The organism is Sphingobacterium griseoflavum, assembly GCF_014653155.1.
GTDB classification, from domain to species: Bacteria; Bacteroidota; Bacteroidia; order Sphingobacteriales; family Sphingobacteriaceae; genus Sphingobacterium; species Sphingobacterium griseoflavum.
The window spans coordinates 57672-115342 of the sequence record NZ_BNAF01000013.1 but is presented as its reverse complement, the minus strand read 5'-3'; the positions used below and the strand labels follow the sequence as shown (position 1 = coordinate 115342).

Below are 57671 nucleotides of genomic sequence, written 5' to 3'. Positions count from 1 at the left end.
AAATCTACCGCATAGCGATAGTTTCCGCTGATGCTGTTATTGACATCATTGGTACGGATTGCGGGGCCGATCATCGTGAAGTTAGATGCAACGGCAGTGGTTTTGAAACGCGCCAAATTATTGTCGCCATCGGTATCCCACTCAAAACCATTCGACTCCGATTGGTCGGCATAGCTAGGATAACGTACGGACAACCCAAACTGCAAGTTTCCGGAGAACCCATTGTCTATATCGAAACAGTCATCCCACGTACCGAACACGATCAAATGATCACCATTTACATTTCCGCCGAACCACTCGATACCATCATCGCCACCGTAGGAAACTTGGATGTGATTAAATGTCGTTCCGCGACCTACAGCACCCAACGTGATCCCATTGGTTTCGTTATTTGGTGTTAATTCGATACCAGCAAATTCTACCCGGACATAAGACATCACACCGCTATTATCATCTTCACTCGTTCCACCATACTGCGCAGCAGGTGTAATTCCTTCTACGCTGGGATTTTCCAAGTTTACAGGCGCACGTCCCAACAGCACGATACCGCCCCAATCTCCGCGGTCGCGATCGCCAGGAGCTTGGTTTGATGTGAAGACGATAGGCGCAGTCGCCGTACCTTCTGCCATGATTTGGCCACCGCGATCGATGATCAACGTACCTCTTGACGAGCGTTCTCCCGCTATAATGGTGCCCGGCTCAATTGTCAAAACCTGGCCGGAACGTACGAAGACTTGCCCCGACAGCAGATATTTGTTGCGAGCAGACAGCGTTTGCGTAGCGATATTACCTGATAATACCACATACGTATCTTCGGGCGTAGTAGGTTCTGGATTCGAGTCCGAACTACAAGCTGAAAAGGTTAATGCTGCGGCAAACAATGCACATACAGCTTGCTTACCGACATTGTTAAATAAAAATTCAAATTTCATCTTTTTTTACTTTTAATGAGACAATGGTATCTGTTATTAATTTTTTATTTGATCGTATAGGTTACGCCAAGCGTACATAACGGCCCTCTGCGATAGCTCATGATCACGTCGTCTACACCGGTATTGATACGTTGATCGCGGTTGGTATCCTGGTAGAAGCGATAGGGTGCATTCAATAAGTCCTGGACGCCAGCCTTGATGCTGAATTTATTGATGTTTTTTGTAAGGGTTAAATCCACTGCATTCCGTGGCAGCTCATAAATAGCCGGAAACTGCACGCTTCCTATAGCGTATATGCGCGGGCCCACAACATTATATGCACCGCTAACCTGCCAGCCGCTTTCTTCATCCTGATAAGCCAAAATTAGATTGGTTAGATAAGGCGATTGCCCTTGCATAGGCCTTATGCGGTCTTGTGCCACCACATCTTCCGACATGCCATAGTCCACTTGCGATTTGATCAGGGAAGCATTGAGGTTGACACTTAGCTTGTCCACAAACGCACTGGTCGTCAGGTCACGGAACGATTTTCTGACTTCTAGTTCTACCCCATAGTTGTAGGCTCCTCCTTGCGCATTCGTAAATGTGAAGGCTGGGTTATCCCCACCCTGCAACAAAATGGCAGCCTCAATAGGGTTTGTAAATTGCTTATAGAATGTACCAAGGCTCAATGTTTCGCCATTGCGTGGATAAAACTCATACCGCAAATCAAAATTATTAATGTTTGCCGTCTGTAAATTAGGATTACCATAACGGCCGGCATCAAACTCAAAGTCGTAGAATAAAAACGGAGCAACCTCTCTAAATTCAGGTCTGTTGACAGTGCGGCCATAACTAGCGCGCAGTTTATGCGCATCGGTAAAAGCATATTCCAAATTCAGGAATCCCAATGGGGAGAATACCGGATTGTTCACATTGACCGGCGTGCCATTGTCCAGTGCCGAGTTTAGGCGTAAGATATTATATTCGGCACGCAGCCCACCGGAGATAAAGAAATTTCCTAAAGGCAACTCAAGCCCGACATAACCTGCCGACAAAAAGTTGGTTGCGTCATAACTATCTCTGGGCGATGTACCCTCCTCTATAATAAAACCGTTCGAACCAAAGTTGTCATTTGCAAAAATTTGATCCAGCGGCAATACTGCATAGGCATCGGTATTGACCCCAGATGCTCCACGATACGAGAAGTAGCGCGAACCAAATTTACGATCGCGGTAGTCTACCATATAGCCAGCTTTCAGTAAGATAGGCGACTCGCTATTTTTATCTCCAATTTGTTGGGTAAAATTTACGCCGTTATTCAAGCCAATTTCGTTCAGATCGCCGTGATAGGTACCGGTTTCCACCAAGTTGGAGCTTGGCGGGATAATCATACGATACACTCCATCACCCGCATTGTCCATCGTCCGGAATCGACGTAGATTGGGCTGTTGCTCATTAAGGTAATTGAAACCAACAACCCAGTTCACCGTCGAGCGGCCTTCGGCAAATCGGTGTGTACCCTCGAGTTGTTCGGAGGCAATGGTACGCGAACGGTATTGATATAAGTAATTTCTGCGGGCATTTTCCCGAAACTGTATGTAGTCGATACCATCCCTAACGAGGTTCACGTTTTCACCAATTTGGTTGAACAGCGACTTCAATTCGATCTTATGGTACGGATTGAACACATAGGTCAAGTTAGCCAATGCACTTACCCTATTTTCTTTTTCATAGCGTTGGTCCGTGTATCGGAAACGAGGGTCCAACGCCGCTGTAGGGTTGGCTTCATCTTGCGTGAGATAACGCGCAAACTCGCGCTCGTAATAAACGAACGATTGGGCGTAATTTAAGGCCGCAAGCATGCTCAAGCGTTGCCCCCCGAAATTCCACACGCGCCCCATGCTGGCCCCGAAGTTTATATCGGGCATGGCCGTCATTTGCCGTGTGCTTAGGTCGTTATTCAGCATTTGAGGTGCAGACACGCGAAGCGGATCATTGAGCGACGAATTGCGCAGTGTATTGGTTGAAGGGAACGCATTGGGCAACGGCCTATTCGAATTATCGAAGCCTAAAAAATCTGTACCTGAAATACGGTTGTAGACATACGGTTTAAAGGTTGTCCCGACGCGATAATTGGATCCCAACGAAAAGGAAGTGAAATTTTCAGTGGCAGGAGCACTCGTAAACACCCGGATCAACCCTCCTGAAAAATCACCCGGATTCTCTGGCGAGCCAGATTTATTGATCAGGATCCTATCCAAGACGTTGCTCGGTATCAAATCAAAGGAAAATGTTCGTCGATCTACCTCAGAGCTCGGTGCGATCACGTTATTGAACATCACTTGGTTATATCGTTCAGGCAAACCGCGCACAACAACAAAACGGTTATCAACGATCGTCAAGCCTGGCACACGACTCAGCACTTGACCGGCGTCGCGATCTTGCGACATTTTGATTTGCTGCTGTGAAATACCATTGACGACTTGATGCGCCTTCTTCATCTCACTGATGACCGCATTTTGCGTATTCGATAATCTTCTAGCATCGACAACCACCGCATCAATTTCTTCTCCTTCCCGCTCAAGGACAAGGTCCAGTGTCAAAATTTGGTCGGCCTGCAAAACAACATCCCGCACCAACAACTTTTGATAACCGATAAAGGATAACTCGACATCATAAGTACCAGCTTCCACGGCTTGCAGCGTAAATGTACCGTCGTTTCCTGTGGAGGTCCCAACGGGTGTATTTTTTATACCCACGGTAACGCCCGCGATGATATGCCCCGCGGACGCATCGGTAACCTTACCTTTAATAACCCCTGTTTGTCCCAAACAAAAACTGATCGATAACGCAGCAAAAACAAACAAAAGCAATGTTGTTTTCATGAAAAATGTTTTATTTAATATCACGGCTCAAAAGTAAAGTTGATATATTACCAATATGTTAACAAAGCGTTATGAAATCAATATTTCTCCAAGCTTAAAGACGACCTGCTATATCAAAAGAAAAATTAACTTAAAAACCAACCCATTGCAGATCCGCATCGGCCGAAAGTCCATTTTTAGCGGCCAATGAGCATTAGGGAAATCTAAATGGGTTCAAACGTGTTCTACTAAAAAAAAGTGTTATGCGCGCAATATGGACCGGAGCTATCGGGTTTGGTTTGGTCAACATCCCGATTAAGATATTTAGTGCAATCCAAACGAGTCAGTTGGATCTGGATATGCTGGATAGAAAAGACCTATCCAATATACGCTACAAGCGGATCAATGATAAATCGGGCAAAGAGGTGCCCTGGGACAATATCGTGAAAGGTTATTTCCTGAAGGACAAGTATGTGGTGTTGGAAGAAGCAGATTTTGAAGATGCTTTGCCCGAGAAAAATAAAATGATAAACCTGCAAACTTTCGTTAAGGAGCGGGACATTGACAGCATCTATTTCGATACGCCCTACTATTTGGAGCCACAAAAAGGGGGCGAAAAAGCGTACTCCCTGCTCTATAAATCCCTGGAAAAAACTGGCCACGTAGGCTTAAGCACCTTTGTGATGCGAACCACAGAAAACCTAGCGATCGTCCGCCCCTATGAGGGTATGCTGTTGCTGAACAAATTACGTTTTGAGGAGGAAATACGAAGCAGCAGCGATCTAAAGGTGCCTAACAGCCGTATTGCAAAGACAGAGATGGATATGGCTGTCAAGCTGATCAAACAAAACAGCTCCGACTTCGATATATCCGGCTACCGTAACGAGTACAGCAAAGAATTGATGAAAATCATCAAGAAGAAAGCTCAGGGCAAACGTGCTACCATTCGTAAAATCAACGTGGACAAAGAACATACGAGAGCCTCGGAGCTGCTTGCAAAACTCAAAGCAAGTTTGGGTTAAAAAGCAGCTATTGCTTTTTTTAGATCGGCCGGCTCATCGAAAATCGTAGCCCAAGGATCTTCCCGGGCGGCGACGCGTGCGAGCACGGATGCCATCGTAAACTGTTGTATACTTAAATCCTCATTTACCTCCGACCAATCCAAGGGCGTGGAAACCGTGGCGAATGCTTTCGGACGAACAGAGTAGGGTGCAACAATAGTTTGTGCACGTTTGTTCTGCATATAATCGAGGTAAATTTTCTTTTTTCGCTTTATTGGCGATCGTTCAAGACTGGTGACTTGCGCGTGTTCTTCATGCAGCAGCTCTGCCAGCATCTGTATGAAATCCCGCACCACTTCGAATGTATATTTTTGAGCAAGATAGATGTAAATATGCAATCCTGTGGAGCCAGAGGTTTTGACGTAGCTTCGCACACCTACATCCATTAAGATGTCATGGGCCGTATTCGCAACGGACACGACGGTTTTAAAATCGACACCATTTGGATCAATGTCCAACACGCCAAATACCGGATTGTTTTTCTTTCGGTAAGTGGCCAGCCAGGGATTTATCTCTATGGATCCCATATTGGCAACCCAAAGCAGCGTTGGCAGATCGTTGCATAACAAGTAATTGACCGTGTTCCCTGTAGACTCGGATTCCAGCTCTACCGTTTTCAACCAACGCGGCCCGGTGTTCTTGTCGACGTCTTTCTGAAAAAAACCAGGCTGTTCAATGCCGTTTGGAAAGCGGTTCATGGATATGGGTTTATCCTTCAGATAGGGCAACATGAGTTGGCCAACCTGTTCATAATATGCTAGGAGATCGCCTTTCCGAACATTTTCTTTCGGCCAGTATAGTTTCTTTTGATTAGAGAGTTGAAGTATTTTTTTACCGAATCGAACTTCCCTATCGTTGGTCATTTCCTCTAGCGGCGTTACCTTTTTAATCTCTTCCATCTTTTTGTCTGTCCGTAATGCTTTAAACACAGGGTGACGTAAATGCCCGTCCGTTGTCCACTCGGCATAGGCGATTTCTGCTATAAGGGCAGGTTTCACCCAGGTCACATGCTTTTCGTTGGCGACCTTAATTTCACTTGAAAGCGGCTTTTTCTGGCGCACGATTTTCTTGAGCTTTTGCATCAAATCGGCGAGTTGGTCGTCGTGGAAGCCTGTGCCCACATTTCCGATATGGCGTAGGCTGCCGGCATCGTCAAATACGGCAAGCACCAATGCCCCAAAACCAATACGACTGCCACTGGGTGCGGTAAATCCCACAATAATTGCTTCCTGTGATTGCTGCACTTTAAGCTTACGCCAAAAAGTAGAACGTTTTGCAGCTAGATATCGGCTATCGGCCTGTTTGGCCATGATGCCTTCCCACCCGGCCCGCTTAGCTTGCTGCAATGCCTTCTCGGCAGGCCCATCCAACTGTGGTACCAGCCGGATTTCGGGCTGCGCAAACTTGGCAAACCATCGCTGCAGCAGATCTCGGCGCGCGCTGAAAGGAAACTCCCGCAAATCATTGCCGTCGAGCATCAACAGGTCAAAAACATAGTATCGCAGCTTGAACTTTGCCGGTAAGGGTTCACCGTGCTGTAGTAGTTGAAAGTGGGAACGGGCTTTACTGTCTTCCGCGACAATCTCCCCATCTAGGATCAGGGTCCTATCAACTGCTTTTAAACTTTCCGCTAAAGAGGGAAATTGTTTATTGAAATGTACGCCGTTGCGAGAGTGAATTTGCACGTCTTTCTTGGTAACCTCCACCAGCGCACGAAAGCCATCCAACTTTTTTTCAAAAATCCAGTCCGTGTCATCAGATACACCGGTAGACAACACGGCCAGCATGGGCGAAAACACATCATTGGATGCCATTGCATCCTTCGGCGGCGATTCCTTGCGCCCATCGCCTTTGCGCTTGGCTGTCTTGCCTTTCCCTTTTTTTTCGCTTTCTTGCGCTCGAAATAATTCCCCCTCCTCTTTTACTTTCAGGCTAACTTTATCTTCGGCATGATATTCCTCTTGTACCGCATACCGATCATTATGCTTGATTAGTAGCCAAGCATTTTCTTCGTTGCTGTTATTGATCCGTACCAGTGCAAATTCGCCCCGCAGCTTTTTCCCGTGAAGCACCACTTTGATGTGACCACGCTCCCAAGCATCCAGCAGCTCTTGCTCGCCATCGCCTTTTTCCAAGGCCGTGTAATACCCCTTATCGAAGATAGATACCGTACCAAATCCGTAATTTCCTTTTGGGATTTCGCCTTCGAATGTCCGATAGCGCAGTGGATGATCTTCCACCATCACGGCCAAGCGCTTATCCTGAGGGTTTAATGAAGGTCCTTTGGGCACCGCCCAACTTTTTAAGACGCCTCCCATCTCTAACCTGAAATCATAATGTAGCCGTGAGGCATGGTGCCGCTGCACCACGAAGCGCAGCTTGCCCGCTTTCCGTGCTGCCGAACCCCGTGGTTCTTTTGTTTTATCAAAATTCCGCTTGGCGTTATATTCCGATAGTGGTGACATATCCGTTAAACGAGGAAACAAGTGCATTGGTTTTGCAGACGCACACATTTCGTTGCCCATTTTGCATTCAGCTCTAATCCAGCTGCCCGTTCTCGCTTAGTTCTTTCAGCATCATATCGCTTATTTTATCTGCCAACCGGCGACGTAGAAAAAGACGATTCAAAGCCCTAAACCAAAAGTTTCCAACCACACCGTTCAGGACGGATTCCAAACGACTGCGGATTGCCGTTCGGTATCGCCGGTTAAATTCAATCGCGGCCATTCGGGGAAAATCGAGGTAATCCAGCTGCGCATCTTCACCAAACTGCGCTTTGTTCACTTCATTGGTACGCGCTTTCAGGACGCGAATGTCGGGTATGATGGGAAACAACCGCGCACTATGCACGTCAAACCGCTGTTCATAAATCGCGAAGCGTTCCAATGCCTGTTCATGCGGATCCGTCCCAAACTTATGTTGCACATCAGCTACCGGAACCATAAAATAATAACGTAAGAACGCTTGGCAGTTTAATCGTCCCAGGTGGTAATCATGTACCCGAAAGGGTCGGTGCAAAAACCCGGCAAATCCGCTGAAAGGTGCAGAGGCCAAGTGGTTTTTCACGGCACATACCACTTTCCCCAGCTTCATTTTTCGCACAGGTTCTACAAGAAATTTCGTATGGTCTCGTCCCTCAATGGCATCCAATATGCCCTCTTGATTGAACATGGCTTGGTTTCGAAGCGACTTGAACATGCCTTTCGCTACGTTAATTAAATCCGGACGTGGATTTTCGCCATCCAGCTGGGGGTCGCAATTGGGAAACGGATCGATCATGACCACGGCATAGCGATCTGCTAAATTTGGTGTTTTCTCGCGCAACACGCTCAGGCCTATGGCAAACGGCTCATTATTGATCAATCCTCCATCGATCGAATTAAAACGGTACAGGCGGTCGGTATCCACCAAGGGTTTAACCCCTTCCCGATCGCCAAAAAGATACTTGGGATAGCGCTTGACAAATTCGCCGGATATGGCCACCTCCCGCGACTTAAAGCCGATGGGAAATGCCGCCGTGCTCAATGTAGCCTCTTTCAGATATTGCAAATGCTTTGCGTCTTGGAGATCGAGGACATAGTAAAGCGCGTCACCGGCGGGGATGCCGGGTTCCTTATTTTCCTGAGCTACCTGATACCGGAAAAACCCCGCATGACTGGTAATGACGGGACCGGCTTTTTTCACACCTCTAAAATCAATTTGAAAATTGATGCCCCGCAAGTTGGTGGTCGTTAATATAAGATCTAGATCAGGTGCAATATAAGCGGGGTAAGGCACGGGGCTATCCAATTGCAGCGCGCTGTCAGCAATCGCATCGATTGGGTCGACATTGAGCAGCCCTTCCGGTTTTTCCCCTTTCTGCAGCTTCTTCAGATCACTTTTTGCGAGCATCTTTTCGAATATACCTCCCTGCTCATCGTCGCCCATATTAACCCAGCTTTGATAAAACCTGTTACGCTCTCCCGTCGGATTGTCTTTATTGACGGGTCGATAAGATGCATCCACGAGATTCAGCATCGCCAAGGCACCGGTTATGCCTCCCGCAGATGCTCCGCTGATCACGTCTATTTCCACGTCATGCATGGGCAAGCTGTCATCGTAATCGGCATGGCCAATGCCCAACGTTCTATTTTTTTGCTTTGCTTTCTCCCACAAATCCAGCGTTTCCAATAAATAATCCACAACTCCGGCAGTAAATGCGCCTGCAGACACCGCTCCCGCCATCGTCAAGCAGATTTTGAATTTCTGTTTTTCAACCATAACCTTGTGTTTTTTAACAAATAAAGCGAGTCTGTTTAATCACAAAGCAATATAGTAAAACAAAAAAGAACCAACAATTATAACTTAAAAATAATCATGACCTAATGAAAAATTAACATCGCGACTGGTTGGCCAAGATTTGTCCAGCTTAGCTATTGCGCTAAATAAATAGTTTTATGCTGTGCAGCAGATTGCTGCGCAGCATCGAGAATGGCTACTGCCGTCAGGTTGACCGTTAAGCCATAGCAATCGTGCTGATCCAGCAGGAGCCTTCCCTGCACTACGGCTGCCAGCACAGCAAACGGATCATCGAACGGCGGCTTTCGGGCCGTTAACTTCGTCGTTTGCTCGTTTTCGCGTTCGTTGGTGCGGTACCTCAGGGTGGTCGCATCAGAGGCAATAGCATAACCCTTCGTGCCATATATTTCCATATCTTTCCGAGAAAACGGCCAGTTCCATGATGCCTGAATGATGCATTGGGCCGTAGGATATTGCAATATGATGGACGCTTCGTCGTCCACCTCGGCGTAAATAACCGGCTTATTCTGCTGCACCACGGCGGTAACAGAAATCGGCTTTTGTCCGGCCATGAGCCAAGTCATCAAATTGGCGCCATAGCAGCCAAAATCAATCAATGCTCCAGCACCATTTTTATCGGGATCGACCAGTATCTGGAAAAACTCCTTGCTTACCCCTATTTCCTTTGGCCCTTGGTGGCCGTCGTTTACCATAACTTTACGTATGTCGCCCAGCTCGCCTGCGTCAAGCATATACTTTGCCTGCTGGTTGCTTTCATACCAAGATGTTTCAAAATTTGTCAATACCTCGATGTTGTGGACATCGGCCAGATGCGCGATCTCCAGCGCATCATTCAACTTAGTGGCCAATGGTTTCTCGACCATAACATGGATCTTCTTGGGTGCACAGGCGCGAACCACCGCGACGTGATCGTTGACAGCACCAAATGCCGACACCGCATCCGGCGTTACTTCCGCTAGCATATGTTCCAAATCGGTATAAAAAAGCGACTTATCGAGATGGTATTTGTTTGCGTAACGATTGATTAGTTCGGGATTTGTTTCAAATATACCCACCAGCTGTATGTCGGTCTTATCTTTTCTATGGAAAATCCAGTCGACATGTCCATGACTTAGTCCGGCAATAGCGAGTTTGAGAGGTGTCTGCGCCAGTACAACACTGGAAAACAAAGTGAATACAATACTTAAAATACTTGATCTTACCATTTTTTTAGCGTTTACACGTCCCGATCCCTCCCAATATAAAAAGAAAGAATAGCGTACGGTTCAAGTTAATAGCGGCAGCAAGATAGTCATATTTTTACTATATAGGATAGTTCGCGGCTATGTAACAAGCACAGAGCTGCTTTTCATGCACTTAAATAGGCGGCAATACCCAGGATAGGCCGTCATTTTGAGGCGGCGCAGGTAGGGCAACACGCCTCAAACGACGGCTAGAAACTTTAGAAAATGATGTTGGTTGTGGGCTTAATAGAACACTATTTCTCCCTTATTGTAATTCAAAGTCACCTTATACTGGTTTAGAAAGGGTGCACCAAGCAATCCTTCTATAGGTAGCGCATGCTCCCCGGCACCAGCCCCGATAGCCTGGTCAGTGAACACCGTGTACATATCTTGTAAGAGCAGGCCAGCAACCTTTGCTTGCTTCAGGTTCGCTGTTTGGCTACTTTGCGGCAAAGCACCAGCACCTGCAATGGATACCTGTTCGTTTAGATAGGCAATGGCGGATTGTATTTGGTTGGCCATCTCCGTCTTCAAAAGGTTAGCATTTGCTCCGCAATCGATTCCTAGCGGAACAACTTTTCCGGCGATTTCAAGATCCACAATAGGTATATGCCGTTTGAGGGTCAGTGCGGCTTTGCCTTTCGGAGCGCCGTGGTTAAAAGAAAAGCCTGTCAAATCGCCCTCCTCACCCACCTTTTCCAGAAAAAGTTCTTGGTTTTTGTAATCAAAAGTTATTTGGTAATCGTCGTATATACCCGCTCCCATCAGTCCGAATATAGCTACATTGCCAACATCCATATCGCCCGATGTAGATACGGGAGCATCAAAACCATCCAGCTGCATGCCTCCCAGCGATAGGCTATTGCCAGTGGACCATTTAATATCCTGCATTGCTCCGCCCACACCTGTGAAATCAACGGCTATATTGCTATTGATGTTCTGCGTAGGAACGTATTTACCCTGAAGGATCAAAACAGGCGCACCGTTATCAAACATAAAAAACCCATCTTTACCATTCAGCACCGCAGGCACATAGATCAGGTTGTCTTTTAACTTAAACGGTATTCTTACCGTATCCGGGCGGGTAGCCTGAACAAGGGCCTTTTTTAACGCTTGTTCGGGCTCTGCCACCTCCCTGCGGTGTACGATACCTAAATTGACAAGCTTTAGATCATCGTTGAACGTGAGTGTGGGATTGCCCTTTCGGCCCGAAGCGTAGGTAGACGCTACGTGAATCCGGAGATCACCATTTGCTTGCCGTTCACGATCGGCAATACGGTAATCAACTATCGGACTAAAATTTGCAAGTATCTGGGGCAATACACCTGCATTGTCCAACGGCGGGAGGTTACCAATGCGGCAGGAGTCCGCCATCTCCGCCAAAAGGAGCCTGCTCTCCTTTTTGTTGATCAACTGGATAATATAATCAATTTTTGCATCATCGGGTTTCACCTGTCCGGACGAAAGCGTCAGGCATAAGCTAGCCGCTACGATTAATATAAAGTTTTTCGCCATTAGGATTTTGTTACTGTCCTTATCCAATCAACTATTTTCGCTAACGTCGATGAGGGAATAGCTCCCAAGCTAGCATATTCGCTCGGTTGGCAGGTCTCACAATGTTGCAGCAAGTGGTTCGTGCTCTCCAGCAAATACGTGGTTACCTTTTGGTGTCGTCCCGCCATCGTGTACTGTTGCCAATTGTTGAGATTTTCAGGTAGGACAAAAGTGTCTCTATCGCCGTTGATCGCAAGGACGGGGACGTCAATCTGGCCTAAGACCATTTCCGCATTGTACCGGACAAAATATCGATACCAAGGGCCTGTCGCGTGGTTGACATAGGAATACAACGGAAAGCGAAACATATCACGATCGATGCCCAGCGACTGGAAATAGACATCATCTTTAAGCTTCCAATCATTGTAGGTCGTTTCCAACATAGACTTCAAAGAATCTGAATGGGCATACTGGTAAGCGACGGAGAACATCAACCGGTTGATTTCATTGGACCTTTTTTTATCGATAGCGGATAATTTAGATGAATTGACCAAACTTTCGTTTTGCACAAACAACGATTCCAATCCATTGGTAGCTAAGCCCGCTAGGCTAACCAAAAATTTGACATCTGCACATTGCGCCGCTGCAATAGCAATGGCGGCTCCACCTTCACTGTGTCCAAGAAGACCAATTTGTGTCGTATCAACAGCGGGGTACGATTTTAAGAACTGTACGGCTTCCAGTGCATCCATAGCAAAGTTTCTGGTCGTTGCCTGGCTATAAACGCCCGTCGTCTGGCCTACACCGCGATCATCCATCCGCAACACCACATATCCGCTTTCGCTTACATACGCTGCGATCTGTTCGAAGAACGGGTGACCGGCCATCGTACCATTACGATCTTGTGGGCCGGTGCCCGATACGATCACTACTGCGGGGTAACGACCTTTTTTTTGCGGGGAAGTTATTGTCGCGCCAAAAGTAATGGTATCTTTCTGCGCCTTGAAGATCACATCTTCTGTTTTCAAAACCTGTGCTGCGGAAGAGTGGGCAGCTGTGATCAAACAAGCGATGCACAACAGCTTTAGCAAGCTACTAACCATTGTTCTGCTCCTCCTTGATCAATCTAACCATTTCAATAATCTCGTCTGCCAGTTCGGAGGTACTGCCCATATAACCAACCTCAGAAAAGCGAAGCTTGCCGTCCGGACCGATGACGATCTTATGTGGAATGGCTGAAACGCCCGAAGCTTTGGAAATTTTGCTATCGCCATCCAGCAGCACCGTAAAGGGATAGTCATTTTCTTGCATGTACTTGCTGACGTACGCTTTCATATCCGCTTTGCGCTCTTGCGTATCGATGAAATAGAAGACGACATTCGGATCTTCTTTAAAGTGCTGTACGGCTATTTTCATACCCGGGAAAGCAGCTTTACAAGGTGCGCACCACGAGGCCCAAAAATCCAGCACTACCGTCTTTCCCTTTAGGGCGGAAAGCTTTACCACGTTGCCATACTGATCCTTCAGTGTGAAATCGGGAAAATCCTTGCGGACAATCAGTCTCTTCACCTTGTCCTTTAATTCGGATTCCTTATCAGCATCGCGCAATGACGCGAGGTAGTCGTCATAGCCTTTTTCTGTGCCGGCCTTGGCTACATAATGCTGCTTGAGCAGCTCTAGGATATGCGTAGAGCTTTGGTTAACAGCGTAGCTTTTCTCGATGGCTAGTTGAACTTGCGTATCTTCAGACAAACCTTCAAGTACCTTAACGTAGGTATCGTTCAAATCGGCACTTTTATAATTCGTCGTGCTTTGCGCAGCCGACGCGTATTCAAACGCTTCGTCATACAGTTTATTTTCTAACAGAATCTTCGCAAATAGTGCCGCATTTGAGTAATAAATAGAAGCGTATTGATCGTCGTCATACTTATTTTTAAAAAAATTTACTCTGTCCATGACGACTTTTGCATAGGGTAGTATTTCTTCTGCGGTTACGGTGTTTTGGGAGATGTAGGGTACAGAGATAGATCGATACACGATTTGTCCAAAAGCTTCATAAGGCTCGGCAGCACCAATATACTTGGTATACGTTTTCAAATCCTTGTTCAAACTGCTGTATACAGAAATTATCCAATAGGCGTTCGTGTAATTAATGCGATTGCGATTATTAAAAGGTAGATCTGCTTCTTTATAAGGATGCTTATCGATAAAGTTTGTTGCTGCAGCCAATCGATCCGCATCCGTTTTTGCTGCCTGTATGCGATTGAAATCAGCAAGTCGTTGTTGATCTGCGGCAAATTGTCCCGCTGGAAATAGCCGCAGAATTTTCTGTTGGATATCTTCCGCTTTACCACGATCTCGCAATATGTCTTGGTATACGTGTAGTATGATGAGCCAATCCTGCTCTTTTAGATCAGGCATTTCCTGCAAGGTGTTCAGTTCCTTCTGCAGGTTTGCGAGCGATTTCTCGGTGTTCAACGCTTTTAGTGCAGCGGCAGCCGTAGGCAGCACTTTAAAGCGGTTTTCAGGATGGTCGCGCAATTCATACTTTACCCACATCAAGAGAATTTCCGCGTCTTTAAAGGCGGTCGAATCGACCACGTTTGGCACGCCATCAACGAGATGTGGCGCTCTGATGGCGCCCCATGCTAGCTTCGCGCCCGACATCTGTCCACCTGCGGGATCGGCAAAAATATAAGCGTATGTATCTGCTCCGCCATTATCTTTTTCCTTGTCCGACTCAAATACGGCGGTCATCAAACCCAGATTGGGAGGTAGCACATATTTTGCCGACCAAACCGAATCATCTTTCGTAAATTTGATTGTGGTTCGATTCCAGGTAAAATCCGCAAAGAGCACGAGTTCTGCCCGTATGCTTTTTGCATCCCTTAAGTTGGTTTTGCGCGCGTCATAGTGTAGGGTAACCGTATCTTGCGGTTTGGGAATTTCAGGGGTTACGCTGAAGATTTTGCTTTGTGCATCGACTGCGGTCGGTTGCAAACATAGTAGCCCTAGGGCTACCATGAATGACATATATGTTATACGCATAGGTATTCTTTTTTTTATAAAACTTTAGTGGCTAGATCAATTACTTTACCATCGATTTCAAATACATTGGCTGGGGTGCTGTTGATGATTCCGGAAGTCTCATTGATGGAAAGCTCATAAACTTTTCCATTTGTTCCGTTATAAGTCGCAACATAGAGGATTCGCTCTTCACGATCCAATAAACCTGTCCTTGGACGTGGCCGATAATATTTCATAGCTGTTATCTCTTCTCCTGCAGGAACGCTAAAAGCTATATTTGCAGCCCCATTATTGTAGGTATAATTATAGATTTTTGTCTTTGTAGCATAGTAGGCATACGATGCTAATCCACTTGCCTGGTAAAATTGGGCTTGCTCGATTTCCGGGAGGCTGGTCATGTCGAAACGGTTTACAGCCAACCGCCCATTATCGAAGGTATTGTTAAAGTTGGTTACATACAACCACCTGCCGGAGCCTGCTTTATCTTTAAAAAAGCTGTAGGTGTTGCCTCCGGCTCCGCCGGTCATAAACAACATGTCCTTGCCAATATTTCGTAGGTCAAATGGCTGTTCGTTATCGGCCGGCGCCTGAAAGTCAATGACAGCTAAGCTTGCCGGTACGAAACGAACGAATCTAGATCCAATTTCGTCGTAGCCAACACCTGCATACGTCGATGTGGTATTCTCGGAGAGAAATGGTGCGAGACTATAATTACCCGTACCTGGCCCTCCAAACTTTGCATCCAGTTCGGCCGTACTGTTATTCACGTGAAAGCGACCGTTGTTGATGAGTACTTCGTAATAACCAATCGAGTAAACGTAAGCCTGCGGAGCTATCTGCGTGCTGTTTCTTCTAAACATATCCAGTTGTTCCCTGATAAAGGAGAAATCTGTTCCACTGAAGCGGTATATATGATTTTCTGTACCAACCGTGATCCAATTTACAGCAGAAAATCTGGAAGCCCAGATAAATTTTGGCTTGCCGGTTAATGCTTGACCGTAAGAGGCACTAAACAGCTGTTTCAAATGCGTAGCGGATGCATTTGTACTGGACTGCAGTGGCGATTTCAACAAATCGATATCACCTCCGTTGGCGTTCTCATAAAGTGCCAACATACCGTACTCCATGTTGGCAGACACGGCTACATCAAAAAGCACATTGGTTTTGAGCTTTGTTGTCATATCGGTGACGACAAGCTCCAAGTAGTAGTTGCCAACTGCTTCGCCAATCACCGCATCTAGGTTCAACGTGGTAGACAGCACCCTGACTGTTGGCACAACACCAGACACGATATTCCTGCTGTAGAACAGCCATTCATATGCAACTTGATGGCCTGCCGGGATATTAACTTTAGGTTGTAACTGCATATTCGAGTACCGTAGCACTGATTTTGCACCACCTATACCTGTCGTATCAATCGTTGTTTGCTCTACGGTACGGTAGTCGTAATTGCCGAGATCTTTTTTACATCCATAGATGAAGCAGAATAGCAATAGTATATAGCTTATTTTATAAACTTTCATTGTCATGATTTACTTCAAGTTTTTCATTTTTTTAAAAGGAAATAGGCATCCCCGTTATTTCATCGATGATGGGGTTGCCCGGATTTGCTCGATTATAGGCTTGGAGGGCTTCGGTAAGCTGCGCCTTAAAATCCAGCATGGCCGCATAGGTGTATTCACCGGGCACTAATGGACAACGGGCGCAGGTTTGCAGATTAAAATCGGCTATCCCCAGCACATCGATTATAAAGCGGTATTTTGCTTCGCTATACGCACCAAAAATGTACACAATACCAAAATTGGGCGTATCCCAATTTCCGGGTTTACTAATTTTATCTGACCAAGTAAACGTAAATCGATCATCCTCAATCACGCCAACCTTGAAATCTGGCGTTTCGGCAATGGTAAGGTTCAGCAACATGTCCGTAGTTTTACTTCGCTCCGTACGATACAGAATGATAGGCAGATTGCCTACGACCTCGCCGGCAGGGATTAAGCCCGGGATAAAGTCGTAATCAACGCCTTCAACGGCATTTGTACCTTCTGCAATAGCTTGTCCCAATGTAAATCGGTCATGCGCAGCAGGGTTGCCCATGGTTTTCACTTTGATAAATACCGTATCTCGGGTAACGGTGGATGGTTCTAAAAGAAACGAGAACGACCGATTGGTGATCCGCGTTTGTTGAGGATCATTTTGGCGTTCGAAAAAATATATACGTGCGTCCTGCTCGTAGGCTGCGTCAAGTGGCTTTTCACAGCTGGAGAGCAAAAGTAAAACGATCGCCGCAATCGCAAAAATGGTTGTATTTGTATAATTAAAGAAGTTCATGGCATGCCAATTATTGTCCATAAATTAGTTCATTGTCCGGAAGGGGTAGCACGTATGTACTTTCACTCATGGGAATTGCCAACCCCGGTATCGCCGTGATGTTTTTCCGCTTAAAAAAGTAAAACACCTGTCCTTCGCTAAAAAATTCTCTGCGGTATTCCAAGGCGAGTTCGTTTTGAATCTGCGCCGCGGTGAGTGTTGAACTGAGCGCTTCAATATTCCGATTGGCACGTACTTCATTCAGGTAATCCACCGCTGCCGATGGTTGCGTTTCTGCCAAGCATTCGGCAGCGATATAATACATCTCTGACTTGCGCAGTATAGGCATTCGGTTCGTAAAACCGCCAAATGCCCCCTCAGGCTGTGTCAATTTTATGGAGTAATACCTTGCTGTCCCCAATATGTTTTGTGCCACATACCGGGCCCGATAATCCAGATCAACATTGAAAAGATTTGTAAACTCGCTGGAAAACTCTAAAAGACTACCAGGACTGTCGGGATCGAACCTCGTATTGGCTCGGAGACCTAAACGTGTTGCAGCCAACTCGAAGATCAGCTCTTGCGTAAAGATCTTGTTGCGGGATGTTTCGGTCGCGGTAGCGATTTCTCCGGCAGAGGTCCAAGGAAAGAGGCCACTCTCTATAACACTGCGTGCCGCTAACAGCGCTTTCTCCTTATCACCGGCATAAAGGTAGACACGCGCCTGCAAAGCTTTCACGGCAAAATAATTAAATTTATAGTTGCGCGAACGCAAATATGTTGTTGCGTATCCCTCGTTTCCAGGAACAATGGGATCGCCCTGCAACAGTTCGTTTTCAGCGACCAGCAGATCTTCGATAACATGCGCAAGAAGCTGGGTCGTTGTCAAGCGTGGTTTCACCACGATACCCGTCGTATCCATGTAGGGAATAGCGCGCTTCGTGGCGCCCTCAGCCAACATAGACGATGCATAAAGGCGAGCCAGATCAAAATGCACCATAGCACGCAAACCATAAGCTTCGCCGCGGATGACATGGTAGTTGCTGCCCGAAAACAAAGACTGGCCCCGTTGGTTGATGTTCCCGATCAAGTTGTTGAGATTGGCTATCGCGTTATACATCTTGGAAAATATTTGCGCCGATGTATTGATAAACTGCTCTTCCGAATAATTATATGTTGAAGCGCCGTAATAATTCTGCGACTGCGTGAAAGGCTTATATTGGCCAGATAGTACGTCAACCAAGCCATATGTCAACTCCTGTCCATAAAGGATCGAGTCCTGTAAGGATATATAAACTCCGGTAAGCGCATCTTGAAAACCGGCTTCACTTTCAAAAACAACATCGGATTCAATCTCCGTCTGCGGTTTGATATCCAGCCACTTTTCGCAGGAAGACAGGATCGAAACCAATACAAGGAGAATTCCTGCACTTATCTTGGTATTATGTATATTTTTCATGTTTATTTTCATCTAAATTCCAACATTAAAAAGTAGCGGATAAGGTAAATGACATGGTCCGCGCATAGGGGTAGTCAAGGCCGCGCTCTGTTTTTACGGAGGACAGGCGTCCTATATCATTCATGTTCACGGAAAACATGGCGGTTCTAAGTTTACTCCGTTGGACAAGTGGCATACGGGAAAAATCGTAGGCAAGGCTCACAGACGAGAAAACGAACTCGTTCCAGTCTTGGACGAATCTGGTGGAAGGCCTTGTTGCCGACCGGTCCGCAATGTCCTTATACAACGTTTGGTCGCCGGGATTTCTCCATCTATCTTCCAGTGCGCGGATATCGACATTGTAGTTAAAATCGGCATTATCGACTAAGCGCAGTACCGTTGCATTATACATTTGTCCGCCCCAGCGGTAGGAGAATGCAAAATTCACGGAGAAATCCTTATACTGCACATTACTTCCCATCGTACCATTGTACAACGGTTGTGTATCGCCGCTCACTACTTGATCCAATGCCGACCACTCGTAGGTAATGGTGCCATCCTGTTTAAGAAAAATTTCCTTTCCATTTGACGGGTCGATCCCCAACGAACGAACAGCCCATATCGCATTCATGGATTGGCCGACTTGGTATCTTCTCGTGATGTCTTGTCGAGCCTCAAACGCTGCTGAACCGCTTTGGGTCTCCGAATAAAGCTCATCCTTCAAGCGATTGAGCGCTTCCAAGGACGTCGAGATCTTGCTTATCTTATTGGTATTATGGGCAACGTTTCCAAATACACTGACGTTAAAGCGCTTTTCTACATTCCTGATCAACCGATAATTAACCATGGCCTGAAAGCCTTTGTTGCGCACCTCTCCTATATTCTCTGCATAGTTGTCAAAGCCTAGAGACGGTGCTGTCTCCAGACTGAGCAGTAGATTTTTTGTATCTCTGATGTAGTATTCAAAACTTGCGTTGAATCTATTGAACAATCCAAATTCTGCGCGATAATTGGTCTCCAGCACTTTTTGCCATTCAAGATCTGGGTTGGCGAGCGCGATCAAGTTCAATCCCATATCGCCGTTGTAGGTGATATCCGTATTGTAGCGATACGTTGCGAGAGACTGGTAAGCGTTTTGACCGGGAGGAGTGCCTGTTACCCCGGTATTGGCCGTAAACCGCAAGAGGTCAATCCAAGTTACATGCTGGGCAAATTGCTCTTGGTGGACATTCCATCCTGCCCCTACAGCCCAAAAATTACCCCAGCGCGAGTTTCGACCGAATTGCGAAGAAGCATTTCTTCTATAGGAAGCATCCAACAAGTAACGGTTATCGTACGAATAGTTCAACGCTGAAGTGATTGCCGCAGTTCTTACGGTGTTTTCCGTTCCGACAGCTTTGCTTCCTTCTTCATATCGCCGTCCCATGGAGATGTTGTCGATTTTATCGTTTGGAAATCCCACCATGGTGTAGCCAGATGTGGATTGGCTTTGCTCGTTAAGCGTGAACACACCGTTAACATAAAACTGATGCAACCCAAACCTTTTATTATACGCAGCCTGCACATCTGAAGTAACGCCTTTCAAAAAGCTTTCTGACACCCTGTAGATACCGCGATCTAGGTACGAAGCGCTGCTTGGCGAGATATTGAGGTAATCGGTATGCAAAGCAGATCGAAACAGTTCGTTGTTTAGGTTTTGCTGGTTGTAGCCGACACGGGCGTTCAAGCGAAAGCGCTCACTAAAACGGTAATCTAGTTGGAAATTTTCGGTAATCGTGGTATAGTTAGACCCATCCTTTGTGTTCAAGGTTGCATTGTACAGCGGATTGCCCAATAACGAGGAGGCATTTGTAAACCTATCTCGCGAAATCTCATACGCAGGAATCAAAGCGCCGTTTTCATCATATATACGCCAGTAGGGATTCATTCGCGCATAATCGGAGAATGATCCGTAGGGGCTATTCCGTGCAAAATTGCGGTCGATGCTTAGATTATTCGTCGCTGATATCTTTCCATTTCGGTAAAGCAACACCGACTGCCCAGCGTAGGTGGTGCGATCAGAGCCTTTCATAACCCCTTTATTGTTATTGTAGGTAAGATTGACCGAGTACTGCACGCGATCATCACCGCCATCAGCCGTGATTGTGTGGCGCTGTCCTACCCCATTCTGCAACGGCTGCGACAACCAATAGGTGTCCACACCTGCCAACGCTGCTTTGAGATTTTGCGTGTATTCCTCTGTCAAACTAGCTTGGTCGGTCGGATAAGGAGAGCTGTAGCGTCCCGCTAATACTTCGGCTTCAATCTTTTGCATCGCATTGGTCAATCTGTAGCTGCTCAAATCAGGCGCTGTAATGTTAACGCTTGCATTGTAACCGATGCGCACCGCTCCTGGCAAGGGTTTGATCGTTTCGACCACCACAACACCGTTACCAGCCTTAGCACCCCACATAGCCTTTGCTGCAGCATCTTTCAAAATAGTAATGCTGCTTATCAAATTGATGTTCAGATCGAAAAGTCGCTGTATAGTGGATTCAAATCCGTCAATGATAAATAAGGGCTGGTTGGGGGCATTGCTATACGATGTACGTAAATCTTCAGAAAATCCTGACTGTCCTCTGAGCTGAATATCAGGCAAAGCATTGGGATTGGATCCCAGCTCGTTGTTTTCTAAAATTTGAAACGATGGGTCGAGGATGGCTAGTGCAGCGAGCGCGTTTTGGTTCGTCACTTCTTTGATCTGCGCCTGACTGAACGTGACGGTACTACCCGTAAAGGTTCCGGCTTTTCGCTCGAACATACCTGTGTTGATAACGACTTCTTCCAAGGTATTGTCTTCTTTCACCAATTTGATGTCGCCCAGTTTTCCCTCGCCGATTGGCAATTTCATAGGCTGAAAACCGACCGATCGAATTTCTACTTCCTTTACTTCATCGCTGTTGTAAGCCAACCGGAAATATCCGCCCTCATTGGTAGAGGTACCGATTTTTGTACCGACTAACCAAATGGTAGCCTTACCTATTGCTTTACCTTCTGGGTCGAGCACCCGCCCGGACACCTCGCGTTCTTGCTGAACAGGAGACGATTTACTTTCCGAACGTAGTGCATAAAGTGATTCATTTACCTTGGAGACAGCAATTCCTTGCCCATTGAGTGCCTCTTCCAATACGGAAATGACATCTGCATTTTCGGCCTGTAGCGTAACACGGATAGGTTTCTCCAGTATCTCATCGCTGTAAACAAAGCGAATAGCAGACTTGGCTTCGATACCACGTAAAAACGTCGTTAAGGAAACATTCTTAAAATTAACGGAAACCTTGTTTTGAGAAAATGCCCCCGCCGATACACTTAGCATTCCTGCACATATTAAAATAAGCGTAAGCTTCATATACAATACCACTTGAAAACAAGCAGAAGTTTTTTCAAAGCGCTTCTGCTTTAAAATATTATTCATAAATTTAGAATGGATTAAATAGTTGATCAATAAAGAGGTTGTCTGACGCCAATCTTTAAACCTCTAGACGACTAGTACCCTATAGTGCGCAAGGATGTAAGAGATCTTTGTGCACTACTTTAATAGCTGTTAGTTAGTAGATTACAATTTTTTCGCCCTCCTTTCTGTAAGAAAACGGTTTGACCAAGCTCAGCGCAGCCAGCACTTCCTGAATACTTTCAGTAGTAAACGTACCACTGTATCGCGTCTTCGCCAGTTCTTGGTTATCGACTTCAATGCCAACACCGTATCTTCTATATATCTCTTTTGCGATGTCCTCCAGTGTCATCGAAGCGAACGCAAACTTTCCTTCGCGCCAAGCGACATCCACAGGGGCGGTCTTCCCTTCATCAATGAATTGCATAGCGTTAACCTCAATGGTAGACTTCACATCAGGTAATGATGCCCGCTGCAGCACATCTTTGTTAATGGAAAACTTTTGATTGGGCATAAGCGTGGTCAATTTATGTTGCTCCTTAGTCGTATATATTTCGACTTTGCCCTTAATCAATGATGTCTCGAAAAATGCATCTTCGGCATATGCCTTCAGGTTGAACGATGTCCCCAGCACCTTTACTTGCATGTCGGCAGCTTTTACGATGAAAGGACGTTTAGCGTTACTGCTTATTTCAAAAAAACCTTCGCCTTCGAACTCGACAACGCGTTCATCTTCCGCAAATTCGGCCGGATAGGTGAGTTTGCTATTTATATTTAGCGTGATTTTAGATCCATCAGGCAATGCTACCTCCTTCATCGCTTTGCCGGAGGTGATAGCGACCAGCTTGGGTGCATTAAAGGTATCGAACAGCATATAGAATGATACTGCCACCACCACGGCCAATACCGCAACGGCTCTTAGCCACATCGGATTGAGGCGCAGCGTTCGACTTTTCTTGGTATCTGCTAGCGTAGGTGTTAAGTTTTCAAAGATGCGGGTCTTTGTTTCCGAAAAATCGCCCATCAAATCCTCATCCCAATCGGTCAATCCCTGCATACGATTATAGTATTCCATCAATTCTTTCTTGCCTTCTGAAGAAATATCACCGGCATGAAACTGATCAATCAAGATATCTAAGCGTTTTTTATCCATTTTTTGGCACGATTAATAATTATTGCGAGGAGTTAGTTGTAATGTCGCTTTATTATAAGTAACCCTCACGCCCGAAACCCCCCAAAGCAAAATGACTTTTTTTTAAAAAAATCGTTAAGAAGGTATGAACTTCATAACCTAGAGGTTGTGAACGTATAATTTTCCTGAAAAATTAGCGGGTAATATATGTTTTAGACAAACTTCCTTACAGATCCAAAAACAAGAAAGGAATTAAAAAAGAGAGGTCTTTCAGAGCGATTCGGAGTTTTTTCATCCCGATAGCCAATTGATTTTCTACGGTCTTTTCCGATATATCCAGCATGGCTGCAATCTCGCGATAGGACTTATATTCCATTTTGTTCAACAGCATAATTTCCCTGCATTTTGGAGGAAGCTCATCCAGCGCGCGAACAACCCTCATCTTGATATCGTCTGCGTCCATTTTCAGTTCGGCAATATTGAACGAAAATTCTTCGATGATCGCTAAGTTCTCAAATCGCCTGCGAACCTTTCCCGAGCGGATTACATTGAATACCTGGTAACGCACAGCGGTAAACAACCAAGCTCGTAGGCTGACGATTTCCAACCGTGCAGCATGACTCCATAGGTGACCAAAAACCTCTTGCACAACATCTTCTGCCTGTTCCCGATCCTGCAGTAGGTTAAAAGCAGATATATATAGTTTAGACCAATACAGGTCATACACCGTCTTAAAAACTATGCGGTTGCCTTTTCTCAGTTCCTCTATATGTGTATCTTCAATTTCCAATATACTACGCTACTGCCGCTTGCCCAAGGCATGGTGATGTTTAAACAAATATATCTTTTTTCATCAGATATCCTACTTTCCATACGCATCTGATCTGCATTATTACAAAAAGACACGTATCTTCTCTGCCTGTATGCTCTGGAGGCTGCTACTGTTACTTGGTGCAATGGACGGTATTAGGGCTGGTTATCCAGCCAAAAATGAGTATAATGTTCTTCTAGCACATATGTATTGCATACGCTTTCGTTTATATCGTCGACGTAGCGAACTTCTTAAACGCCTGTTCTAGCTGGAAATCCCTGAGACCGCTGCAAGGGGTATGAGCTGGGGGCGAAGCAATCTGTAATATTACCATCCAGCAGTTTTTAACTTTTCTAGATGTTTATATCCCCATTTTCTCATATCATGTACAATTGGATAGATACTCTCGCCATAATCTGTCAAATAGTATTCTACCCGCAACGGCATTGCTTCAATAACCTTGCGTGTTATGATATCATCACTTTCTAGCTCGTTTAGCTGTTTAGCAATCATACGCTCACTGATGGTTGGCAACGTTTTCTTCATTTCACTGAAACGATTGCGACCCTTTTTGATCATCACAATGATTGTGGATTTACATTTCCCCTTGATTATCTTTAAAAAAGCGTCTGAGGGGCAACTAATTTCTACATTCTCTATGTCTTGCATAATTTTAAACTGCTAAAACTCAACAGAACTTAACCTAAGTACAGGTACTGAACAAAATGTAAGTTATTGTTTCCTTTAATTTTATTGATCAAATTTATAAAAAAAACTATGGAAGAAAGATACAGAGCGCTTGTGGTAAAACGTGTACATGACCAATTTATCGTGGGTGTAGACAACTTGAACACAGCCGATATACCGGAAAATGACCTGCTCATAAAGGTAAACTATTCCTCTATTAACTATAAGGATGTCTTATCTGCAAAAGGAACAAAAGGCATTACAAAAAATTATCCCCATGTTCCCGGAATAGATGCTGTTGGGGAGGTTGTGCGATCAAGCTCCGATTTATTCGAATTGGGAGATCTGGTTATTGTTACCGGGTATGACTTGGGGATGAATACCTGGGGAGGATTTGGACAATATATTAGTGTTCCTGCACACTGGGCAGTAAAGCTGCCGGAGAATATGACGCAGCGCGAGGCAGCAGCTTACGGCACGGCGGGACTCACTGCAGGATTATGTATCAACGAGATCGTGAACCATGTGCCAGCTCAAGCATCAATTGTTGTAAATGGCTGTACCGGTGGGGTGGGCAGTATAGCAGTCTCTATTTTATCGGGGCTAGGTTTTCGGGTTACATCGTTGTCGAGGCGCGCAGATCGTGCATATTTATTGCATATCTTGGGCGCCCATGCATACCAAGACGCAAATAGCTTCATAGAACTACACAATAGCAAACCCCTCTCAAAGGCGACCTATCATGCGGGAATAGATGTGGTTGGTGGAGATCTTCTTTCGGCGATGCTAAAATCCGCAAAATATGGAGGGATTGTAACATCTTGTGGAAATGTGGGCAGCGCCGAAATCTCGACCAGTGTATTTCCATTCATTCTTCGTGGTGTTAAGCTGTCAGGGATAGACTCTGTTGAGCCACCCATTGATAGCAAAGCCCGTGTTTGGAAATTGCTAGCCGAGCAATGGAAACCGCATAATTTGGATAAACTCATTTCCGAAATCTCTCTACATGAACTAACAGAGGCTTTAGAAGACTTTCCTGCACGATCTGCCGGGGGACGAGTAATTATTAATCACAATCTATAAACTGTTCCTGTTGATGGGAAAGGTGGGGCTTGTCTAGCCCCTCCCTAAGAACATTGATGCGTCTACCAACAAAACAATGAAAACAGTTGATTCACAATTGAAACGCTTTGAAACTTATGGAAAATGCCTCACTTCACTACTGAAATACTTTGGTTCACTAGTGAAATGTCTTACTTCACTAGTGAAATGCTTTGAAAGATATGGGAAATGCCTCACTTCACTACTGAATCGCCTTCCTTCATTATGGAAAAGTTTTGAAAGATATGGGAAATGCCTCACTTCACTACTGAATCGCCTTCCTTCATTATGGAAAAGTTTTGAAAGATATGGGAAATGCCTCACTTCACTACTGAAACGTCTTACTTCACTAGTGAAATGCCTTACTTCACTAGGAAATCGAGCTTGCCGTGCTTTCCTCGGTAAATCGTGTATTCGCCTACGGCTGACGGGTGAGGGCGGGAGGCATCATCCTTTAACGATATAAAAAAGACGTACGCCAGCTAGACGTAATTTCGCAACAGCATATCCTATGATGTTAAGAATTTATCAATTATAAAGTACATTGATATTTGGTGGTTTTTAAGAAAGATTAAAATGAGATTTGCGGCTTTTTGACATCACATTTCGTAAATAGTGTCTGGGCGGCAGGATTTTACACAGCTCCTCTAATGCATTGATTGTATTACTATTAGCAAGTAAACTATCAAGAAAGGTAACCGAATAAGTCTCCTTTACTATATTCTACATTGTAGGCTTTTGAGATTTCTTAACAGAAATTTTTCCAATCAGTCCATGTACTTTATTATCTTAAAGATACGAAAATCACTCGCTAACAGCAATCCTCTTTTTCATAGAATTTTGTCGCCAAACCAATCCCGTAAACAGCCAAAGCGAGAACAGCCACGGACAAGAGCGGCGCGGTTTCCCAATCCACAAATGAACGAAGGGAAAACGACTTGGCTTCATTCTGACTTTAATCTTATGGTTTTATGTTCCATTCTATTGGTTTCAATCTGTCCGCTACTGTTGTCAAAGTTTTTAGTATGTCCTTTTCGGGTGGAAGTTCGCCAAAAACCAATTCACTGAGACTTTTTGTGTAAGCATCTTTGATTTTATTCCAAGTGTCTGTTGTATCAGAAAAAATAATTGCTGTCGTTGGGTGATTGGCTAACCATTCGTTGTTGTTTTTGAAACTTGTGATGTCATCATTTGCTACTCGCAAAAGCATTGTTTCAAATTCGTCTGATTGAAAGAAAGATTTCAGATTTTCATCTTTCAGCATCAAATGAATGTCGTAAGTATGACGGATTTTGTTTCGTAAATCTGTAATGGGTTCTTGTGTTTGAGAAAAACGCACCAAGCTCATAATTTTTTCGCACAACGTTCTTTTGGTGTTCAATACCAATACTTCAAACGGATTCATTTCGTATTCGTCAATGAGTGTTTGTTGGTTGTTCTGCAACATCATTTCGTAAATGAACGAACTTACATTTGCTGTTGTGTATGGTTCAAAATTTCCTAACCAAGTAGATTCAACAATGATAATGTCTCGCACTTGTCCGAAATGTCCTGTGAAAGTTCGTGGATAATTATGTGCTGATTTGCGTATCATTCCGACTTTATTGGTAATTCCATCAATGTCCATTTCGGGAAGTACGTTTGAAACGCACTTGGAAATTTTTTTAATTTTGCTTTTTAGTTGATTACCCGTTTCGCTTTCATTTCTCAATACGACCAAATCAATATCTTCCGAAAACCGCCGTACCAATTCAAAGCATTTTGATAACGCTGTTCCGCCTTTAAAAACGGTTTGTTTGCCTATATCATTTTTGAAAATATGGAATAAAGCGAATGTTACCCAATAATCCTTTTCTATATAAATTTCCTTTATGCCTAATTGCTGTGATGTAGCAATAATGGCATCTTGAAACATTTCTTTATTTTCGTGTAATTTCATTTCATATTCCAATTTTTTGCGGTCGCTAATTGTTTTTCGTTAATCCCGTATTCGTATTCCGAAAGCGGGTTTAAACTCGTTTTTAATGCAGTTAAATCGCCTTCAGCTTTTATGTTTTCCAATAATGCACCGAGAAAACTCCGTACTCGTGGTGGATAAGCCAAACCGCACTTTATCAAAATTTTTGTTTCTGTGGGATTGAGTTCTTTCAGTTTTGTTAAAAGTATTTTGATTACAGAACTTTTATCCAAGTCAGGAATTTTTTTGAAATCCTTTAATGCGTCCAATAACTCCAACAAATAAAAGTTTTTATCGGTTACGTCCACATAACTTTTTACAGGGCTTGCTTTTACGTTGCCGTTTGAAACGGTAATCCGTTTATTCCGACTTGCAATTTTTATGCTATTGGGAATTTGCGTTGTCAAACCTAAACGGTTGTATAGGGAAATTCCTGTGATGTAGGCAATACGTTTGCCTTTTTCAAATAGATAAGGTTTTAAAATTTCTTCTTCGTTGGGTTTCAGTTCACCAAAAGCAGTTTTCTTGGGCTTGTAAAACACACCTGTTGAAACTCTTTTGATAACCCCTTTGGCAATCAGTCGTTCAATGGCTTTGGCTGTCGCAGAAAAGTCCTGTGGTTCAATATCCAATTGCTCGTATTTAAACGTAGTTCCGTCGGCCAACTTACTGATTTGTTTCTGTATGTTTTGTGTAGCTCCCATTGCTCTACAAAGGTAGTGAATATCATATACATGTCAAGTAAATGAAACATAATACTTGACATATAGACGACAATATCAGATGTTAGGCAATCAGTGTTTAAAATCTTTTTTTCTTCTGTTGCAGGAGTTATCTTGAAACAACCTTTGTTCCAACTACTATTTTAGAAATTGAATAGGGCAATAGCGACGGCTCTCGCAGGCCACTATTGAACCGTGGGAAAAACACTTAGCTTCATTCTAGCTTTATCGTGGCGTTATTGGCGCTATTTTGGCGCTATTCGTTGGACAAATAGAAATATGACTCTGCACCCTTTGTTTCCGAACTCTTCAACACCTCTTTATCAACCAAATCAGACAATTTCCTTGATGCCCGATTTCTTCAACAAAAAAATCAATCCGAGATCGTTAAGTATGTGCCTTCTGTAGATTTCAATAAAGATGTGGTAGGGTATAGTGATTTTCTCCATAGAAATGGAAAGATGCAGGCGTATGGGATGGAGCTCCTCTTACAGAAGACTACCGGAAACCTGCATGGCTCACTATCTTACACCTACGCCAATTCGAAGTCCAGTTTTGGATCACTAAATAAAGGAAATTGGTTTAATTCGGATTTTGATTTTAGGAACAGCATTAACTTTTTGATGATGTACAATTTTGGAAAGGGCTACATGCTTTCGGGAAGCTGGACATACAAAACAGGAAGACCTTTCACGATGCCTACAAGTACGACTGAAATAGAAGAATGGAGATCAGGCTTTCCTATCATGGATGACCTCAACAACATGCGCCTGCCTGCTTTCCATCGGCTGGATATCAATATAGAAAGAAGATGGAAGACCAGAGGGAGGCATACTAGATGGTTTGGAATAGCTGTTTACAACGCATATAATAGGGTCAATCCCTTCTTTGCACAGCCTTCGGATATCCCCGGCATGCTAGAAATCACAGGGATGTTCCCTATAATGCCCTCTTTTAATATCGGACTTGTACTTTAAAATAATATATACAGCGCCATGATATTACTGAAAATTTCTAGAACAACATCGATTACCGTGGTCGCAGTAATGATACTTTTTGGATGTACGGACCATAAAACGAACATTCCTTTTGAGTTTCCGAAATATAAACCACGATTGATTGTGCTGTCATCGATAGGAACTCTTTCTGGTGGGGAAGCAGCGGTGTCTTGGAGCAAGCCCTTAAAGGGACAAAAAGGCGATGTGCCGGTATTGCCGCAGCTTTCCGTGTTTTTATTGGAGGATGGTGAACGCATCATAAAGTTCAACAACATCCAAGATTCTTCCGGTTACTTTAACATCCCTCCAAAAGATTTTAGCCCTAGGCTTGGAGCTGTCTACGCTATCGAGGTCTTAATGGAGGAAAAGGGAGAACGTATCTTCTCCCAGAATTGCTATCTGCCGGAAAAACCTGCGTTGGGAGAAGTAGCGATTAATTTGGATCCAAATATGCCGTCTTGGTATACCTTGTCTTGGTCTCAAGGTGCAGCAAAGGAAGGTGTCGGAGCGACAGCACTTTACCCATTCTTGCTCGACGAGGCGGGAGCCATGGCTACAAAAGCTGGACTTGCAGCTTATTATCTATCCTCGGCATTCAGATATACGGACGGAAATGCAATACCAGAAAGAAAAGGCGATCAACGCTTTGATAGAACGATCAGCAAAGAGGACGGAACGATAGCCCTTGCGAAATCGGTGAATATCAGGCTTGCTTTCCTGTCTCCTGAACTTGCTAGGTTCAAAAAGGAAATAGATGAACTGGGTTATCTAGGCGAGTCCGTATTTCAGACCGTCCGCCCCCTCTATTCCAATCTTATTGGCGCGGAGGGAGTTTTTGGCCTGTATAATGAAAGCGCTGTGGAAGCGAATTTCTAGATAACTAAGGAGAAAGGACAAGGCTTAGCGAGCGTGTAAAATAATCGACCTGCAACAACGTGTCAAAATTTATAGGTAACCATCGAACCGTCACTTCCGGGTAGGCAACGTTAGGTGCAGTTTTTTTTAAATGGTAAATCGTCATATTTTTTGCCGTCATATCTTCTTCAGTTGAACTGATAAACGAGGGAATAAAATATCAACTCAAAATGCCAACAAGGTTTTGTCCTTCCTGTTAAAACTTGCCGAAATTTATATTTCTATCAAAATCAAGATCGGTTGATGAAAGAAAATATTTAATAGCGTAGACATGGTTCAAAGCCATTCAAAATATTTCTATATTCTTGCTTTTCAACTCAAAATAGGCCCAAACATACTGATAAAGTGACTCTTTAACTAATGGAAATTTTTGTAGGAAGCCTTGTAATACCAATAAAAAAGAGACCAGAATGAAAAATGGCAGCATTTTTTGTTCTGGTCGGGGTGGCAGGATTGCTTCAGCCCCGCAAGCCCCCAACACAAACCCTGAAGCTCCAATGGATCGAACCACGGTTCGAATCTGCCAACCACAAAAAAAGCCCGACTTCCGTCGAGCTTTTTTTGTCGGGGTGGCAGGATTCGAACCTACGACCTCCACATCCCAAATGTGGCGCGATACCGGGCTACGCTACACCCCGAAAAGGTATCACCTTTGTTTTGTGTGGCACAAATATACGGCACAAAAAATATCTTTGCAACAACCATAACTAAAAACTATTTAAACGATTGATAGCTTGATCGATATATTTTTTAACCGGGAATGTCCGCCGTGATTTCAACGGCATTACATCCTGTTAGTCTTTTGGAATCTAGATAGCGTTTAACAAAGTCATTTATTCAATATTTTTCCGATTATTGCATCTTTATTCCCGATTTAGATACACGTCATCTCCATAATACCGTATATTTGTTTTGTTATTTTTATTTAATCTAAATAACAAATGACATTATCTCTTCTCAATATGTTGTCACGGGCCCTCTACCCGTGACAACTTTTTTACAGAGCATCGGTAAAACAAAAGCTGGAAACACACGTTATAATTAGAAAATAGCAACTAAATACTTCACCTAAACGCTATTGTAAACAGATATAAAAAAATTTTGACGACAATATCAATAGGCAATACGCCGATTCGAAAATGCGATTTCCTGTCAGCGCGATATGGCACAAACATCTTTATCAAAGAAGAGTTTTACAATCCCGGTATGTCAGCCAAAGATAGGCCTGCCTATTTTATGATACAGGACGCCATCGAGCAAGCGCGGATACAGCCTGGCGGAACATTTGTAGAAGCCAGCAGTGGCAATACAGGTTTGGGCATTGCTCTGATTGCGAAACAGCTTGGCTATAGATCGAAAATCTTTGTATCGAAAAGCTGCTCAAAAGAAAAGATTAAGGTACTCATTCAAGCGGGCGCAGAAATCGAGATCTGCGAAAACTCCAATGGCTTGCATGATTTCCATTCCACGCAATTTCGTGCACAATCTTTCGCTGCCACGCACCCGAATGCCTATTTTACCAATCAGTATTATAATACGCAGAATATCTGTGCGCACTACAAAACAACCGGGCCTGAGATCTGGGAACAAACCCAAGGCAGGATCACCCACTTTCTCTCGGGCGTGGGCACGGGCGGCACGATTTCGGGCGTGGGCCGATTCTTGAAGGAAAAGAAGGCCGACATCCGGATTTGGGGTGTTGAACCAGAGGGATCTATCCTTCAACATTATCTTCAATACGGGAAAGCACCAAAAGAAATAAGCCCTTTCGATGCCATAGAAGGCATTGGACGTAATTTTGTACCCGGATCGTTTGATCCGCAACCCATTGATCACATCTTTCAGGTGCAGCAGTCGATGACAAAGTTGATGGCGCGGAGGTACCTTGCTGAAACCGGCATACCGAGCGGATTCTCCAGTGCTGCTCTGCTGGCTTGCCTGCACACCTACCATAACGAGATGGCCCTCGGACCGGCACATACCGTGCTTCTTTTTTTTCCCGACCATGGCAGCCGCTATGTCAGCAAACTATATGCGGACAGCCTTGATTTCAAAACAGCAAGCAGTACGTTATGACGCACACGTTTCATGATATAGCCATACCCATCGCATGGCCGGATAAAACAGCGCGCGGTGATGAAAAATGGATGGCCTTTTTAAAACGGATGGGGATCGTAAAAAACCTCAACTTCCGTGTCGGCCATGCAGCAATCCTACTGATCGAAAGGCGCACAGGCGCTATACAATATTTTGACTTCGGTCGTTATTTGGTTCCACGCGGTTATGGGCGGCCCAGATCCTTTCATTTTGATCCGCGCCTGATCGTTGAAACACGCGCACAATTTAACAAGGATGGCGATATACAGAATCTAGCGGATATTTTCGAGGAGCTATCGGGCAACGAAAAGGCTACACATGGCGGAGGTAGGACATTTTTTTCCATAAGCAAGGGGCTTTCCTTTTCAAGGGGACAGGCTTACGCCGAACGGCTCGTATCCAACGGCCCGGTACTTTACGGTGCCTTTGCGCGTAACAACAACAGCTGTTCGCGATTTGTCGCGCAGATCCTAACAGAAGCGATGCCCGAGAAGGATAAAAGGCGGAAAAAGATCCTTTATCCAGAATCCCTGAAAGCAAGTCCGATGAGCAATGTGGTAAACGCCGCAGAAAATGGCCGCGTATACATCCATCAACACCATAACATACAAACATTGGTGATGGGAAGAGCAGCCTCCATGCGCTTTCAATTTGATCTATTGAAAGACAATTTCACCCATCAAGGTGCTAAGAGCCTTGCTGCAGACGACATCGCCGGACTGGTGGCGTATAGCGAACGTCCCCGGTCGGTAGCCTCGCATGCACAATGGCTGGGTGGTATTGGCGAAGGGGCCTGGTTCAGCCTGCAGCACGTAAGCGGGTCGCTTTACGAAGTGACGAAGCACGATGCCGATGGCCAATTGCTTTACACGCGTCACATGGAATGTCTGCAGCATTTTGACATGCTGGAAGACTATGCTTTCACTTATCATTTCAGTTTCGAAGCGCATAGCATCAGCCAAAACGATCAACTTTATCTATTCCGCGCCATAGCGGAAGAAAAAACAGCACAGAATTTAAAACAGGCGAATGAAGCCATATTATAACAACAAATGGAAGTAACCCTTTTAAAAGCAAAAATCCATACGGTAAAAGTTACCGAGGCAAACGTAGCATACAACGGCTCAATCACCATTGATGCCGATTTACTCGACGCCGCCGGCATCAAAAAATACGAACAGGTGTACATCAACAATGCGGTAAACGGCAGCCGCATCATGACCTATGTCCTGCCCGGCAAATGTGGCAGTGGTGAAGTATGCATGAACGGGGGCGCAGCCCTGCACGCAAAGGTTGGCGACACGGTGCATATCTTATCATTTATCAACCTGACTCCAGAGGAAGCGGATAGCTATCAGCCGACCTTGGTATTCACGGAAGGGGAAAACCAGATCAAATCTGTAGAAAAATACGACTATTAAAAAAGGTTGCACTTTCCTGACAGGAAAGTGCAACCTTCTTGACACCTGTCATATATTTATGGGTAGGCATCCCTAACTTTGTAAAAAAAACGAGGCGAACGTATGCATAAAACTGATATTGGCACCTTGGCGGACATTCAGCTACTCGTAGACCGCTTTTATGACAAGGTGCGACAGGACGATCAACTGGGACCGATATTTCAAGCGAAGGTAGAAGACCGCTGGCCGCAGCATCTTGCCAAGATGTACCGCTTTTGGCAAACCATCTTGCTGGATGAACAGACGTACGCGGGGCGTCCTTTTCCACCACATGCACAGCTACCGATCGAAAAGGCACATTTTGATCGGTGGCTATTGCTGTTTAAGGAGACCGTTGATGAGCTCTTCCAGGGCGCCATTGCCGAGGAGGCCAAAAATAGGGGCGGCAAGATGGCTACCTTGTTCCAGATCAAACTCGAGCATATCCGACAGTCGCCTTTTCCGCCTTTGCTGTAAGAACTGCGTGGCTAAGCGATTCCCGCCGTTCTTCCTATTGCTGTATGTGTTCAACCTGTTGATCCACCAAATAGAGCAACGACGCCAAGGCTGCAACACCCGACTGCAGTTCCCGTCTATCGACCGCCTCAAATACATCTTTCGCGGTGTGGTGGATATCGAAATAACGATGCGGATCAGGCCGAAAGTTGAACATCACCGTTTGAGGAAAATACTCGCCCCAAACCCCCGAATCTACACCCGGACTACCCTGTAAAAAACGTGAAACCCAGAATTTGTGTTCGAATAGGGGTTTCCATTGCTGCTGTATCCATGCTACGGCGGCTGCAGAGGCCTTGATATCAAAACCCCGGGGGGCGAAGCCACCCGCGTCGCTCTCGATCGCAGCAACCATCTTCTCCGACCGCGCTTTGGCACGCTCGCCGTATTGCACGGCACCGTGCACGCCGTTCTCTTCATTCATATAAAACACCAAACGGATCGTATGTCTAGGCTTATAGCCAAGTGCCATCAGCGTGCGGATAGCGTCCAGTGTACCCATCGTCCCCGTACCATTGTCGTGTGCGCCCTCCCCTACGTCCCAGGAATCAATATGTCCGCCAATGGTAATAATTTTATCGGGATGTTCCGTACCCTGCCACTCGGCGATGAGGTTATGCGTTTTGACGGTACCCTTCCACGCGGAACTGTTCCGCAAAAACACTTGGCTATGGGCACCTTTCTTCAATGCTGCACTTAACTTCTGCGCGCTGACAGCCGAAATGGCAATTGCGGGGATGCTGTCGATCCCGGCCACATAGCGCGTGCCTCCCGTATGGGGATAATCATCTATGGCTGATGATGACAGAGAGCGGAAAAGATAGGCTATCGCCCCGAGCTTGGCCGCTTCTGCCGGACCACGGCTCCGCTGACTGCTGTTCAGGCCATACGCCACCCCTGTTTCCACAATGGATTCATCCCAAGGCTTATTCACGAAAACGATCTTACCACGTACGGCATCGCCATGCTGTCGCAGTTCACTCAGCAATTCTACCTCGAGCACCTCGGCCTTCAAACCCTCTTTTGGCGTAGCCACTGATCCCCCTAATGCCAGTACCTGCAATGGCTCCTTCGTATCGGTGAGGTACGCGACCTCCGGAGCACCTCGGTCCCAAAAAGGCACATCCACCTCTTGGAGATAGACCCGGTCGAACGCCATGCTGTCCATCAGCGATTTCGACCAATCCACCGCTTCTTCCGCTTTTGCCGATCCGGCAATGCGGTGGCCGATCCGTTTTGTTAAGTACCGGAGGTTGTCGTAGGCTTTGCCCTCTTCAAACGATACGCGGTAGATTTGATCCAGCATGACGGAGTCTTGCTGTGCATAAACCGCTTGCCAACTACCCGCAAAAAAAAGTACCGCAGCAACTATTTTATTCATATTTCTAATCGATATGTTTTGGAAACCGCGTGGAATATCCACTTGGTTCCTCTATTATGTTTCGTATTCGGCCATCCGTGTAGGTAAGCATGTACACTAATTTTTGGCATGCTAAACATAAGTATTATTTTTGGAAATGGCTAGAGCGTTACCTAAACCGCCGAAAGAGGTGGATCTGCATGCAGATGCTTTTTTACAAGATATTGATCGCTACGAAGCAGATGAGCTGCTTGCAGAATCGTTGGAACGGCTACGCGAGAGCTTAGATGCCGCGATCTATTGGTCGTACCCGCAGATACGCTTTATACATGGTAGAGGGAAAGGCATTTTGCGTAAGGCCGTGTACGAAGAACTCGCACATTACCGGGATAGTGGAGCAATCGTGCGCTACCACCCTGCCTACCACAATGAGGATATCGTGGTGGTGGTTATCGGGCTATAGCCCAACCGCCAATAAATCGAAACAATTTCACCGCTTTAATGCGGTATGGAATTTTGACGCGGTAAACGCTATACGGAAACCCGGTTTTATCTATACCGTTATTCCATTGGGGCAGCCTGTCAACCTATGCACAGGAAAAACACAAATATCCGGCGCTTCCTATGCCGAGGGATACCCTTAAGCTGATAGGCTGCAATTCACCCAAAAGAGGCGATAACCACCGGGCGCGGATGGTATGTTGCGACAACAGGCGTTAGATACCGCGCTAACAAAAAAAAGATGTTAAACGCATATTGTTTAACATCTTCCGTGTTATTTTGCCGGGATGATGGTAATCTCTCGAAACTCTACGCCGGTATGGTCTCCTTGTAAATAGATTGGCCCAGGTTCGCCTTCATTGCTATCCAAGGCGCCTCCGGTTATGCCAGGAATCTCCTGTTCGCTGATAATGGTCTTGCCATTGGCAACAATGGTCACTAGCCGTCCACGCAAGGTGATTTCGTATCGATTCCACGCGTTAGGCCCCGCAGCAACCATCGCATTGGGCGATAGAAAACCGTACACCCCGCCAAAGTACAGCGATCCCGGGTGCCGATCCTTCGGCGAGTCCTCAATTTGTACTTCATAACGGCCGCGCAAATAAATGCCAGAATTACCCCCTTCTGCGTAGCGGAATTCAGCAATCAGTTTGAAATCTTCAAACTTCTGCTCGGTAATAAGGTTTGCACCCGCCTTTTCATTGATTAAAATGCCATCCTTGACAGACCACTGGCTATCGTCCGAAGAGGTTTTCCATCCGGATAGATCCTTGCCGTTAAATAACGAAATAGGATCGCCCCATTGTACGTCACCGGTACGGTTCAAGTACGGAGCCTTCACACCGCTGTAATTAAATGTGTTGCCTTTGTTGGTCGTGATCGTACCCTTCAGCCCATCCCCCGCCAATTCACCCTGCACGGTAAAATCGCCCTTGCCACCTTCCCACTGCGGCGGTATAGCAAATGAAAATTTGCCATCTTCCAATTTGATATGTCCTACCGGACGGCTGCTCCCACTATCTCCGACGAAATAACCAACAAGCGTATTAAAGCCCGAAAGCTTGATTTCCAACCACGATGGCGCTTTCTTTCCGTCTTTGTCGACCGTTAGATCCCAACGTCCAAGCAAACCCTCCGCTTCTGCTGGAATGGTCTGGGATGCCGGATTATGCACTTCTTCTTCTTGCTTCGTGTCTTTCGACGACTCGTTGCAGGCAGCAAAGCTACCCGCAGAAAGAACGGCCACAAGGCCATATCCTAGATATTTTTTCAACATAGTATGCGCATTAGTGTTTACAGAACTAATCTATGAAAATAAACCGAAAATCGCCCCATTCTTAGCGAACTAAAAGACTTTTATACAGCAGATGCGCCCCAAATAAACAAAGGGGCGCATCTGCAATTTCCTAACAATAGCCGTATTACCGTCTAGACGGAAATAGCGTTTCATTTCGGCTTGACGAACGTCCTTTTTTGCCTTTCTTTTTTTTGTGTTGCCCGGGTGCATAGCGCTTTGCCGATTTACTTCTATGTATTTTCTTTGCGTGGCCAGGCGGAACATGTCCGTGCCTCGGCCCATGTGTATAACACGATGAAAACGTAAATAGCATGGCACAGGCCAACATCATGATCGTTATTATTCTTTTTCCCATAGCAGTCTTTTTGCAAAAATTAGACCAACATTGGCGAGCAGCTCGCCATGCGGCTTACTTCAGAATGCCTTCCGCGGTCATCTATACAGGAAATAAGCCTGTCCATTCTCATCAATCCCAACGGTGGGATCCGTATCATCCCAAGGCAATACCGCGAAACTGTATGTTTAATACTATCTGTAAGTAGTACGCGCGACGAAGTCGACCTATTCGGTTTAATGTCGGTCTTCTGGCTACCGATAAACAACATAAACGTTTAAAAAACATTAATTATTACCGTTCTTGATCGGCGCTTATGGAATACGAATTAATTTTGATAAATTTATCACTTTACAGTGTTTGAACCATGAGTGAAGTCACCATAAAATCAATAGCTAAAGCCTTAGATTTATCGCCTGCCACAATTTCGCGCGCGTTGAATGACAGCCATGAAATAAAACGCGCAACGAAGGACCGGGTATTGGCTTATGCTAAAAAACATAACTACAGGCCCAACACCTTCGCCAAAAACTTAAAAACGGGTAAAACCAACCTAATCGGTGTCGTGATCCCCTTTCTTTCCAGTCCTTTCTTTTTGGAGTTTATCGACGAATTGTATAGGGTTGCCTTGCCATCGAATTATACATTAGTGCCGTTTCAAACCCAAAATCAAGAAGCCATGGAGAAAGAAGCATTGCTATTTCTTCGACAGCAGAATGTAGCCGGCATCATCATTTCACCGGCACATGAAAATTCGAATGTCGCATTATTGGAAGACATGCACCTGAACGGCTGCCCTATCATTCTCTTCGATCGCATACAACATGGGTTGCAAACACATAAAATAGGTATCCATAACAGCATGGAAACTTACCAAGCAACGGAAACACTGCTGAAAAAGGGCCGTAAGCGGATCGCTTTTTTATGTGGAAAAGATATCGGAAATACCAAAGACCGGATACGTGGCTATAAAAATGCCTTACTCAATCATGGGGTGGCATTTTTAGAAGAATACATTATCTATGTCGATTATCAGGATCCGAACCAAGCCATTGACGAAGAGCTGAAAACTAGACTAGGGGAGCTAAAAGATAAAAACCTACTACCAGATGCCATTGTGAGCGGAACAGATACCCTCTCCATTAAAATTTTGGGTGTATTGGGGTCTTTGGCGATACGCATACCGGAAGATATTGCAGTCATCGGATTCACAAACACAAACCTGGCCGATTATCTCGCTCCTGCCCTATCTACCATTCAGCAGCCCACACAGGAAATGGCGAAATTGGCCTTCGAATTATTGGTTGAACTCATGGATAAAAAGAGCGACAGCGGTGCCGCAGATTATAAAAGCTTCCTGCTGGCCGCTACCACGGTTTACCGCAAATCAAGTTTGATTTAATACTTTATTTCTTTAAAAAACATCATCATTCGGATCAATCTTCCCTACACATGCCTTTTTAACCTTGTCAAGCGTTTTCTTGGCGATCTGCTTCAGTGCCTCTTCGGTAAACGTTACTTCCAAATCTTGGCGTCCTTGAAGACACCAAACCCCAATTGATTGTTGTTGGCCACTTGGTAGATGCCTACGCGAAGGGATGTATCGCTCAGATCCTCCCTGACGAAGGGGCTGCCGGGCAGATTCGTCCATTGCTCGCCATCCTTGGAGCTACGCAAATAAAAACGAGCGCCGACCTTTTGAATCTGCAAAAACGGATCGAAGTTTATTCCGCTTCCGGTGTGGAGTTCCTGATACCGGCGATCGCCCATATTACGTACTAGATTACCTAGATTCCAGCCCGTCAAAATCGTGTTATTAAGGTATGCAGTTGTATCGGCAGCATCTTGTATCATCAGTCCGGCTTCACTGGATGTACGTGTACTACTGGAAAGGCCCGCGACATCAGCAAGCTGTACCTCTACCGTAAAGTCGCCCGTTAGCTCTTTATATAAAAAAGGACCATTCCATCCCTTCAGGCCCCATTTCGTGTCCTTTGATGCCAAACGCCACACAGCATCCTTTTCGGAAATCATGCAAGCGGTGCTATCGTGATCCACGGGCTGTGCGAGACCATCCCAAAAGGCAAACGTATTGTCCGTATTTCCGATAGGCTTTGTTTTGCCCTGCAAGATATCCCGTGCTGCAACGGAAGAGGGCTTTACTTGGATGGTCTTCCCAACATTCCCATAGATATCTTTTACCTTGACTTCGATCAGACCATTACCGTCTACTTTTCGGAAAAGATAAAAAGGCTGCTGTTGCCATCCAGAACTTTGTCCGCCATAATGGAATGCATAACTGACGAGCCTGTTCAGTGGCTTCACTTCCGCAAACACGTGATCGGCGTTGATCCGATAGGGACGTATATCTGTTTTTATGGTTTGGCTCACAAAACGTCCATCGCTTTTTCGCCTCCAGCTGGCATACATGGATCCTGCGCGATCCGGACCTGCGGTGTCTGCATGGATGCGCAAAGCATGGAGCGCCGCTCCCTTCTCCAACACCAACTCATCGTCGATTAGCTCGAGATAGTCCGCTAAACGCACACCTTTCCTTTCCTTCCCATTTTCGTAGAAACAAAATCCCTCGCCTGATTTACATCCAAGTATCTGTTTCCAAGAACCATCCATAAAAACATCTAACTCTAGCAGGAAAGCTTTTTCGAGCAGCATCTTCCCGAGACCAGGCACCTTCAGCGACTTGCTTAGCAGGCCTACACGACCATGCACCACGTCAAGGCGACCATTTTCCAGCGAAGCACGGGCTTCTGCCGATTCACCCTGTGCAAAAACGGCTAGGCTTTCCAGCGGACCCAAAGCCCCATCGGCCGTTTCCAGCGCAAATATACCGTGCGCCGCTTCCTGTTCTTGATAGACTTGCCGAACTTTATCCGCCGGCCAGGCTGCTTCTGACAACTGTATATCGGCTAGGTAACCACTAAAAAATTCTTCTCCAGATCCGCCAATCGTGAACCGATCGGCATGGCGAACGAACAACATCTTGTTTTGTTCCTTCACGAGTTTGCCGTCTAGATACATCCGTTCCATATAGCCGTCAAAGCTCACCACAAGGTGATGCCAAGCATTTTCGGTGGGAGGCTCTGGAAAAGCCATATCTGCCCATCCACCATGCTGAACCGCTCCTCTCGCCGGATCATGGCCATAGCCTACCGAAGCCAAGGTCAGGTCATGCCCGGGCCTAGACCAAGTCAGTATGGGTTCTACACGTGCTACACGTGGATTGTTCACCCAAGCACTAAACGTAAAGGATGCATTGCCATCCAGACATGCTGGCACAGCAAACTCGCTCGATAAACTGTTTGATCCATCGAAGTAAAAGGCAGGCTTTCCCTGATAATTTTTAACGCATATAGGTGACGATGCTTTCCATTCTCCTGCTATGGTACCCTTGTTTGTTATCGCGTTAAGCTCGTCCCCCTCCCGGTAATTTGATGCCTGCAGCAAAACCAAGGACGATCCGGACGTTTCAACAATTGGCGGCATGTTTTGCGGATCCGACCATATGGTTTCTTCCGCCAGCTGGCTGCTATACACCTTGACATTCCAGATGCCGCGTGGTAAACCCGCCAGCTGCGTATGAGCAATCGTGACCCGTACGAAACGCCCCTTTGCATCGGCCTTTGCGATGATCGGGCTGGCCCATTTATTGTTCTGGCTATTATCGCTGAAAGTTGTCCATTTTTTTCCGTCGTCAGACACCTCAATCCGGTATTGGTAGGCATACGTCGGATACTCCATCTCCAACAAGACCGTCTTGACGGGTTCTACTTTACCCAAATCAACCTGTAGCCAAGCCGATCCACTATTATTTTTGGCCCGCCATAATGTACCATTGTTGTTGTCCACCGCATAGGCTGCCTGGAAATCGTCGCTGTAAGACGAAGAAGCCGTTACCGATTTCCCAAATGCAATATCTTGCACAGGACGTGTGTCGGTCGCCAATAACCCTATTCCCTGGTGCGTGGGCACGACGCTTTTAATGTCGCCGTTGTCATCAAAGAACAGTTCATCGGCAGCTACCTGCCGGTGAAAGCCGCCGCCCGAATGCGGATTATTATGTCGATGGTAAACGATATAGTACTTGCCGTTTTCTTCCAAGATACCGTTGTGTCCAGGCCCGTGAATAGTACCGTCTCCGTTGGTTACCAAAATGGGATTTCCTGCTGGATATTCGTAGGGGCCAAAGGGCCCTGCTTTACTTTTCACATACTGCACCCTGTAGCTATCGTCTTCACAATGCCCCGAAGAATAAAGGAGGTAGTAGATTCCACAACGCTTAAACATGATGGGCGCTTCGAAGTAATCTTTGGCGATTGTGTTCGGAATCAGCTCGATGCGTTCGAAGGACTTCATATCGGCGTTCATCAGCCCGACGGCACAGCCATGATCGGGATAGATGCCCCATGTTCCCCAAAACATATAGATCTTGCCGTCATCATCCGTAAATGTCTGTCCGTCCAATGTGATCGCCCCGGGAATCATATAATTGGGCACAAAGGCCTTATCACCTTCCACCAGTGATGTCCAAGGCCCAACCGGTGTATCGGAAACGGCGCCAAAAAGCTCTACGGGCTGACTGTAATACAAGTAGTAACGTCCATCATAACCCCTGGTCATATCTGGAGCCCAATACCAATGTGTATTTGGCCAATTCATGGGCTGTATGGCCCAATGCACAAAATCTTTGGAAGCCCACACCTGCGATGGACCAAAACCACCGCCATTGCCATCGGTTGTCGCATACATATAGTAGGTATCACCAATTTTCTTGATGGTAGGATCTGCAAAATATCCGGGCAAAATGGGGTTGCCCGCATTCGCCGAAAGGTGGGATGCCGACGTTTGCGCAAATACGGCGATGCTTGCGCAACAGGTATAGATAGTGGAAAGTATGTATCGCAAAATCATATATAGGTAGTATTGACCTGCTAAATTAACCAATCAGCCCGGCGATTGCTTAGAACATCTTAACCAAGCGCAATCAGATATTGACCAAGCAACAACCGGAGGAAGAAGAGCATGCTGATAAACAAGGGTATAAGTCTTGGGGATTGCTTTGGCACCCCCAAGATTTTGGCTCCATGCAGCATGTATTAGACCGTGCTACTGCACAGTCACTTTGAAGACAAAAGTTGCCCGCGCTTTTTGGTTTGTGCCGTAGGTGTATTCCAAAGCTTGCTTAATCGTATACTGGCTACCTTGACTTAACACCGCTGGATACTGTCCGATGGAAAACGTCAAATTGCTGGCATTAAATTCCGAGAAAAGAGCAGAACTGTTGCCCCAAGTGGTGACGTTGCCTGCCGCATTGAACCAGTGCCCATAGCCGTTGGCTGTTGTCGTAGCATTTAGATTTCCATTAGGCTCCAAGGCATAGAATTTTAACGTTCCACTGGACAACAGCGCGGCCACATCGGTAGGCTGTATTGCCAAAGCTTGCCCCAACTGGGTGGCATTCACCGCTACCTGTGCCCCGGCATATTCGGTAGCGCTAGCTGCAAAATTCACGTCATAGTTGAAGGTTATATCTTGCGGCTGTGCACCAACATCAATAAAACCTACGATGGAAGTATTGGTGAATTTCACTTCATATGGCCATTGTTCATCGTTGCTTTCCACGTCGTCCCAAGCATGTGGTTGATAGATAGAGGGGGCGCCCGTAACGACAAACCAAAGCTTTTCGCAATTCGCAGGAATGGTGAAGTTAATGTTATTTTCTGTTCCTTGTGCCATATCGCCATACACCCGCGTACCATTGCTCAATAAAGCTACATACCCGTAACGCCATCCTGCGCGGCTAGCATCTACCGTGTTAAAACCCGTCGCATTTGGTAAGCCTTTAAATGCTGCGCTAACCTGCGTACCGCTAGCAGGCAATTCCAAGGGGATAACATTATAGCCGGTGGTTCCAGGACAGCGTTCGTATGCCACACGGTAGCTTCCATTTGGTTGCCTCGTAAATTTATGGGTATGCTTGCCGACATAGTCCTCACCAAATTCCCGGATACTATTTAAATCCCACGTTACAAAATGGGAAGCAGCCTCATAAATCTCGTTATTCAATTGGTTGACATTGATTCCGGTAATACGCATATAGGCTTGGATAGGGTCTTCGGGTTGCAATGCGCCGCGCCAAATGCGGCCTATTATATCGATGCCATGCTTATCTGCCCAATACCAATGCATGAAATAACTGGCATACCGTTGGCCCTCATGGTGGATATGACGATGATAGTTTTCGGTATAGACCGTAAAATTATGGGAAGAGAAGGCTTCCTCCGGGTAGGATTGAAATGCTTGCCATTGCGCGGTCTGTTCCCAAAAGCCATTGCCGCCGTTTCCGCCAAAACCATATCGAAAGCCGTGTCCGCCTTTCAGATCAGCGAATACCTGATATTGAAAACTATGGCCTATTTCGTGGGCAATTGTCGAACCAACGGGTTTACAGGTCGCTGGATTAATCCAAAGTGCACCAATGACATCGTCGTATCCGCCACCGTAAGCCATCCAATCGGTCGTGTAATGCAGAAAGATCATCATTTTGTATTTGTCCAGGTTAGACTTTCCCACACCACGTTCGGCAAATTTCAAGCGATCGATGTTGATCGCATAAAACTGTTCGGCCTTGGCCAACAGATCATCGATATCGACCCGATATGCCTCGGGAACATCCGCCGAATTTGGATCGTGCGTTCCATAGCCGGCACCCCAGTACACCATGAAATGTTGAGATTCTCGGCTCCTGCTATTCGACCAGGTACTTGCGCTGTTATTAAAATCCATGTTGGCAAATTCAGTAGGCTTATAAATATCCAACGAATCCGGATCGACCACCTCCTCTTCAACAGGCTCTTCCTGTGTTGGCGAAAGCAAATTTTTACTGCATGCCACCGACAAAATTATGCTGGCCAACATACACCACATAACAACGCTTTGTATTCTATTTTTCATAGTTATTTTGGATTAAATCAATCGAACTGCATTCTTCTTGGACATATTCCTGCATATGCCTAATTGGATTTAGATAGGTTTGCTAACACGCAACACCTCTGGAACTTCGGTCGTGTGGCGCGTCCACCCTACATGGGTAGTTCGCGCCAGGGCTAACTGCTTTTCTAACGGACAAGTTACGTCGCTGTTAACCAAATTTAGCGGATGGCAGGCCTAGATTTCAGTCGGATTTTGTCTACTCATTACCAGATTTTAGCTGTTAGATTGACACGTATTATTATAGCAAAAAAGCCACCTGCACATTGCGAGGTGGCTTCGGGTTATGATGTAGGGTTGACTAGATCATTATGGCAAAGAAGCTATTGCATATCTCGGCGCTATATTGCAACCATTGCTTCCTGTTTTCTTTTACTAAGCCTAAACATGAAGTCTTTAAGACGACTATTTGACAGGGTTATTCCATGCAGGCGGATTAGCCCCTAGCAGATGTTTGACAAAAAAATCTCTCCGCTTCTTCTCGCCATAATCGCCTCCGGACGAATGTCCCATGCCGGGCACGAGGATCAGCTCGTGATCCTTGTTGGCTTTGATCAGCGCGTCGGTCAACTGGTAGGTGGAAGACGGATCGACGTTGTCATCCAGCTCGCCTACGATAAGCATCAGCTTACCTTCCAAGTTGGATGCATGCTCGATATTGGATGACGCGGCATATTCGGGTCCGATAGGCCAGCCCATCCATTGCTCGTTCCACCATATTTTATCCATACGATTGTCATGGCATCCACACGAAGAGACGGCAACTTTATAAAATTCGGGATGGAACAATACCGCAGCAGTAGAACTTTGCCCTCCTGCTGAGGTACCATAGATACCCACATGCTCGATATCCATATAGGGATACTTTCTTGCAGCGTCTTTCATCCAAAGGATACGATCCGGAAAACCGGCATCTTTCAGATTTTTCCAGCAGACATCCTGAAATGCTTTGGAACGGTTGGAAGTTCCCATACCATCGATCTGCACGACGATGAAACCAAGTTCGGCGAGCTCCTGCATACCGCTAGGGTTTGGAATGTAGGTTTTCGGCACGAACGAGCTGTGCGGCCCGGCGTATATATATTCTATCACAGGGTATTTCTTTTGCGGATCGAAATTTGTCGGACGAATGATGATACCCCAAATATCCGTTTTTCCATCGCGCGCCTTGGACGTAAACACCTCAGGTGCTTTCCAGCCGGCAGCGAGCAGCGCTTTTTCATCTGCCGTTTCCAGTTCCATGATTGCCTTTCCATCCTTGTCGCGCAAAATGGCTTTTGGCGCTTGGTCGATCCGCGAAAATACATCGACGAAATAGTTGTTTCCTACGTTAAAATAGGCCGTGTGATTCGCATTCTCGGCGGTCAGTTCCTTAAAATTTCTACCATCGAAATCAACGCTATAGTACTGTATGAAATAGGGATCTTGCCCTTTCACCCGGCCACTGCCCTCCAGCACGATTTCGCGCGTTTTTTCATCGACAGAAACCACACGGCGCACCACCCATTCCCCTTTGGTAATTTGTTTTTTAACCTGTCCGGTCTGTCCGTCATACAGGTAAAGATGATTCCAACCGTCACGCTCGGACGTCCAAATAATTTCCTTCCCATCCTGCACATCTTGACGATAACGCTTACCACTATAATCAATAAAAGTTTTATTGGTTTCATTGATTACGTAGCGCGTCTTACCGACTTTAGCATCCAGTTCAACCACAGCATATTGCTGGTGTCCGCGTTTGTTAAACTCGAAAGTAATCGCGCGACTATCCTCGCGCCACTGAATTCGACTCACCGAAAACTGGTTATCGATCAACGTCTTGTCGGTTTGAAATAGCGTATCCTTTTCCAGATTGAATATAACAGGACAATACTGCGATAAAGCATCACCCGGCTTGGGATAATCACGGGTTTGTAGTTTGGGTTGCAGTTGATCAGACGGCGAGGATTCCAACAAGGTCAACACCCTTATTTCCGCCTTCCGCACTCTACTCGTTGCAATTTTCTTACCATCAGGCGACCAGTGCAAGTGGGCAGCGTAGTATTCGCCTGTGCTCCCGTCAAAAGTAAGCTGTCTTTCAGATTTTGGATCTGCTTTCTTGGCTACATAGATATTGCTGTTCTTGATGTAGGCTATCTGTGATTTATCCGGTGATGCTATGGGCTCGGCTTTGCTATCGTCATAGCGCTGTCCCCAATAGCCTCCGCGACGATCGCGTTTCACCTCTTCCTTTTTTTGGAGCGTGGATTCCGTTCTGTTCCATGTCCAACTGTAGCCATCATACTCAAACTCGAGTTGGTTTTTATCCACTAGGGCCATGCGTTCAGTCGAAAGGGCCCGCTCGTCCACAGTTTTACCGACTTCGGTTTGCAAGGCAGCCGTCAAAACTTTAAGATCAAAAAGTTGCGTTTTCGTTTTCGCTATGGGATCTACCAAAACGAAATCTTTGCCTGTCGAGGTATTTTTTTCATACCAGAACAATGTTCCGGCGTCGTTCCATTTTATCTGCGTAGGAACGTCGTAGAGTTTATTGCTGATTTTACCTCGAAGCTCCTGTGCACGCTTATAATCGTCGGCAGTACCCTGTGCGACAGAAATACCGGCCGTTCCGATAAGGAAAACGAGGAGTAGAAAATATTTATTGTTCATGATTCTTTTGCTTCTTGTTAACGAAATAGAAAATCGGAACACCAGCCAATGCGATTAAGATGCCGGGCACCGTATAATTGGGTTTATATACCAACATAAGCACGATAAAAGCCGCGCCCATCAGGATATAGATAATAGGCAACACGGGGTAGCCAAACGCTTTATAGGGTCTTTCCAAATCAGGGCGTGTATAACGCAGGCGGATGACACCCGCCACGGCTAAAACATAAAATACGACGACCACACAAGTAATCATATCCAAAAGATCACCATATTTACCGCTCAGGCACCAAAGGCAGGCCACCAAACATTGGATCCATAGCGCATAGGCCGGAACCGCATTTTTATTTAGTGTCCCCACTTTCTTAAAGAACAATCCATCTTGCGCCATCGAATAATATACCCGTGCACCCGACAGAATGATGCCATTATTGCAACCAAATGTACTGATCATGATCATCACGGCGATTATGGTTATTCCAACTGGTCCAAAAATCTCTTGCGCTGCACTCATAGCCACCCGATCTTTCGGCGCATTGACCATTTGGTGCAGATCCAGCACCCCGGTATACATCAGGTTGGTCAGGATATAAATGACGGTCACAATCGTGGTTCCCAAAGCTAAACTTAGACCGATGTTACGCTGCGGATTTTTAATCTCTCCGGCCACTGATGACGACGAGTGCCAGGAATCACTACTGAACAGCGCCCCCACCAAAGCGGCAGATATCGCACCGAACGCACCAAAGGTGCTGTAATCTTCAAAGGAGCCATCAAAATTTAGGCGTCGGAGGTTCCAAATATCTGCCTCCAACCAGTTGATCTTCCAAATTTCATACTTTAGCGCCAAAAACCCGAACAAAATGAGCAGGAGCAGACTGATGATCTTGACGAGGGTCAACGTCGTTTGAACAGTCTTTCCACTATTGATCCCACGGGAATTAATGAACGTCAACAGAATAATGACGGTGATGGATAGCAATTGCGCCGAAGATATGTGGTAATCGCCCAAAACAAGAAGGTACACATCCTCATCCAAAACGGGAAACAGGTAAGCGGTAAACTTGGCGAAGGCTACCCCTACGGCAGCGATTGTCGCTGTTTGGATGACGGCAAAAAAGGTCCAGCCAAACACAAAACTGACAAGCGGGTTGTATGCTTCTCGCAGATACACATACTGTCCGCCTGCTTTTGGGAACATGGCACTCAGTTCCCCGTAGGTTAGGGCAGCCGTCAGTGTCATAAATCCGCATATGACCCAAATTAGCATCATCCAGCCTGCCGATCCGGTATTCCGAGCGATATCAGCCGACACTATAAATATCCCCGATCCGATCATGCTGCCTGCGACCAGCATGGTCGCATCCAACAGACCCATTGATTTATGAAACGTATGCTTCGTATCTGCCATGGATGCTATCTGTTGAATTTATAAAATTTCCAGGCCGCTTCATGATCCGCGGAGAGTTTTTGCTTGGTCATGATGGCGCGCAGCATCTCCATGGGCATGTAGTTTTCTTTGATCACTTGATCGTGAAACTGCTTGTAAGACATCTTACCGCTATCAACCAGTTCATTTTTGATACTCATCAACTGCAGGCCACCCACCAAATAAGCCAATTGGTATAGCGGACTGTAACCACCTTCGAATGAGCGTTTCACTTCACCATGTGCATTGGCGGTTTCGAAACCTACCTTATCCACTAGATAATCCACACATTGCTGGGGTGTCCATTCACCCAAGTGGAATTTGATACTAAAGGTGATACGTGCACAACGGTGCATACGCCAGAAAAGCATGCCTATACGTTCCTCTGGGGTATGAGCAAACCCCTTGCTGTATAGCAGTAGTTCCCAGTATAAGGTCCAGCCTTCCGTCCAAAAAGGCGTATTGAAGGCCCGTTCGCGATAAGGCTTATGCCTTCTGTTCATAAAGTACTGTAGATGGTGGCCAGGGTTAAGCTCATGCTGTACGGTACCTCTTGAAAAGTAGGGATTGTTGCCCCGCATGCTCATCAGCTTCTGCTCCTGCGTCATCCCATCTGTAGGATAGGAGATACTGATTTCGCGCCCCCCGGTGAAAAATGGATTCACCAACTGACGCTCTGGGGTCATCATAATCATCCCCCAAGTTTCATCAGCCAGGGCAGGGATATCCATTAACTCATTTTTTTGGATGAACTGTTGCGCGTCATCATACAATTTTAAGATTAGCTCGGGCTGATGGCCCACCGGCACATAGGAGTTTTTCACCTGCTCTTGTGCCGCCTTCCAATCGTTGCCAAAGCCCATTTCTTTCGACGCCTTGAGCAGTTCCGCCTCACACCAAGCAAACTCTTGGTCGGCTAGCCGAAGTAGATCGTCCGCCGTATAGGCGATCATCTCATCTTTCAACTGCTTGTTTAATTCTTTACGCCCAATTGGCGTTCCGCCGATCATGCTGCCATCGTCAAATACTTTCCAGTCACTTTTGCCACTTAACACCTCGACGTAGGCATCTATTTTTTCAACCAACTTTTTATAGGCCGCCGGACCCCACCAGGAGAACATCGGATCGTAGCCATTGTAAAAGTCGTAAGCACTAGACAGGCGTAGCTTCAAAGAATGTAGCGTCTCCTTTAAAAAATTGACATCTTGATACGGTAAGGATTTCACTGATCCTAGCTCTGCCTGTGCCTTGTCCACACTTTTAGCCGCTTGGTCAAGCGTCTTTGCGATCGCCTCGCCATCGATAACCGTACCCCTTCTTCGCAATTTCTCCAAGTCGTAAATTGCCTTGTCGAAAGGCAGGAACTTTGCCAGCCTTTCATACGTCTGCTTTTTACCCTGCAGTTCTTCCATATCCTGCTTCACCTTGCGCTTGAGCAAAACAAAATCGACCTGACCACCGGTTTCCAATTTTTGGTAAGGAAAAGCTTCGAGCTTGTCGAGGTAAGATTGATCAAGGGCTAGTAAGCGCTGGATTTGTTCGGGAGACGCTGCTGCATATTGGTTTCCCCAACCTTTGGGCATGGGGCCATAGAAATAATTTATCGCCTGCACATCATGCCCGTATTGGACGATGATTGGTTCTATCGGCGTGGTATGTGCATACAGGTCTTCATTTTGTGCAGTGGCCATTTGGTAGGAAAAGAGTAGGGAAAGACAGAGGACTGAATTTCTGGTTCGTTTGCGTATCGATGTCATCATTTGCAGAGGTTATGTATTTTTTCAATCAAATCTATCCGGACTGAAAGCGCTGATATCGGTTTCGGTTTTTCTACCGGCCAATATATCGGCCACGGCCTTTCCGAAGGCAGGACCAAGGCTGAGTCCCATCATGCCGCCTCCTGCAGCAATCGTGACATTGGACAATTTAGCCATCCGCCCCAAATAGGGAAGGCCATCAGGCGGGCATGGACGATAGCCAAACCATATCTTGTCTTCCGGATAGGCTACATCCAGCTCGGGAAAATATTTCGGTATGGATTCTACAATACCCTTTACCCGGTTGCTATAGATGGCATCGTTGGCCGATCCCAGTTCCATAGTGCCGCTAAAGCGGATCTGGCCATTCATCGGCGTCACTGCCACACGCGCTTCCAAAAGCAGCGCTGCATGTTTCAATGTTTTGTTTTCTTCGGGGCTGTACATAAAGGAGTAGCCTTTACCCGGCATCAACGGCGTTTTCAGCGCCAATTTGGAGGTCAATTGCGGCAGATATGCTCCGGCCGTCACAATCACTTCATCAGCGGCAAAGCTCCCCTTTGTTGTCAGCACCTCTTTTACTTTTTGTGAAGATCGCACAAAGCTGGTTACGGCGGTTTGCGTATGGAACGCTACGCCGCGGGCCTTCAGGAAATCGATCAACTGCTGCATCAATTTAGGCGGATACAGTTTGCCGTCACATTTGTAAAACGCTGCGCCCAGAACATCGAGCTTCAGCTGGGGCTCCAAGGCTTGCACCTCTTGAGCATTCAAGATATCGACGTCCAGGTTCAAATCCTGCGCACGCTTTGCTAATTCAATTTCTTCATGCTGTACTTCCTTACTTTTGTAGAGCATCATAATGCCCGTTTGCTCGAGCTCGAAATCAAAACCAGGTGTTTCCGCCAGCCCATTGTATAAGCCACTGCTGTACAGGTTGAGGTCGCGGATGGCTTCGGCATGGCGATCGACATGTGCTTTATTGGCATGTTTTAAAAACTTCAATCCCCAGTCTACCAAATTCCAGCTCAGATTGGGTCGGACATAAAACGGACTTTTGCTGTCGAACATCCATTTTATACCCTGTGCAACAATGCCGGGTGCCGCCAGCGGCGTAAAATGGCTCGGAACGATCATCCCCGCGTTACCATAAGAACAGTTGTCTTCCAGCGTGTTTTTTTCCAGAACGACGACCTTCCATCCTTCCTGCACTAAATAAAAAGCTGATGACAGCCCCGCTATCCCAGCACCAATAACCACCACGGTTCCCTTATTTGTTTCCACGTTACGCTTCTTCTTGTTTATTTACAATTACATTACTTGAAATCCTTCTTTGTAAGGATCGTTATCATCGATAATAATGGTGTTGTAGCCGGTAATCCGTGCCCAACCTTCTACAGAAGGGATAATAGCCGGCTTTCCAGCAACCGTTACCGTATCCTCGATCTTTCCGGTAAACTGGGAGCCAATGTAGCTTTCATGGATAAACGCCTCTCCCGGTTTCAGCTTACCTTTTGCGTACCATTGCGCCATACGTGCTGAAGTACCTGTTCCGCAGGGAGAACGATCAAGGGCATTTTCACCCACCAGTACGGCGTTGCGACCGGAAGAGTTTTCCTTCACGGGCTTGCCCGTCCATTGTATATGGCTCAATCCATGAATATTTACATCCTCTGGATGAATGAATTCATATTTCTCGTTCAACAGACGACGGATGATCTTTCCATAATGGATCAACTGGCTGGCTGTAAAAGCGCTGATGTCGTCAAAATTGGCCTGTGGATCGATGATGCCGTAAAAATTCCCTCCATAGGCGACATCCACTCGTATTTCACCCAGATCAGGACAGTCGATAACTAGATCTGCGCTGTGCAAAAAGGACCTTACATTGGTTAACTTTACCGTCTCCACTTTCTCGCCCACTTGCTTATAATCGATCAACACCAAGCCTGCTGGTGTTTCCAAGCGTAGCTTGCCGGGCACTTTCGGAATAACCAAACCTTCTTCAATAGCGATCGTTACCGTACCAATCGTGCCGTGCCCACACATAGGAAGGCAGCCGCTTGTTTCGATATAGAGCACGGCAACATCGTTTTCAGCATCCACCGGAGGATAAAGCATGCTTCCGCTCATCATATCATGGCCTCGCGGCTCGAACATCAGTCCTTTACGGATCCAATCATACTCTTCCATAAAATGCAAACGTCGCTCCATCATGGAGTTTCCATGAAGAAGTGGCGCGCCCCCTGCTACCAAGCGAACAGGACAACCGCATGTATGGGAGTCTATACAAAAAAATGTTTTTTTCATTTGCTTACTAATCTGCTAAAAGAGCCGATAGCAGCATAGGGCCAAGTGACTTTCTCGAAGCCTCCTCCCTGCCCCTATGTTGCGGATCGGGATATATCGGCTAATCGACGGTTCTGTTGTTGTCAACGATCCGCTCGATAGCTAAGGGATTCTCGTCTTGAAGCTCCAATGGTAGAAACTCGTTCGGCCAATTTTGGAAACTCAGCGGGCGTAGAAAGCGTTTTACGGCATCTGGGCCAACGGAGGTAAAACGGCTATCGGTGGTTGAAGGGAAAGGGCCACCATGCTGCATGGCATAAACTACCTCTACACCGGTAGGCATACCATTGAAAAGCAAACGTCCACATTTCTCCTGCGCCATGGCAAACAAGCCAGCATGTTGCTGAATATCCGTAACGGTAGCGGCAAAGGTAATTGTCAACTGGCCACCCAGCGCTAGCAATACTGCCGTCAGCTGTTCTTCGTCTTCGCATTCGATCAAAAGGCCCGTTGGTCCAAACACTTCCTCGCCCAAGACAGCATTCGCCAAAAATGAAGCTCCTGAGGTTGTGTAAAGAGCCGCTACGGCTTGGCTGGAATCGGACGAAAGCCCCTCCCCAACGAGCGCCACATCGGACTGGCTAGCCAACTTGTCTTTTGCCTGCGTGTAGGCTTTTGCAATGCCTTCATGGAGCATCGTCGCTTCCGATACTTTTTTAACCTCGGTTTCCAAGCGTTCCTTAAAGACTTCAAGTGCCGGACTTTTCACCGCAACGAGCAGACCCGGGTTGGTACAGAATTGGCCAACGCCCAATGTCAGGGAACTTACGTACTGTGTGGCGAAAGCGTCCAAGTTCTCCGCTAAATAGCCTGGCAGTGCAAACACGGGGTTTACACTACCCATTTCCGCGAAAACCGGAATCGGTTCTGGGCGCTGCGCACCTAAATCGAACAAGGCTTTGCCCCCGCGGAAAGAACCGGTAAAAGCCACTGCTTTAATTGCCGGATGAAGCACCAGCGCTTCACCTACAGCGTTGGATCCGCCTTCAACGTAGCCAAACACTGCAGCAGGAGCACCAAATTTAGCGATGCCGCGCGCTATCGCATCCGCCATGATTTTCGAAGTATTCGGATGGCCGGGATGTTCCTTAAAAATAACCGAGCAGCCGGCTCCCACCGCGCTAGCGGTATCGCCACCGGCCGTGGAAAAAGCAAAAGGGAAATTGCTCGCGCCGAAAACGGCGACTGGCCCTATCCCTTTGTTATATTTTCGAAGATCAGCCTTTGCGGCACCATCGCCCTTATCAATACGGGCTTCGGCATAAATTCCGCTCTTCACGGCGTTGGCGTAAGATCGCCATTGGTTGACAGTCCGTCCTTTTTCGCCCTGTAGTCGAGGCAAGGGGAGCGCCGATTCGGCATGGGCGGTTTGGATAAGCTCGTCATCCAAGGCCTCAATCTCGTCGGCAATGGCGTGCATCAATGCAGCACGCTCTGCCAGCGAAATTTGTTGTAAATACTGGTATCCAATTAAAGAATCTTGAACGATAGCATGGATTTGTTCATTGGACATATCAATACGCATAAAATTAAAGTTGAGGTCTTGATGCTAATGCATCGTCGATTATTTTAGTAATTGCTTCTTTTTCTTCCCCCACAAGTTCCAACCGAGGAGCTCGGGTAAACGGCGTGCTGAGATCTACTTTACTTGCCGCTAATTTGATGTATTGCACGAGCTTAGGGTGGATATCAAGTTCCAAAAGTGGCATAAACCACCTATAGATTTCCAGTGCTTTTTCTAATTCACCTTTTTTTACCAAGTCGTAAATCGCGTAGGTTTCCTTGGGAAAAGCATCTACCAACCCTCCTACGATGCCATCTGCGCCCAGTGCGATAGACTCCAAGAAAATGGTATCTACGCCACCAAGAATTTTTAAGCGATCGCCGAAGCGGTTGCGTAATCGGGTAATATTTGTTAAATCGCGTGTTGATTCTTTGACCGCTTGGATGGTAGGTTCCTGCAACAGCTCTTCGAACATATCCAATGATATATAGGTGGCATAGTCAACCGGGTTATTATACACCAAGATAGGTAATGCTGAGGCTTGCGCTATCGCTTTGAAATAAGCAACGACTTCGCGGTCATCTCCTTTGTAACGCATCGGAGGAAGCACCATCAAGCCATCTGCACCTTCCTGCTCTGCCCGCTTTGCAAACGCTACGGCTGCCTTTGTTGTATTCTCTGTCAGATTAAGCAATACGGGGACCCGGCCATTTACCACTTTCAATGTATATGCTAACAACTCGAATTTCTCGTCTGTGGTTAATGTACTTGCTTCGCCTAAAGATCCGGCTAAAATCAATCCATGAATTCCCGCAGCAAGCTGCGCTTCAATATTGACCGAAAGCATTTCTAAGTTTAATTCACCATCTTCGTGAAATGGTGTTAACATCGCCGGGAAAATTCCACTCCAATTTAAATTAGCCATAAATAATAATTGTTTTTTTTCAAAACTATGGCCTATTCGAGTAATTTGCTAGTCGAGATTTAATCAATACTCACCATATTTTAACACCTCGCTGGCGCTACACGTTATTTTTGTAACGCCCGTAGTATTCTTTCGGTGAAAAACCCGTTACAGAGCGAAAAACGCGGTTAAAGTTGGTGATGCTATTGAAGCCCGAATTGTACGCAACAAGCCCAATGCTTTCATATCTTTGCGATGTAATGAGCTTGCAAGCCTCTTGTATACGCAGCTCGCTCAAGTAACTGACAAAAGTCAATCCCGTATGCTTTTTAAAGTAGCGGCAAAATGCCTGGGGTGTCAAGTTTGCATGGTCAGCAGCTTCTTCCAGCGTGATCGCCCGTCTAAAATTATCTTTGATATAACGGCACACCTCGTTAATGCGAAGGAAGCCATCGTCCTTGTTCAGCACTGTGGTTACCGAAAGGGGTTTTAGTTCGTGTGACACCAAACTGAGCTCCTTGAGCAAAAAGAAAAAACTGAGCAGCTGATCCATCGTGTCCGCTTTTTTCAGCAGAGCTATTCTACGTTTGATTCTACCGGTATAGGTGTTGGGAACTTTAAAACCATTATTGTTCTGCAAAATAAACGCCAGGATACTACCGAGTTCCGGCATATGGAACAAACTGGAAAGCGATCCTTTTAAGTTGAAGAATATGGATACCGACTCGACCTCGGTGTGCTCCAATGAGTCCGCATTTCGCTTGAAAACGTGTGGTTGGTTAGGCCCTAAAAGAAAAATATCATCCGCTCGAAAAGGGTGGAAACTATCCGCGAGGAATAGCGTGCCCTCGCCTTTTACGATCCACATGAATTGATACTCTTCGTGTTTATGAAAATAAGGGTAAAAGTCTGACAGCTTATCCTCCTGCACATAAACGGACTTATCCTTTGGAGAGGGTACATTAAATTGAATCATTTTCATAATTGAACCTTGTTAGATCGTGAGTAATCTTTGTTAACACTCCAGATTAGTATGAATGAAAGTTACGACATTAAGATAATATTAACAAGGGCTCGTGAAGATTAAAGTGAAAATCAGGTCATATTTGGTTAAAATATAAGCAACACATTCTCACATCTCCTTTATATCTTTATGCTTCACATCCCTTCCTTCATCGCTTCAAAAAGAAAAGAACGAAACCAAAGCGCGGGCCGTCCATTCCACATCCATCAACAGCAGCTATTTGGGTTAATTTTTGCAGCATGAAAGCCAATATCCGACAATAAAAAACAATCGCAACGAATTACTTTTGTTAAGTTTAGTTGACCTAGTCTTAACAAAACGACCTTCAGTTAACATAGAAAAGAAATCATGTATATGCGTAAAGCACTCCACCTCCCTCTTGCCCTCATGTTGTTGCAGGCGCCTTTTTGCGGCGATCTATATGCACAAAACCCATTTTGGGAGCAGGTAAAGAAGCAGCCCGCCACCTTGGGCATCGAAAAAGGAAGCAACAGCTTTCAACTATCCAAACTGAACCTACAGCTTCTGACGGCCTCGCAAACTGTGGCTTCCCTGAAGCTGAAAGACGACGCACAATTTGACTACACGCCAGACGAGCTGTTGGACAAGCGCGATCGGAATAAATTCTTTCATCTGGGGGACATTAATCTCTCCATCCGCCAAGTGGGTTCGTCCGCTTGGATCCCTTATTCTTCGGCGAAGGATCGCCAGCCGGTGAGTGCGCTTAGGGTTTCGGGAAGAACACTGGCGGCTGCAGATATGCGTCCCACTTTAGGCGGCATTCCGCTGCAAGTTACCCGCGTGTGGGAAAATAAAGACGGCGACCTTGTTTTACGCTTTGTCATCAAAAACAGCACAAAAGAAAGCTATGAAGTCGGCGCATTGGGCATCCCCATGATCTTCAATAACAACATGGACTGGAAGAATCTGGACAGCGCCCATGCCGACAATGTATTCTTTGACCCCTATATCGGTAAAGATGCGGGCTACCTGCAGGTTAACCGCCTACATGGTCGCGGACCAAGCCTATTGGTTTTGCCGCAGGAAAACGCCGCTTTCGAGGCGTACAATCCCATCAATAGCGATCCTACTCCGCGCAGCATCACATTTGAAGGCTTTC

41 protein-coding genes and 1 tRNA gene (2 of these 42 cut by a window edge) are annotated in these 57671 nt (G+C 46.0%); 12 read left to right on the top strand and 30 right to left on the bottom strand.

Annotated elements, in window-relative coordinates; genetic code table 11:
* Together IE165_RS16140 and IE165_RS16135 are read right to left on the bottom strand one after the other, a co-directional pair.
* Positions 1-932: the 5' portion of a beta-helix domain-containing protein gene (locus tag IE165_RS16140; RefSeq protein ID WP_189627680.1), read on the bottom strand. The gene continues 529 nt to the left of window position 1, outside the view; only the first 932 of its 1461 coding nucleotides appear in the window; the start codon lies at positions 930-932; the stop codon falls past the left edge of the window.
* A gap of 44 nt (positions 933-976) precedes the next feature.
* On the bottom strand, positions 977-3799 hold the full coding sequence (locus IE165_RS16135; RefSeq protein WP_189627679.1) for a TonB-dependent receptor: 2823 nt from the start codon (positions 3797-3799) through the stop codon (positions 977-979).
* A 242-nt stretch (positions 3800-4041) separates the two neighbouring features.
* Here IE165_RS16135 and ku point away from each other — a divergent pair, with 242 nt between their 5' ends.
* Positions 4042-4800, top strand: a complete 759-nt coding sequence (ku, locus tag IE165_RS16130) for a non-homologous end joining protein Ku (protein WP_189627678.1) — start codon at positions 4042-4044, stop codon at positions 4798-4800.
* Here ku and ligD read toward each other — a convergent pair.
* The 13 genes from ligD to IE165_RS16065 form a co-directional block, all read right to left on the bottom strand.
* Positions 4797-7304, bottom strand: coding sequence for a DNA ligase D (gene ligD, locus IE165_RS16125; RefSeq protein ID WP_189627677.1), 2508 nt, complete (start codon positions 7302-7304; stop codon positions 4797-4799). The two genes, ku and ligD, sit on opposite strands and share 4 nt — an antisense overlap.
* A 73-nt stretch (positions 7305-7377) precedes the next feature.
* Positions 7378-9099, bottom strand: coding sequence for a patatin-like phospholipase family protein (locus IE165_RS16120; RefSeq protein ID WP_189627676.1), 1722 nt, complete (start codon positions 9097-9099; stop codon positions 7378-7380).
* A 152-nt stretch (positions 9100-9251) separates the two neighbouring features.
* A complete protein-coding gene (locus IE165_RS16115) occupies positions 9252-10343 on the bottom strand; it encodes a Gfo/Idh/MocA family protein (protein ID WP_189627675.1) in 1092 nt (363 codons plus the stop codon).
* Positions 10344-10604: 261 nt separating this feature from the next.
* Entirely contained in the window at positions 10605-11876 is a 1272-nt protein-coding gene (locus IE165_RS16110; RefSeq protein WP_189627674.1) for an aspartyl protease family protein, read from the bottom strand.
* Positions 11876-12958 (bottom strand): alpha/beta hydrolase, encoded by a 1083-nt coding sequence (locus tag IE165_RS16105; RefSeq protein WP_189627673.1) that lies wholly within the window; start codon positions 12956-12958, stop codon positions 11876-11878. The genes IE165_RS16110 and IE165_RS16105 overlap by 1 nt, the downstream gene beginning before the upstream one ends.
* Positions 12951-14903, bottom strand: coding sequence for a TlpA family protein disulfide reductase (locus IE165_RS16100; RefSeq protein ID WP_189627672.1), 1953 nt, complete (start codon positions 14901-14903; stop codon positions 12951-12953). Before IE165_RS16100 ends, IE165_RS16105 begins: the two co-directional genes overlap by 8 nt.
* Positions 14904-14917: 14 nt before the next feature.
* Positions 14918-16411 carry a PKD-like family lipoprotein gene (locus IE165_RS16095; RefSeq protein WP_189627671.1) on the bottom strand — a complete coding sequence of 498 codons (1494 nt, stop codon included), beginning with the start codon at positions 16409-16411 and terminating at the stop codon, positions 14918-14920.
* 25 nt (positions 16412-16436) lie between these two features.
* On the bottom strand, positions 16437-17234 hold the full coding sequence (locus tag IE165_RS16090) for a DUF4843 domain-containing protein (RefSeq protein WP_189627670.1): 798 nt from the start codon (positions 17232-17234) through the stop codon (positions 16437-16439).
* A complete protein-coding gene (locus IE165_RS16085; RefSeq protein WP_189627669.1) occupies positions 17224-18651 on the bottom strand; it encodes a RagB/SusD family nutrient uptake outer membrane protein in 1428 nt (475 codons plus the stop codon). Before IE165_RS16085 ends, IE165_RS16090 begins: the two co-directional genes overlap by 11 nt.
* Positions 18652-18676: 25 nt before the next feature.
* Positions 18677-22084, bottom strand: coding sequence for a SusC/RagA family TonB-linked outer membrane protein (locus IE165_RS16080; RefSeq protein WP_189627668.1), 3408 nt, complete (start codon positions 22082-22084; stop codon positions 18677-18679).
* 133 nt (positions 22085-22217) lie between these two features.
* Entirely contained in the window at positions 22218-23213 is a 996-nt protein-coding gene (locus IE165_RS16075) for a FecR family protein (protein WP_189627667.1), read from the bottom strand.
* 205 nt (positions 23214-23418) lie between these two features.
* Positions 23419-23982: an RNA polymerase sigma-70 factor gene (locus IE165_RS16070; RefSeq protein ID WP_189627666.1), complete on the bottom strand. Its 564-nt coding sequence runs from the start codon at positions 23980-23982 to the stop codon at positions 23419-23421.
* Positions 23983-24330: 348 nt separating this feature from the next.
* Positions 24331-24672: a winged helix-turn-helix transcriptional regulator gene (locus IE165_RS16065; RefSeq protein ID WP_189627665.1), complete on the bottom strand. Its 342-nt coding sequence runs from the start codon at positions 24670-24672 to the stop codon at positions 24331-24333.
* A 108-nt stretch (positions 24673-24780) separates the two neighbouring features.
* Between IE165_RS16065 and IE165_RS16060 the strand changes: the two genes are divergently transcribed.
* A complete protein-coding gene (locus tag IE165_RS16060) occupies positions 24781-25773 on the top strand; it encodes a YhdH/YhfP family quinone oxidoreductase (RefSeq protein WP_189627664.1) in 993 nt (330 codons plus the stop codon).
* 979 nt (positions 25774-26752) lie between these two features.
* On the opposite strand, the gene IE165_RS16055 is transcribed toward IE165_RS16060, so the two are convergent.
* Both IE165_RS16055 and IE165_RS16050 read right to left on the bottom strand, forming a co-directional pair.
* Positions 26753-27730, bottom strand: a complete 978-nt coding sequence (locus IE165_RS16055; protein ID WP_189627663.1) for a nucleotidyl transferase AbiEii/AbiGii toxin family protein — start codon at positions 27728-27730, stop codon at positions 26753-26755.
* Positions 27727-28452 carry a DUF6088 family protein gene (locus tag IE165_RS16050; RefSeq protein ID WP_189627662.1) on the bottom strand — a complete coding sequence of 242 codons (726 nt, stop codon included), beginning with the start codon at positions 28450-28452 and terminating at the stop codon, positions 27727-27729. The genes IE165_RS16055 and IE165_RS16050 overlap by 4 nt, the downstream gene beginning before the upstream one ends.
* 413 nt (positions 28453-28865) lie before the next feature.
* On the opposite strand from IE165_RS16050, the gene IE165_RS16045 reads away from it, so the two are divergent.
* On the top strand, positions 28866-29447 hold the full coding sequence (locus tag IE165_RS16045; protein WP_189627661.1) for a hypothetical protein: 582 nt from the start codon (positions 28866-28868) through the stop codon (positions 29445-29447).
* Positions 29448-29465: 18 nt separating this feature from the next.
* Positions 29466-30344, top strand: a complete 879-nt coding sequence (locus tag IE165_RS16040) for a DUF4249 domain-containing protein (RefSeq protein ID WP_189627660.1) — start codon at positions 29466-29468, stop codon at positions 30342-30344.
* Positions 30345-30947: 603 nt separating this feature from the next.
* On the opposite strand, the gene IE165_RS16035 is transcribed toward IE165_RS16040, so the two are convergent.
* Positions 30948-31021, bottom strand: a tRNA-Pro gene (locus tag IE165_RS16035).
* Positions 31022-31484: 463 nt separating this feature from the next.
* On the opposite strand from IE165_RS16035, the gene IE165_RS16030 reads away from it, so the two are divergent.
* The 4 genes from IE165_RS16030 (at position 31485) to IE165_RS16015 (ending at position 34396) form a co-directional block, all read left to right on the top strand.
* Entirely contained in the window at positions 31485-32459 is a 975-nt protein-coding gene (locus IE165_RS16030) for a PLP-dependent cysteine synthase family protein (RefSeq protein ID WP_189627659.1), read from the top strand.
* A complete protein-coding gene (locus tag IE165_RS16025) occupies positions 32456-33526 on the top strand; it encodes a DUF6695 family protein (RefSeq protein WP_189627658.1) in 1071 nt (356 codons plus the stop codon). The genes IE165_RS16030 and IE165_RS16025 overlap by 4 nt, the downstream gene beginning before the upstream one ends.
* A gap of 6 nt (positions 33527-33532) precedes the next feature.
* Positions 33533-33901 (top strand): aspartate 1-decarboxylase, encoded by a 369-nt coding sequence (panD, locus tag IE165_RS16020; protein ID WP_189627657.1) that lies wholly within the window; start codon positions 33533-33535, stop codon positions 33899-33901.
* Between the two features lie 102 nt (positions 33902-34003).
* Positions 34004-34396, top strand: a complete 393-nt coding sequence (locus tag IE165_RS16015; RefSeq protein WP_189627656.1) for a group III truncated hemoglobin — start codon at positions 34004-34006, stop codon at positions 34394-34396.
* A gap of 34 nt (positions 34397-34430) precedes the next feature.
* On the opposite strand, the gene IE165_RS16010 is transcribed toward IE165_RS16015, so the two are convergent.
* Positions 34431-35816, bottom strand: a complete 1386-nt coding sequence (locus IE165_RS16010; protein ID WP_189627655.1) for a M20/M25/M40 family metallo-hydrolase — start codon at positions 35814-35816, stop codon at positions 34431-34433.
* Between the two features lie 136 nt (positions 35817-35952).
* Here IE165_RS16010 and IE165_RS16005 point away from each other — a divergent pair, with 136 nt between their 5' ends.
* Both IE165_RS16005 and IE165_RS16000 read left to right on the top strand, forming a co-directional pair.
* Positions 35953-36258 (top strand): Smr/MutS family protein, encoded by a 306-nt coding sequence (locus IE165_RS16005; RefSeq protein WP_189627654.1) that lies wholly within the window; start codon positions 35953-35955, stop codon positions 36256-36258.
* Positions 36224-36439, top strand: a complete 216-nt coding sequence (locus IE165_RS16000) for a hypothetical protein (RefSeq protein WP_189627653.1) — start codon at positions 36224-36226, stop codon at positions 36437-36439. Before IE165_RS16005 ends, IE165_RS16000 begins: the two co-directional genes overlap by 35 nt.
* A 131-nt stretch (positions 36440-36570) precedes the next feature.
* Here the strand turns inward: IE165_RS16000 and IE165_RS15995 are convergent, their stop codons facing one another.
* Positions 36571-37572: a 3-keto-disaccharide hydrolase gene (locus IE165_RS15995; protein WP_189627652.1), complete on the bottom strand. Its 1002-nt coding sequence runs from the start codon at positions 37570-37572 to the stop codon at positions 36571-36573.
* 722 nt (positions 37573-38294) lie between these two features.
* Here IE165_RS15995 and IE165_RS15990 point away from each other — a divergent pair.
* Positions 38295-39329 carry a LacI family DNA-binding transcriptional regulator gene (locus IE165_RS15990; RefSeq protein WP_189627651.1) on the top strand — a complete coding sequence of 345 codons (1035 nt, stop codon included), beginning with the start codon at positions 38295-38297 and terminating at the stop codon, positions 39327-39329.
* Between the two features lie 113 nt (positions 39330-39442).
* Here IE165_RS15990 and IE165_RS15985 read toward each other — a convergent pair whose 3' ends face one another.
* The 10 genes from IE165_RS15985 to IE165_RS15940 all read right to left on the bottom strand — a co-directional run bounded on the left by IE165_RS15985 (position 39443) and on the right by IE165_RS15940 (position 56509).
* Entirely contained in the window at positions 39443-42856 is a 3414-nt protein-coding gene (locus IE165_RS15985; protein WP_189627650.1) for a family 43 glycosylhydrolase, read from the bottom strand.
* Between the two features lie 195 nt (positions 42857-43051).
* Positions 43052-44899 (bottom strand): DUF4859 domain-containing protein, encoded by a 1848-nt coding sequence (locus IE165_RS15980; RefSeq protein ID WP_189627649.1) that lies wholly within the window; start codon positions 44897-44899, stop codon positions 43052-43054.
* 441 nt (positions 44900-45340) lie between these two features.
* Entirely contained in the window at positions 45341-47584 is a 2244-nt protein-coding gene (locus IE165_RS15975) for a S9 family peptidase (RefSeq protein WP_189627648.1), read from the bottom strand.
* A complete protein-coding gene (locus IE165_RS15970) occupies positions 47574-48995 on the bottom strand; it encodes an APC family permease (RefSeq protein WP_189627647.1) in 1422 nt (473 codons plus the stop codon). The genes IE165_RS15975 and IE165_RS15970 overlap by 11 nt, the downstream gene beginning before the upstream one ends.
* 5 nt (positions 48996-49000) lie before the next feature.
* Entirely contained in the window at positions 49001-50773 is a 1773-nt protein-coding gene (locus IE165_RS15965) for a DUF885 family protein (protein ID WP_229826597.1), read from the bottom strand.
* A 21-nt stretch (positions 50774-50794) separates the two neighbouring features.
* Complete coding sequence (locus IE165_RS15960) at positions 50795-52054, bottom strand: NAD(P)/FAD-dependent oxidoreductase (RefSeq protein WP_189627646.1); 1260 nt, start codon at positions 52052-52054, stop codon at positions 50795-50797.
* 27 nt (positions 52055-52081) lie between these two features.
* On the bottom strand, positions 52082-53080 hold the full coding sequence (locus IE165_RS15955; RefSeq protein ID WP_189627645.1) for a 4-hydroxyproline epimerase: 999 nt from the start codon (positions 53078-53080) through the stop codon (positions 52082-52084).
* Positions 53081-53180: 100 nt separating this feature from the next.
* Complete coding sequence (locus IE165_RS15950) at positions 53181-54644, bottom strand: aldehyde dehydrogenase (NADP(+)) (protein WP_229826596.1); 1464 nt, start codon at positions 54642-54644, stop codon at positions 53181-53183.
* 4 nt (positions 54645-54648) lie between these two features.
* Entirely contained in the window at positions 54649-55548 is a 900-nt protein-coding gene (locus IE165_RS15945; RefSeq protein ID WP_189627644.1) for a dihydrodipicolinate synthase family protein, read from the bottom strand.
* A gap of 97 nt (positions 55549-55645) precedes the next feature.
* Positions 55646-56509, bottom strand: a complete 864-nt coding sequence (locus IE165_RS15940; protein ID WP_189627643.1) for an AraC family transcriptional regulator — start codon at positions 56507-56509, stop codon at positions 55646-55648.
* Positions 56510-56905: 396 nt separating this feature from the next.
* Between IE165_RS15940 and IE165_RS15935 the strand changes: the two genes are divergently transcribed.
* On the top strand, positions 56906-57671 hold the beginning of the coding sequence (locus IE165_RS15935; RefSeq protein ID WP_189627642.1) for a DUF5695 domain-containing protein. 1955 nt of this gene lie beyond the right edge of the window; only the first 766 of its 2721 coding nucleotides appear in the window; its start codon is at positions 56906-56908; its stop codon lies beyond the right edge, outside the window.

Coding starts and splice junctions, on each gene's coding strand:
- IE165_RS15950 (WP_229826596.1), bottom strand. CDS start 54,644: ATGCGTATTGATATGTCCAATGAACAAATCCATGCTATCGTTCAAGAT.
- IE165_RS16085 (WP_189627669.1), bottom strand. CDS start 18,651: ATGAAAAATATACATAATACCAAGATAAGTGCAGGAATTCTCCTTGTA.
- IE165_RS16105 (WP_189627673.1), bottom strand. CDS start 12,958: ATGGTTAGTAGCTTGCTAAAGCTGTTGTGCATCGCTTGTTTGATCACA.
- IE165_RS16100 (WP_189627672.1), bottom strand. CDS start 14,903: ATGCGTATAACATATATGTCATTCATGGTAGCCCTAGGGCTACTATGT.
- IE165_RS15965 (WP_229826597.1), bottom strand. CDS start 50,773: ATGATGACATCGATACGCAAACGAACCAGAAATTCAGTCCTCTGTCTT.
- IE165_RS15975 (WP_189627648.1), bottom strand. CDS start 47,584: ATGAACAATAAATATTTTCTACTCCTCGTTTTCCTTATCGGAACGGCC.
- IE165_RS16050 (WP_189627662.1), bottom strand. CDS start 28,452: ATGGGAGCTACACAAAACATACAGAAACAAATCAGTAAGTTGGCCGAC.
- IE165_RS15990 (WP_189627651.1), top strand. CDS start 38,295: ATGAGTGAAGTCACCATAAAATCAATAGCTAAAGCCTTAGATTTATCG.
- IE165_RS16025 (WP_189627658.1), top strand. CDS start 32,456: ATGACGCACACGTTTCATGATATAGCCATACCCATCGCATGGCCGGAT.
- ku (WP_189627678.1), top strand. CDS start 4,042: ATGCGCGCAATATGGACCGGAGCTATCGGGTTTGGTTTGGTCAACATC.
- IE165_RS15995 (WP_189627652.1), bottom strand. CDS start 37,572: ATGTTGAAAAAATATCTAGGATATGGCCTTGTGGCCGTTCTTTCTGCG.
- IE165_RS15985 (WP_189627650.1), bottom strand. CDS start 42,856: ATGATTTTGCGATACATACTTTCCACTATCTATACCTGTTGCGCAAGC.
- IE165_RS15970 (WP_189627647.1), bottom strand. CDS start 48,995: ATGGCAGATACGAAGCATACGTTTCATAAATCAATGGGTCTGTTGGAT.
- IE165_RS16095 (WP_189627671.1), bottom strand. CDS start 16,411: ATGACAATGAAAGTTTATAAAATAAGCTATATACTATTGCTATTCTGC.
- IE165_RS16065 (WP_189627665.1), bottom strand. CDS start 24,672: ATGCAAGACATAGAGAATGTAGAAATTAGTTGCCCCTCAGACGCTTTT.
- IE165_RS16080 (WP_189627668.1), bottom strand. CDS start 22,084: ATGAATAATATTTTAAAGCAGAAGCGCTTTGAAAAAACTTCTGCTTGT.
- IE165_RS16090 (WP_189627670.1), bottom strand. CDS start 17,234: ATGGACAATAATTGGCATGCCATGAACTTCTTTAATTATACAAATACA.
- IE165_RS16060 (WP_189627664.1), top strand. CDS start 24,781: ATGGAAGAAAGATACAGAGCGCTTGTGGTAAAACGTGTACATGACCAA.
- IE165_RS15940 (WP_189627643.1), bottom strand. CDS start 56,509: ATGAAAATGATTCAATTTAATGTACCCTCTCCAAAGGATAAGTCCGTT.
- IE165_RS16015 (WP_189627656.1), top strand. CDS start 34,004: ATGCATAAAACTGATATTGGCACCTTGGCGGACATTCAGCTACTCGTA.
- IE165_RS16115 (WP_189627675.1), bottom strand. CDS start 10,343: ATGGTAAGATCAAGTATTTTAAGTATTGTATTCACTTTGTTTTCCAGT.
- IE165_RS15945 (WP_189627644.1), bottom strand. CDS start 55,548: ATGGCTAATTTAAATTGGAGTGGAATTTTCCCGGCGATGTTAACACCA.
- panD (WP_189627657.1), top strand. CDS start 33,533: ATGGAAGTAACCCTTTTAAAAGCAAAAATCCATACGGTAAAAGTTACC.
- IE165_RS16040 (WP_189627660.1), top strand. CDS start 29,466: ATGATATTACTGAAAATTTCTAGAACAACATCGATTACCGTGGTCGCA.
- IE165_RS16005 (WP_189627654.1), top strand. CDS start 35,953: ATGGCTAGAGCGTTACCTAAACCGCCGAAAGAGGTGGATCTGCATGCA.
- IE165_RS15980 (WP_189627649.1), bottom strand. CDS start 44,899: ATGAAAAATAGAATACAAAGCGTTGTTATGTGGTGTATGTTGGCCAGC.
- IE165_RS16135 (WP_189627679.1), bottom strand. CDS start 3,799: ATGAAAACAACATTGCTTTTGTTTGTTTTTGCTGCGTTATCGATCAGT.
- IE165_RS16075 (WP_189627667.1), bottom strand. CDS start 23,213: ATGGATAAAAAACGCTTAGATATCTTGATTGATCAGTTTCATGCCGGT.
- IE165_RS16010 (WP_189627655.1), bottom strand. CDS start 35,816: ATGAATAAAATAGTTGCTGCGGTACTTTTTTTTGCGGGTAGTTGGCAA.
- IE165_RS16120 (WP_189627676.1), bottom strand. CDS start 9,099: ATGGTTGAAAAACAGAAATTCAAAATCTGCTTGACGATGGCGGGAGCG.
- IE165_RS16110 (WP_189627674.1), bottom strand. CDS start 11,876: ATGGCGAAAAACTTTATATTAATCGTAGCGGCTAGCTTATGCCTGACG.
- IE165_RS16000 (WP_189627653.1), top strand. CDS start 36,224: ATGAGGATATCGTGGTGGTGGTTATCGGGCTATAGCCCAACCGCCAAT.
- IE165_RS15955 (WP_189627645.1), bottom strand. CDS start 53,080: ATGAAAAAAACATTTTTTTGTATAGACTCCCATACATGCGGTTGTCCT.
- ligD (WP_189627677.1), bottom strand. CDS start 7,304: ATGTCACCACTATCGGAATATAACGCCAAGCGGAATTTTGATAAAACA.
- IE165_RS16055 (WP_189627663.1), bottom strand. CDS start 27,730: ATGAAATTACACGAAAATAAAGAAATGTTTCAAGATGCCATTATTGCT.